Consider the following 57,671-nt stretch of genomic DNA (forward strand, 5'->3'; position numbering starts at 1 on the left):
AATGAACAGCCTGTTCTATCTGATAAGAAACGGATTTTAATTATCGGTTCTGGCCCAATTCGAATTGGTCAAGGAATCGAATTCGATTATAGTGCGGTTCATGGGATCAAAGCATTAAGGAAGTTGGGCTATGAAGCCATTATGATCAACAATAACCCGGAAACAGTTAGTACCGATTTTGAAACGGCAGACCGTCTGTATTTTGAACCAATTACGCTTGAGCATGTTTTAAATATTGTTGAATCTGAACAAATCGATTCAGTCATTGTTCAATACGGCGGCCAAACAGCGATTAATCTTGCTGGGCAATTGGAAGCGGCGGGTGTTAAATTGCTCGGAACTGATACTGAAACACTTGATTGGCTTGAGGATCGTGATAAGTTCTATCAATTATTAGATGAGTTATCTATTCCACATGCTGCAGGCTTAACGGCAAACAATGCCGAGGAAGCCATTAAAGGTGCGGGTGAAATCAGCTATCCGATTCTGTTAAGGCCATCTTATGTCATTGGTGGTAAGGGAATGGTAGTTGTTCATAATGAAGAAACCTTAAAAGCGTTGCTTGCTGAAAATACAACAATGATCTATCCTGTATTAATCGATCAATTTGTTCAAGGTGTTGAAGGTGAGATTGATCTTATTTCAGATGGGAAAGAAGCATTTATCCCAACTTATATTGAACATGTCGAGCCGGCTGGTGTTCACTCTGGTGATAGCTTAGCAATCCTTCCATCGCAGAGCTTCACGGAACAACATAAGCAGGTCATTGCAGATTATGCCAATGCACTTGTAAAAAAATTGAATTACCGCGGAATCATGAATATTCAATTTTTAGTTAAGGATGAGCAAATTTATGTGCTTGAGGTTAACCCGCGTGCAAGCCGAACAGCACCTATTATCAGCAAGGTGACAAGTATCCCGATTATTAAGCATGCTACTTATTTATTATGTGGAAAAACATTAAGTGAGCTTGCAATTAAGCCTTCAGAAATAAACGATTGGGTTGCTGTAAAATATCCGGTATTCTCAAGCCATGCTCTCCATGATGTTGACCTGACACTTGGACCGGAAATGAAGGCAACGGGAGAGGGCATGTGTGTCGGCCAAAATGTAGAAAAAGTATATCGAAAGATTTTTAATAAAGATTTACAGCATATAACAAGTGTATATTTTGATACAGTTAATGAGGAAGCGATTGAATTAACTAAGAAAGCTGGTCTTCAAGCCATTACAAGTGATTATGCAGCATGGGTTGAAGGTGAGAAGGGAATTTTTGTTTCATTAGTCGATAGTGAAGCGGCAAAATTAGACCGACAAATTGCATTAGAAAAAGGAATGATCTTATTTACAAACCTTGCAACGTATTATGCTAGTATTCAAGCACTTACGGCAGACGATGATCATGTATTATCGATTCAGGAGCTAACCAAAAAGGAAGTGGTCAAACAATGAGCAATGTAAATCTAAAGGAAAAAACAGCAGTAGGCAAAAGAGACTTTTTGACACTGCTTGATTATAGCAAAGAAGAAATCCTTCATCTTATTGATGAGGCATTTAAACTAGAAGAAAACCCGCTGCAGCCGGTTTTAAAGGGCAAAACGCTTGCGATGATTTTTGAAAAATCCTCAACTCGGACGCGCGTATCGTTTGAAACAGGTATGCTCCAATTAGGAGGTCATGCACTATTTTTAAGCAGCCAGGACCTTCAATTAGGCAGAGGGGAGCCTGTATCTGATACAGCGAAGGTTTTATCAGGTTATGTTGATGCGATCATGATTCGTACTTTTGGCCATGATAAAATTGAAGAACTTGCTAAGCATGCAAGCATTCCGGTTATTAATGGTTTAACGGATTTATTCCACCCATGCCAAGCGCTTGCTGATTTAAAAACAATTTATCGCTTAAAAGGTCAGTTTGCTGGGGTGAAAACAGCGTATTTAGGTGACGGGAACAATGTGGCTCACTCATTAATGATCGCTTCAGCAAAGGTTGGAATGGACTTTTCATTAGGATGTCCTAAAGGTTATGAACCAAATCAAGAAATTGTTGAAAAAGCACAAAAACTTGCTGAAGAAACTGGGGCAAAAATCGTGATTACCAATGATCCAGTTGAAGCGGTGCAAGATGCCGATATCGTCTACACAGATGTATGGGCAAGCATGGGACAGGAAAGTGAACAACAAGAGCGGATCATCGCATTTAAAGACTTCCAGGTAAATGATGAACTCGTGAAGCATGCAAAAGAAGATTACCATTTTCTCCATTGCCTGCCAGCACATCGCGAAGAGGAAGTTACAGCATCCATCATTGATGGTGAGCATTCAGCAGTATTTGAACAAGCAGAAAATCGGCTGCATGTTCAAAAGGCGTTGTTGAAGGAATTGCTTGCTTAATAAAGATCATATATAGTTTAATTGAAATTATAGACGTGAATTCAAAAGAATTCACGTCTTTTTTATTGAAGCAACGTCCGATTTTAATCGGAAATAGCAGTCATTAATAAAGGTCTAAAGAACAACGTAGTATGAGAAAGGAAAAGTCCATGATAGCAGTTCTGAAGGACAAAGTTTTTAATATTTATTTAGGAACCATATAACAAAACAGGAATAATAAAGCGACTATGAACACACTCATGAAAAATCACAGTCAGGAGATACTATACACAAACAAGAGAGGAGGGGGATACAATGGGCCAACAGCATCGTTTTCGCTCAGGTCAGAAGGCACCGAATAATGGGTTTTATGTAGAAATAGGTGAAACAGGGGACAATGTGAAAAATCCTGCCCAAATCAGATTAAAAGCGGGAGACCGTTTCCCTGAAACGGCAAATCATAATCGCCAATGGACATACAAAAGAAAACCTTAATAAGAAAAGGGAATCGCCTTGCTCAGCGACATATGAACTGAAGCACTCCATTTAAGAAGGAAACACGATGAGCGTAAGTGAATCGATGTTGACTTAAAGGAGGGGGAAGTTCATTAGTCGCTAGCTCTGGCAGTCAAAATGCGGCGTCGTTATCTCTTGACTGCACTTGCACGTCCTGTGCTACGGATTTAGACTCCTTTTCCTTACTTTATTTTTCAATAATAAAAAAACCCTACATAAAAGTAGGGTTTTTTTAATGTAAGTCGAACTTCACATATTAATGATGATCGTTCGCAACAGGCTCGTTAGGGATCAATTGTGCAATAATCAAGATGAGAACGATTGCAATAACTGAAAGAATAGTTGAAGTCATAAAGTCATAATGACCGCCTGTCATTGCATTAATAACATACGACGCCATATGTATTAATAAAAACCCCCAGAAAAATGTCCAAAAGAAACGCACTGTATTCACCTCTATTTCCAGACGAATTCTTATTTTATCTTATCACAGTTTTACTTAATAGTAAAAGCACCTTTTAAAAACGTTCATAAACTATTCAATATGATAATTGTCTATATTTCGGATTATAGTGACAGTGTCCCATTCTTTTTAAATCGGTATACATACATTATATAGAATGGAAAGGAATATGATGTTTTCACAACCTCTTTTCCGCATTCAAAATTTGCATATGAGAAAGGTGGTGGGCAAGTGATGACAATTACGGAGCGTTTTTTTCAAATTGAAACAGAATGGAATGTTGTTCATTTACCAACAAGACCGAATGGGTTTGGAATTTTAATAATTGGTGATCGTTCAGATTTTGTAGATGAAAAATCAAGCTTTTGGCATCAACATTATGGAAGACACCAACTGATTAAAGAGCTGATGAACGAAGGGTACACATTATTTCATTCAAATTTATATGGAAATAATTGGGGCAGTCCTCGTGCTGTGACAATGGCAAAGCAGCTTTATCATATGATCATGAAAAAGGAAATATTAAATCAGCGTATTCATGTATTAACAGAAGGTATGGGTGGATTAACAGCGTTACAATTAATGGAAGCTATGCCTGATAAGATCCGCTCTGTCGCTATGATGAATCCTTGCCTTGACCTCCAAGCCCATCTCGAAAAGGAAAAAGAGCATAAGTTTTTTTATAAGCGTTTAATGAGGGAAATTTCTATCGCTTATGAAATAGAGGAAAAAAAGATTAAAACAGCAAAGTTACCATCTATGTATGATATTACGTCAAATCAGCCAGTTCGGATTTGGCAAAGAATGAACCTCGCCACATATTCACCGAAAGAACATAGCAAAAAATATGAAGAACTACGAAAAAAAAGCGGCAGTCCAATTCGACTTATTTATCATTTAGGAGATAATCCTTACCGAATCAACCAATCCATTATTAAATTTTATAAAGAGAATGAGAAGGTTTTGTAATAAAGTGAGACTTACAGTTTTACTGCTCGTATAAAAACACGTCAAATGGTTTTAAATTTGGCGTGTTTTTTGTGTATAAGCGTATTAATCGTTACGGACTAATTTTATACTACCACGCATACGATACAATATCTGATTATGAGGAGGAAAGGAATGTTAAACCACGTTATTGTTTATGGAATTCACTCCTATGTTGGATTTGCCCTTTGCGAACGGTTCATTAATGAAGGAATTGAGGTGGTTGGAATTTATTCAACTCCTACTAATCCTATTAGTAAGAACCTTTTACATGAGCGGTTTATGATGGTTGGAAGAAATGCTTTATTTAATAAAATCGAAGGATATGAAGGAACGGAAGCAGAAAAATCAGCAGACATGATCATCCATTGCTGTGATGACGTGGGAGAAGCCTCTTCGGTCGAGAAAGATCGTAAACAGTTGGTTATTTCGGTCGATCTCGCAAAGAAATTAAAGAAACCTTTTGTTTTTATTACCTATAAAAATAAAAGTCATGATAGATTGCGAAAAGAGCATATAGAGTTTTGTGAACAATATCTTTCCAGTCATTTAGATCATTATACGATATTTCACCTTCCTGTTTTATTCGGTCCATTTCAACCAATTACTGAAGAAATCCATCAATTTTTAATGAAGGATCAACGGGAAGTTGTTTTGAATATTAATGAACCGATTCTTTTCATTGAAGATGCCGTTGATACAATATGGGAGTTATTAGGTTTAAGTGAACAAAGAAAAATTTATGCTTTACAAGGCGAAATGAAGCAAGAGAGGGTATCGTTAGCTTCAATGGAAATTCAACTAAATCCCGGCAACTCCTGGAATGAAGGGGATGACATCTATTTGATTAAGAATCCAATTAGCGTTGAAAAAGGTCTAAAAGCACAACTTGAATTTATTAAAAAATACCGTGAAATTCTTAGCCCATAGTCATAGTACTTTTTTATTTAAAGAGGATAGAGTGAAAATATTAGTCATTAAGAAAAGGGGCTGCCTTTGTACAATAAGCCTGATTTTCTTTTTTTTGCTTTTTGTTGTGGACAACCCACAGTGTCGTGAATTCCGTTCAAGCAGATATGCTTGTTCCTAAAACCATTGATGATCAAGTTTGCTTAAGTAAAGGGGTATAAAGTCCTTTTAATAAATACAAACTGAAACGGGACACCTTCCAAATCAATTGTAATCACCCTATACAATTTGATTCAGTCATTATAAGATAGAAATGACAAAAAAATAGCTGGAGTGAGAATAAATGGAACAACATCCTAAAGCGATGGAATTTATGCAAATCGCAATGAAATACTTGCCTGAGGCAAAGCAAAAGCTTGAAGGATCAGGCGTTGAATTATCATTAGAAACCATCCAACCAATGATGGAACTATTTACGAAAGTTATGGGCGAAGCATACGAATTAGGAAAGAAAGACGCACAATAAAACATTGGGTCCGTCTCAATACGTTCTGAGACGGACCATCCTGTAAAAAGTCTGACTTTCCAGAATTGAGGGCAGACACCTTTACTTCTGGAATGTTTTATTCGTTGACATTTTTTTTATTTTACTTTTTTATCTTTTTTTTTATAAAAGTAATAACTGGAGATATCTCTTCCAGCACTGGCTTTAAATTTTCTATTGATGTCATAATATCATCCAATTGCTCAAATATGGTAAAGTAATTTACCTCATCCTTTTGACTCATATTTTTGTGAGAAGGTTGTTGAGAAGAGCTTTGTCTATGTCTTCCATTTAATGCTTTTGAGCCAAACATGAATGCATTAAAACGGTCGGCCTTTGATATTTCTTCAGTCTTTTCTGCTTGTTCAAACTCTATTTCTGGTTCAAGAGTTTCTTTTTCCTCAAATTGATCATCTTGATCCACTGATATCGCCTCCATTAAGATGAAATATCTATCATTTACTATTAAATTATGACTAAGAGCTATACTTGTTCTGGTCGGTTGTCCTTAAAAACATTATGATTGAAAAAGAAAGGCCAATAAGATAAAATTAGTACCAAGTCATAATATTTGATTATAAACATCAGTGAGGCATTTTTTCCCGCTGTTGGTTAGTTAAACTTTTTCGGATCTTTAAGGGCTGTTATTCTATCCTTATCTTCAGAGTTTCTAAATCTAAAGGCTGGGATGATACAGCTTTGTTAAGATTGCGAAAAGATTTTGATAATGAAGGAACTCTACCTAACTTGATTAAAAGGGGATGCACATATGAACGCTGGATTTATAGGCATCGGACGTTACACACCAGAAAAGGTCCTTACAAATGCCGATTTAGAAAAAGTAATGGATACTTCTGATGAATGGATTCGAACAAGAACAGGAATTGAAGAACGCAGAATTGCTGATGATTCAATGGATACTTCGGATATGGGTTTTTTTGCAGCAGAAGAGGCTCTCAAAAATGCAGGGATTGCAGCTGAAGATTTAGATTTAATCCTAGTTGCAACAGTGACCCCTGATCAACCATTCCCATCTGTTGCATGTATGCTTCAGGAAAGATTAGGGGCTAAAAAAGCTGCAGCAATGGATATTAGTGCTGCCTGCGCTGGTTTTATGTATGGTGTTATTACAGCCAAGCAATTTATTGAAACTGGTGCATATAAGCATGTATTAGTAGTAGGTGTTGAAAAGCTGTCAAAAATCACTGATTGGGATGACCGAAATACGGCTGTGTTATTTGGTGATGGAGCTGGTGCTGCCGTTATTGGACCGGTTAGTGAGGGCAAGGGAATATTATCCTTTGAGCTTGGCGCAGATGGAACGGGAGCTAAGCATCTATACCAGGATGAATACATTATTATGAATGGCAGAGAAGTATTTAAATTTGCAGTTAGACAAATGGGTGAATCAAGTGTAAATGTTCTTGAAAAAGCCGGTCTAAGTAAAGAAGATGTTGATTTTCTTATTCCACATCAAGCTAATATTCGCATTATGGAAGCGGCAAGAGAACGTCTTGAGCTCCCAGTTGAAAAAATGTCAAAAACGGTTCATAAGTATGGAAATACATCTGCAGCTTCGATCCCTATTTCATTAGTAGAGGAAGTAGAAGCAGGGAAAATCAAGGATGGCGATGTCATTGTCATGGTTGGTTTCGGCGGCGGCTTAACTTGGGGAGCCATCGCACTGCGTTGGGGTCGTTAAGAAATATCTTTTTAAGAAAATTCTTTTATGTTCATACTAATGAGCAATTACAATACGTCAGAATAAAAACACAATAAATGATTACGAAAAGGCTTATGTAATAAAGTCTTAAACGATCAAAAAAGGTGAGGTGCAATCATCATGGAAAAGAAACGAGTTGTCGTAACAGGTTTAGGAGCGGTTACTCCAATTGGAAATGATGTACAAACAACTTGGGAAAATGCGATAAAGGGTGTTTCAGGAATAGGGCCAATTACTCGTGTAAACCCAGATGATTATCCAGCAAAAGTGGCTGCAGAATTAAAAGATTTTGATGTAGAACAGTTTATGGATAAAAAAGATGCAAGAAAAATGGACCGTTTTACACAATATGCTGTGGCTGCTTCATTAATGGCTGTTAAGGATGCCGACTTAGAAATTACGGATGAAAATGCTCCGCGTGTTGGAGTATGGATTGGTTCAGGAATCGGCGGAATGGAAACATTTGAACAGCAATACAGAACTCTACTTGAAAAAGGCCCTCGTCGGGTTAGTCCGTTTTTCGTTCCAATGCTTATCCCTGACATGGCTACCGGTCAAGTTTCAATTGCTTTAGGGGCAAGAGGGTTTAACTCATGTACAGTGACAGCTTGTGCAACAGGGACAAACTCAATCGGTGATGCATTTCGCGTTATTGAACGAGGAGAAGCTGATGTCATGGTAACAGGCGGTGCAGAGGCTCCTCTTACAGAGATGTCTTTTGCAGGTTTTACAGCAAATAAAGCTTTATCAACAAATCCTGATCCAAATACAGCAAGCAGACCATTTGATAAGGATCGAGATGGTTTTGTCATGGGTGAAGGAGCAGGTATAATCGTTCTTGAGGAATTAGAGCATGCACTAGCTCGCGGTGCAAAAATTTATGCTGAAATCGTTGGATATGGCGCAACAGGTGATGCTTATCATATTACTGCTCCGGCTCCTAACGGAGAGGGCGGTGCAAGAGCAATGAGGCAAGCAGTAGAAGGCAGCGGACTTGCTATTTCTGATATCGATTATATCAATGCTCATGGGACAAGTACCCCTTACAATGATAAATTCGAAACATTGGCTATTAAAGAGGTTTTCGGAGAGCATGCTTATAACCTTGCGATAAGCTCAACAAAATCGATGACAGGTCATTTATTAGGTGCTGCAGGTGGAGTAGAGGCTATCCTAAGTATATTAGCTATTAAGGAAGGCATTATTCCTCCAACGATTAATTATCGTACACCTGATCCAGATTGTGACCTTGACTATGTTCCAAACGAGGCAAGAAAGCAGGAGGTCAAGGCTGCATTGAGTAACTCTTTAGGCTTTGGCGGACATAACGCAACAATTATCTTTAAGAAATTTGAAAACTAAATAAAGTATGATGGCGGCTGTCTCAATAAGGGAATGACCCTTTGAATGGAGGCAGCCCTTTTTTTAGTCTGTTTTTCGTGCTTGAGCGCATAGCAGAGTTTCCATTATGATGGTTTGAACAAATAAGCGAGACTCCTTCGAAAGCGAACCACCGGTTAGCAATAGGTGCGAAAAAACAACATGGAATTTTAAAAGAACCCTTTTTAAAAGAACACCCCTTCAAAGCTTTTCATAAGCTAGCAAAAGAAGGGGTGTTATTAATGAGTATTATCGACACAAAGAAATGGTTAAAGGAAACATATGATCAGCGCGACATTTGCAAAAAATTAACATCTTATTTTCCACAATTAAAGGAAGGTGAGATTGCTAAATATTTGAGTTCGTTTGGCATGTATAAAAGAACTGGCATATTAGATGATTGGCTTGAAAAAATGGAAAAGGAAAACATTTATGAATTTGTGAAAGAAGAGGAAGAAAAGCTAAGAAAAGAATGGAATGGCCCAAATATACCGATTTTTATATTCCCAAGTGATATTCATAATCGAAAAATCGAATCAGATTATAAAGGAAGAAGTGGTTTGGCCTTTCACAATAAATTATTTCTGTTTCTCTCGTTAAATATCATAAAAAGTGATATTAAGTCCGTTTTGATCCATGAATACCATCATGTTTGCCGAATAAATTCAGTAAGTAAGAAGGAACAGGATTTTACAATCATTGATACTATCATTTTAGAAGGCTTGGCGGAAAATGCAGTACGTGAGAAGCTGGGGGATTGTCATGTTGCTGCGTGGACAACATTATATACAGATGCTCAATGCGAACGTTTTTTTGAAAGAATCATTTATCCGCAAAAGGAATTATCGGTAGATAGCCGCAACTATCCTCAATTAATGTATGGCACAGGACTCTATCCGAACATGTTAGGGTATGCAGTTGGTTATTACATTGTTAAAAACTATATGAACCAAACCGGAGAAAAAACAATTAATCTGCTAAGCAAACCAGCTGAAGAAATAATAAATAGAAAAAAATAGCCATTTTTATTCATATCCTTCTACCTTCAGACATAGGGATGACTAAAGACAAGTTTTTGGGAAATAAATCTATGTATATTCTGTATAGATTGGAATAAATTCTCTATTAATTGCCAATACTGTTTGACAAATGGTACTGAAGTGAGGGATTTAAATGTTATTTCTTCATGATGTTTGGGTTAATTGGTTTGAAGGTGAAGAGAACGGGTACAATGTCTGTCATTTTCATGAATGGAGAAAGGATGATAGTGTTGAACTCCTTGATCAGGTCCCCCTTTTAAAGGTTAATTCCTTACTTTTTGACTACATAGAAAATAACTTATCGGAGTTACCGCCTGGTCTACTAAAAGATATTTTCCAAAAGGCTTATATTCGCAAAAACCATGAGAGAATTCAACTAGACTACTGCTTTGTTATTACAGATGGTATTGGAATTTTAGCTGTTGATACGATCGGCTACACCATACCAATTCGTAAAAGCCGGATCATCCCGCGACAAGAGCAGCTTGTCTTTGAAATGGTTAAGGATATTGAGTCAGAAGAGTATTCGACTGAATTCATTCAAAATGGATCAGAGGAAAAAGAATATCATATTTTATCATTATCGCCAGAGCATGTACGTGGTTTAACAAGAAAAGAACGCCAATTAAAACAACTATTGTTTATGGCACTTGACCAATTACAAGCAACAAAAAATGCTGCTGAGGTTAAGTACTGGTACACAGAATGGAATCCAACCATGTATCACGACATTCAACAAAGAGAATTTCATGAAGTGTGGCAGAGGCTTTACGAGGAAACGTTGCATGGATGGACACCAAAACATGCTCAATTATGTGAGAACTTAATTAAAGGACAACCATTCTTTGAAAAGCTCTGGGATATGGAGCAAGAATCAAAGGTAAACTAGCTTGGACAAGCTTAGGAAAAAATCAAAAAACGATGTGAACTAAACGTTTGATAAGCATTTAGTTCACATCGTTTTCATTTTATAACCCGGACTAAGCTGTGAATAGGAGCAAAAGGAAATATACTTTTGCGAAAAAATGAAATTTTGCGAAGCTATTTCTTTTTTGCACCTAGCTTTGTTGTCTAACACAATGCTCTTCAGTCAATACACCCAGCCGGAAACTTCCGCTTTTACCTTTTCCGGCCAAGTCCCATTGCTTTCTCCATCTTTTTAAGTGTTTTGTTTGCAACAAAGTTGGCTTTTTCTGCACCTTTGTCTAAAATTTCATCTAATTCTTTAGATTCCATCAGGTACTTATATTTCTCCTGGATAGGTGCCAATGTATTGATGACAACCTCTGCAACATCACGTTTAAAATCTCCGTAACCTTTTCCTTCATATCTTGCTTCAATTTGATCAATCTGCTCATTATTTAATATCGAGTAAATGGATAAAAGATTTGATACGCCTGGTTTGTTTTCTTTGTCATACTTTACAATCCCATCAGAGTCAGTTACAGCACTTTTGATCTTTTTCTCAATTTGCTTTGGTTCATCTAATAAGGTAATAAATGCTTTTTGGTTAGGATCTGATTTGCTCATTTTCTTAGTTGGATCTGCAAGTGACATGATGCGGGCTCCAACCTTAGGAATACGTACTTCAGGGATAGTAAGGATGTCGTTATACTTCTTGTTAAAACGTTCAGCCAAATCACGTGTTAATTCTAAATGCTGCTTTTGATCCTCTCCAACTGGCACCATATCAGTATTATAAAGAAGAATGTCAGCAGCCATTAGAGGCGGATAGGTGAGCAGCCCTGCTGAAACAGCTTCTTTTCCATGAGATTTATCTTTAAATTGTGTCATACGCTCAAGTTCGCCGATATAGGAGACGCATTGCAGCATCCATCCTGCCTGGGCATGTGCCGGTACCTCTGATTGAATAAAAAGCGTAGCTTTTTCTGGATCAATTCCAACAGCTAGATAAAGTGATGCCAGACTTCTTATGTTTTTTCTTAATGCTGCAGGATCTTGTGCAACAGTGATGGCATGCTGGTCAACAATACAGAAGTAACAATTGTATTCATCTTGTAAGTCAACAAACTGCTTTAATGCGCCAATATAATTACCTAGTGTTACAGAACCGCTTGGTTGAATACCTGAGAAAATGGTTTTCATCTTTTTTCCTCCTTGTTATGAGTTATTTTAGAAATTAGTTATGGTGTCCAGCTTCAGCGTCTAACGACTAATGAACTTCATACTCCGCCTTAGATTAGTCAACATCGAATCGCTTACGCTCTTCGTGATTTCTTTTCCGCACCTTAACGGGTAAAAAAGTTAGTGTTTTAGTAAAATTGATTACATTAACTGCCCTTAAAGTTCCGGTAAGTCTCGCTTTAGGTGACTGTACAGCTCCGACAAGCAAAAGACGATCAGGTATAGACAGTGTTTTTAATTTTCAATTTCTGAATGGCTATACTTGCGGAGCTGGGAGCACGCATCTAGATTGGAGTGCTCCTGTTCACACGTCGCTGAGCAAGGCGCTTACACATTTTAAAAATAAAAAAAGCCCACTCGTACCCATATGATAGGGACGATGGACCGCGGTGCCACCCTACTTATTTCTTTAGTAGAAATCACTTACATCTTTAACGCAAGATTACGTCTGTACGTACTATCTTTCTGCACAGAAGCTCAAAAGTCCATTCCATACACTTCATTACCTGTTCACAGCAGCCACAGGCTCTCTTTAAATGATCGTTGTATGTACTATTCTTTGTCATAGCTAACTATTTTTTTACTTATTATAAGGAACACAGCCATTTTTTGCAAATGAATTCAAGAAAAATGGGCTAACGATAATAATAAATAAAGAGAGCAATAAGCATGATTGCTAACATAAGGAGCCCATTTATTAGTAATGGTGAATAATGAAAAGTAATCATTTCAGAAATCGGCTTCATTTCTTTAACTTCATTTTTTGATAGCACCTTGCCTTTTGAAATAAAGGTTCTGCGAAATCCGTAGGTAATCCCATCGAAGAACCCGCCCTTAACCGTTATCGTTAAGAGGGCAAGGAATAAAAAAGCACCTGCAATAAAAAAGGAAAGATTGATGAAGTGTAACAATGTCAATTTATGGTAAATAAGAAATGATAGTAAAATTGTTGCACAAAAAGACACAATAAAAAGCATAAACGATTTAAAGAGCAAATTTAACCATCCTTTTCCAATTATTCAATAAGAACTATTATATCAAAAGAAAGGAGGGGTTAAAAATAGGTATAAAGCTATTCTGATAATATTATTTGAGTAAATATTCACAAAAGCCTTTATCAATAACGAAGAATGTTACTGATTTGTAATGTAAAATTACGTAAGATTTTGTAACCCTTTGCAAGTCAACGCGTTAAAGCGTTTGGTCGCGAAATTGGAAAAGGGTTACAAAAGTAACATAGGTAATTAGGACTATTTTTTTGTCCCGAATTCTTAATATTATTGCATTTTTGTAAATTTTATTAAAAAAATAAATGCATAATTGTTTGAATACTTGTATAATAATCGTTGTAAGTACAACTTGTATATATAAAAGGGAGGTCTATTAGTGAAAAAGTCGAAATATTTTCTACTTTTAGCTTTATCCCTCGTTCTTAGCATGTTCTTATCAGCATGTTATGGCGGAGGAGATGCCGGTAAAGAGACAGATACTGGCGGAGATGAAGGAAAAAAAGAGGCGGTACAAGAAATAACAGCTCTAGAATCTCAAGCAATTCCTTCTATGGATAGCGTAATGGCTCAGGATACTGTTAGTTTCACTACTTTAAATAACGTAATGGAAGGTTTATACCGTCTTGATCCAAACCAGGAAGTTGTTCAAGGTTTGGCTGATGGCGAACCAGAAGTAAGTGAAGACGGAACAGTTTATACATTTAAATTAAGGGATGCAAAATGGTCAAATGGAGACCCTGTAACTGCTCAAGATTTTGTTTTTGCTTGGCAGCGTGCAATCGATCCTAAGAATGCATCACCATATGGTCCATATATGATGGATGGTAAGATTAAAGGGGCTGCTGAAATTTCTGCAGCAGGTGCAGCGAAAAAAGAATACGATCTAAATACATTAGGCGTTAAAGCAATTGATGAGAAAACGCTTGAAGTAACGCTAGAAAGACCAATTCCATATTTTACATCGTTAATGGCTTTCCCAACATTCTATCCGCAAAACCAAAAATTTGTTGAAGAACAAGGTGAAAATTACGGGAAAACAGCTGAAAACTTAGTATTTAACGGTCCTTTCACATTATCTGATTGGGGTGGAAGCACAGCTTCAGAATGGACATATTCTAAGAACAAGGATTACTGGGATGCTGAAACAGTTAAGCTAGAGAAAGTACAATGGAATGTATTGAAAGATTCTCAATCATCTGCAAATGCATTTGAAACTGGCGAAGCTGACGTCACTGGTAAACTTTCATCTGATATCGTACCTCAATATGAAGGTGACGAACGTTTAGTTACATGGTTAGAGCCGACAATTTTCTGGTTGAAATTTAACCAAAAAGAAAATGAAGCTTTAAAAAATCCTGATATCCGTAAAGCAATTGCACAAGCGATTAACAAAGAAGATTATGTAAATAGCGTTTTAAACAATGGTTCAATTGTTGCAAACTATGCAGTGCCGCAAGAATTCGCTAAGAATCCTGAAACAGGTAAGGATTTCCGTGAGATTAATGGCAATGAATTGCTTCCTTATGATGTAGAAGCAGCAAAAGCTTCTTGGGAAAAAGGATTAGCTGCTTTAGGTACTGATACAGTTGAAGTAAGATACTTAGGTGATGACACTGAAAGTGCTAAGAAAACAGCTGAATACATTAAAAACCAATTAGAAACAAATCTTCCTGGTATAAAACTTAAAGTCGAAAGCGTGCCATTCAGCGTACGTTTAGATCGTGAAAATTCTCAAGATTATGATATCCAATTAGCTGGTTGGGGACCTGACTATCTAGATCCTATGACGTTCTCAGATTTATGGTTAACAGGCGGAGGAAACAATAAGATGGATTACTCCAACGAGCAATATGATAAGTTAGTAAAAGATGCGCAAACAACTTTAGCTCAAACTCCAGTTGAGTACTATGATGCTCTTGCTCAGGCAGAAAAAATCTTGCTTGAAGAAGATGCTGCGATTGCACCTCTTTATCAACGTTCATCTAACGTATTAGTAAATGAGAAAGTTGAAAACTTTACTTATCACCTAGTAGGGCCTGAATATAGCTTTAAATGGACTTCAGTTAAATAATGAGCAACAAGTTATGACAATGTAGGAAGAAAGAGAGTATATTTTTGTCAATATACTCTCTTTTCCCTTGTTAGAAAATTGTCGAACATTGTTGAAAATTCAAAATCTTTTGGGAGGTGCACTCATATGGCGAAATATATTACTCAACGTGTTATTTACATGATTATAACTCTATTTTTAATTGCCACGTTTACATTTTTCCTCATGAAAATAATCCCTGGTACACCTTTTACGAATGCTGGTAAATTATCTGAAACACAGCTTACCATCATGAAAGATAAGTATGGTCTGGATGAACCAGTTCCTGTTCAATATATGAACTATATGGTGAATATGCTGAAAGGGGATTTAGGAGTTTCCTTTCAATTTGATAACGTTGGTGTTACAGAAATTCTAATGAATAGCATTGGACCATCAGCTGTACTTGGATTTCAAGCTATTTTATTCGGAACATTTTTTGGCATAATTCTTGGAGTAATATCAGCGCTGCGCCAAAATACGTGGGTTGATTATAGTTCAACGTTTCTTGCTGTGTTGGGAAAATCCATTCCATCCTTTGTTTTTGCAGGATTACTTCAATATTATATAGGGGTTAAATTAGGATGGTTCCCAGTCGCGTTTTGGCGAGGTCCGGAATATTCCGTTATGCCAACAATTGCTTTAGCTATGTTTCCGCTCGCAACCGCCGCAAGGTTTGTGAGAACTGAAATGATCGAGGTCTTAGAATCAGATTACATCACACTTGCAAAGGCTAAAGGGGCAAGCTGGTTTGACATTGCCTTCAAGCACGCGCTTCGAAATGCATTAATCCCAGTCATAACAGTTTTAGGACCATTAGTAGTCAGTTTAATGACAGGTTCATTAGTTATCGAAAAAATCTTTGGAATTCCGGGTCTTGGCGAGCAATTTGTTAAATCAATTACTGTAAATGATTACCCAGTTATAATGGGAACAACGATCTTATTTGCAGTCTTGTTTGTCATCGTTATTTTAATTGTAGATCTTCTTTATGGAATCATTGATCCGCGGATTCGTATAGCGGGAGGGAAAAAATAATGGCACAAGAAAAAATCTCAAAAGATATGTTTTCACCCGCGCAGTTAGATACAACTAAAAGTGAAAAAATTTCAAAGCCTAGTCTAAGCTACTGGCAGGATGCTTGGCTTCGTGTTAGAAAAAACAAAGGTGCCATTATTAGTTTAGTCATAATAGGACTCTTAACAATTATGGCTCTTGTAGGTCCCCATATAACTGGACATGGTTATGATGAGCAAAATTTAAAGCATAATAACCTTCCGCCAAGAATTCCAGTATTAGAGAATATAAGCTGGCTGCCGTTTGATGGTAATTTGGAAAAAAAGAATGGGGATGTCTATAATGCGTATGAGCAAAAGGGAGTCGATGAATATTATTGGCTTGGTACTGACAGCTTAGGACGCGATTTATTTACACGTGTATGGAAAGGGACTCAAGTTTCTTTATATATTGCTGTGTTAGCTGCTGTTATTGACATGGTTATCGGTGTTTTGTATGGTGCAATCTCCGGTTTTGTCGGCGGTAAAACAGATAATGTGATGCAACGTATTATCGAAATTCTTGTGGGAATTCCGAATCTGGTGGTTGTCATCTTGATGATTATTTTGTTAGATCCGGGTATTATATCCATTACCATTGCCTTGACGATCACCGGATGGGTTGGGATGGCGAGGGTCGTTCGTGCCCAGGTTATGAAATTAAAGCAGCAGGAATATGTGCTAGCCGCAAGAACACTTGGACTTTCAAATGGTAAAATTATTTGGAAACATCTGCTTCCAAACCTAGCAGGTGTCATTATTATCAATACAATGTTTACAATACCGAATGCAATTTTCTTTGAAGCATTTTTAAGCTTTATTGGTCTTGGTTTACAGCCGCCACTAGCTTCATTGGGTACCCTAATTGATGATGGATTTAAAGTACTTCAACTTTATCCATATCAAATGATCATACCCGCAATTATTATCAGTTTAATTATGATCTGTTTTAATATGATTGCAGATGGACTACGCGACGCATTAGATCCAAAAATGCGTGACTAGAAAAGGCAGGTGAAGGATAAATGGAAAAAATGTTAGAAGTGAAAGACTTGCACATTTCATTCCATACGTTTTCAGGAGAGGTGCAGGCCATACGCGGTGTTAATTTTGATTTGCTAAAAGGAGAAACACTGGCAATTGTTGGGGAATCTGGTTCAGGGAAATCTGTTACAACAAAAGCGGTTATGCGTTTGTTGCCTGAATCCAATTCTGAAATTAAGAAAGGTGAAATTCTTTTTGAAGGAAAGGATTTAGCGAAATTATCCGGCAAAGAGATGCAAAAAATCCGCGGTAAAGATATATCGATGATTTTTCAGGACCCAATGACTTCGTTAAACCCGACGATGAAAGTGGGAAAACAAATTATCGAACCAATTGTTAAGCATCAAAAATTGAGCAAAGCTGCTGCAAAAGAGCGTGCCATCGATTTGCTTCGACTCGTTGGGATTCCTCAGCCAGAGCTGCGCTTTAATCAATATCCGCACCAATTTTCCGGCGGGATGAGACAAAGGGTTGTTATTGCGATTGCTCTTGCATGTAACCCAAAGGTGTTAATTGCTGATGAGCCAACAACAGCCTTAGATGTAACCATCCAAGCGCAAATTTTGGAGCTTATGAAAGATTTACAGAAGAAGATTGATACGTCGATTATTTTTATTACGCATGACCTTGGTGTTGTCGCAAATGTAGCAGACCGTGTTGCGGTTATGTACGGTGGAAAAATTATAGAAATTGGAACGGTAGATGAGATTTTCTATAATCCGCAGCATCCATATACATGGGGCTTAATTAGTTCAATGCCAAGTCTTGAAAGTGAGGACGATGAGCTATACGCAATTCCAGGAACACCGCCAGATTTATTGGATCCTCCTAAAGGAGATGCGTTTGCGCCTCGTAATGAATATGCAATGAAAATTGATTTGGAAGAGCAGCCTCCAATGTTTAAGGTGTCTGATACACATTATGCTGCCACTTGGCTGCTTCACCCGGATGCGCCAAAGGTTGAACCGCCAGCTGCAGTAAAGCGGCGTCAACGTCAATTCCCTGAGAAAAAGGAGGGAAAGTAAAATGGCGAAACAAGAGAAATTAGTTGAAATAAAAAATTTAAAGCAATATTTTAATGTGGGCAAGCCTAATGAGGTAAAAGCAGTTGATAATGTTTCCTTTGAAATTTACAAAGGTGAAACATTAGGCTTGGTCGGTGAATCCGGTTGCGGAAAATCGACAACTGGAAGAACGATCATTCGCTTATATGATGCGACTGATGGGGAAGTATTATATAATGGAACGAATGTTCACGGAAAAAAATCAAAAGCACAGCTTAAAGAATTTAATCGCAAAATGCAGATGATTTTCCAAGATCCGCAAGCCTCCCTGAATCCAAGAATGAAGGTTTCAGATATTATTGCCGAGGGAATCGATATTCACGGTTTAGCTAAATCGAAGGCAGATCGGATGAAACGTGTTATTGAATTACTTGAAACGGTTGGATTAAATAAAGAGCATGCTAACCGTTATCCGCATGAGTTTAGCGGCGGACAACGTCAACGTATCGGAATTGCCCGTGCTCTAGCAGTGGAACCAGAATTTATCATTGCTGATGAGCCGATCTCTGCACTGGATGTTTCCATTCAGGCACAGGTGGTTAACCTGATGAAAAAGCTTCAAAAGGAAAAAGGGCTTACCTATTTATTTATTGCCCACGACCTTTCTATGGTTAAATATATAAGCGATCGAATCGGAGTTATGTATTTCGGAAGATTAGTTGAGCTTGCAGATGCGGATGAGCTTTACAATAATCCAATTCATCCGTATACACAGTCATTATTATCTGCCATTCCGCTGCCGGATCCAGATTATGAGCGTACCCGTGTAAGAAAGTCATATAATCCAAGCCAACACAACTACAAACCAGAAGATAAAGTAGAATTCCGTGAAATCAAACCAGGTCACTTTGTCATGTGCTCACAAGCGGAATTTGAACAATATAAAAAGCAGTATTCATAAGAATGGTAAAGGTTGCCTTTTCAGAAAAGGCAGCCTTTTTTATGTGGTATGGAAACTTGCTGAAGTGGTTTAATTCCTAAAGTAGATGGTTCAATTCTCAGGAGCACATGTTTCAATTCACAGTAAGTCGTTCATATCAATGGTTCAGAAATTCAAGTCTTATGGACCATATTGGTAAAATATTTCCATGTTTATTCCAAAAAAAGAAGGGTATATCTAAATATGGGAGAATTTATTAAAGATAAGGGAGTAGATGTATGAACTGGTATAAGAAGTTAAATCAGTATTTTCCCATAGAAGAAATGAAATCGAAGGAGCATATGGAGGCTTTGCTTAAAGAGAGAGCTGACATTTATCATAAGGATGAGGGTAAGAACCATGTGATGATGTATGCTGAGCTTGATGATTTTATTTTTATTGATTATATCTTTGTTTCAAAAGATGCTCGTGGAGAAGGACTTGGTCATAAGCTGCTGGAAAAGCTGAAGAATAAAGGGAAGCCGATTATTCTTGAGGTAGAGCCTGTTAATTATGAAGACTCGGATACTGAGAAAAGGTTAAGGTTTTATCAAAGAGAGGATTTTAAGCACGCTGATTCAATAGGCTATGAACGACGTTCTTTAGCGACAAATGAAGTGAATAAAATGGAAATTCTTTATTGGGCTCCTAATCATGAATCAGAAAAAGATATTTATAACGCCATGATTAAAACATACAAGATGATTCATACATACAAGGATAAGGAACTATATGGAGAGTCATATCAGCCAGTGAGCGAGGTTTTGACCCTAGATGGGGAAGGGAGAAACAAGAACATTTTCGATGAGTTAAGTTAATTGAGAATGTGATCTGAAATAAAATAAAGTGAAAATCAGCTTTTAATTCAAATTAATTTATAAAAAACACTCCTTCATAATCCCGGTATCTATAAGGAATATTAATGAATGTAATGGTTTTGTCACACTTTTAATTTAATTTCTATATGCATACTTACTTTTTTATAGTATAATCAAAATATGATTTCTTATTTAAAGTAATTTCAATTTCTATTCACTATATAATTGATGTAACTCATTCTATAATTAGAGGAGTGAAGGATGAATGGTAACATTATATACATCACCAAGTTGTACTTCATGCAGAAAGGCGAAAGCTTGGTTAGAAGAACATGATATAGCATATATTGAACGAAATATTTTCTCTGAGCCTTTAACGATTCAAGAAATTAAAGAAATCTTAAGAATGACAGAGGACGGTACAGATGAAATTATTTCGACTCGTTCGAAGATTTTCCAAAAGCTAAACATTAATTTAGAGTCAATGCCGTTGCAAGACTTATATAATCTAATTCAAGATAATCCAGGTCTTTTGCGCCGTCCGATCATTATTGATGAAAAGAGACTGCAAGTGGGATATAACGAAGATGAAATTCGCCGTTTTTTACCGCGACGAGTTCGTACCTATCAGCTTAGAGAAGCACAGCGCTTAGTTAATTAAATTATCCAAATATGAGGCATATCTAACGAATGTAAACTTAACCTTCAACATGATATATTGGCATATTCAGGTTAATCGTGGTATTCAAAAGATCTGCCTCTTTTTTCATTTATTCGCTTCTTTGATCACGGATCAATTGTTGATAGAGCATACCTCCTAAAAGGATAAAGGCTGTAGTTAAATAAGGTAAGCTTTGTGCTAACAGGGGATGTGATATGTAAAGGAAATAAAGTTGATTCTCCTGTGCCATCATTTTTCCGGCTGTAAGTGCAAGTAAACCGCCGCCAACATAAATCAGCATCGGGAACTTAGTCATCAGTGTAAGCACCATTTTGCTTCCCCATATAATGATAGGTATTGAGATTAATAAGCCAATCGCAACAAGCATCGTATGCCCATGGGCAGCCCCAGCAACCGCAATCACATTGTCAAATCCCATTAATAAATCAGCAATAACAATTGTTTGAATAGCTTTCCAAAGTGAGCGATGACTTTTAATGTTATTCGTTTGATCCTCTTTCCCTGTAATTAAATGAAAGGCAATGTACAAGAGAAAAACACCGCCAATAAGCTGTAAGAAAGGGATTCCTAATAAATAAACAGCAACTAATGTGATAAAGACTCGGAAGATTATGGCCAACATTGTCCCTAATATGATGGCTTTATTTCGCTGATGAACGGGTAGGTTGCGGCATGCCATGGCAATTACAACAGCATTATCTGCGCCAAGTACAAGATCAATTCCTATGATCGCTAATAAAGATAAAAGAAAATCCTGTTCCATGTGTAGACCCTCTTTCAGGTTATTGACTGCTCGTACATGTATATGAGCATACGGAAAAAATATGAGTACAAATCTATATAGGTAAAATAACTGTTTTTGTAAATTCAGAGTTTTTTTATTTCCTTTAAGAGTGTTTTATCATAAAATAGGAGTACAAGATTCTTACACCATTGAAGGTTTTGAATAAAGTGTGGTGTTACTCTTACTTGTTAAGGTTATGCCGGCATACTTTCTCTTTATCCGCGATTAAATTAAGCGCATTTTGGGTAAAGTGTAGTAAAGTACAACTGCCCTAGAAGGGGGTTGTCCCTTCAACATCTCAAATAGAAGGGAAGGTTGAGTAATGGAAATAGAACGTATTAACGAAAATACCGTTAAGTTTTATATTTCGTATTTAGATATAGAAGAGCGTGGTTTTGACCGTGATGAGATTTGGTACAATCGCGATCGCAGTGAAGAACTTTTCTGGGAAATGATGGATGAAGTTCATGAGGAAGAGGACTTTATGGTTGAAGGACCTCTGTGGATTCAAGTACAGGCGCTTGATAAAGGCTTGGAGGTCATTGTGACGAAGGCTCAAGTGTCAAAGGACGGGCAAAAGCTTGAACTTCCTATCTCAGATGAAAAGTTAAAAGAGCTGCCTGTTGATGAAAATATCGAATCATTACTGGAACATCACTTTAATAAATCTGATAACTCAGATCATGGCCAGTCAGATGATTTCGAGCACCAGCTGCAATTTGTCTTTAAATTTAATGATTTAGAAAATCTTATATCTTTGTCTAAATATTCATTATCAGCAGGAATGACGAACGATTTATATTCTCTTGACCAAAATTATTACTTATACATTGAGTTTGATGATGAAGTACTTGATGAAGAAATCGAGAATACTTTGAGTATCATACTCGAATATGGACAAGAGTCAAAAGTGACGATCCACCGCCTCGAAGAATATGGTAAAGAGATTGCAAAAGACCATGCACTAAAGGTCATAGGGAAATACTTTTCATAAACAACAGTCGATTTCAATTGAAATCGGCTTTTTTTATGAAGTAAATTGCAGATATTATCATGAATATCGTAAAGGACATGTCATTACCTTATTGGACAATAAATTCCTAACTGTAGGTTAAGATCTAGCTGTATAGATATAAACCAATAAATAAAGACTATAGATATTCAAAACGACACGTTTACATACTAAACATGGTCTCAAGGTTCGTTCGTTTCATCTAATTAAGGAAGTAAGAATAAGAAAATAAGCAGGGTGAATCCATGAAAAATAAATTCCGTTTGCTGCTATTTGCTGCAGTAATTGCTTCCGCCATTTTACTTACCAAAAACCTTTGGGGAGAGTGGGTTATTGGTACAGTAAGCGTGCTCTTTACATTGTCAGTTATTTTTATTTGTATTGTCATTTTTCTGGAAAATCGCCATCCGTCCTATACGATCACATGGCTGGTTGTATTAGGTGCATTTCCATTAGTTGGCTTCATCTTTTATTTGTTTTTTGGGAGAAACGTGAAGAAAAGGCGTTTATTTGCTAAAAAAGCATTAACTGATGAAAAGGCTTATTTAGAAATTGAAGGAAATCGATCCTCGTATCAAGATAAGATGAACCATATGGGTGAGCATCAGCAATTGTTATTTAAGTTGGCACATCGATTAGGCCATAGCCCAATTTCGTTTGGTACAAAAACGAAAGCACTGACAGATGGTATTGAAACATTTGAGCATATTTTCCGTGAATTAAAAAAGGCAAAACATCACATCCACCTTGAATATTATATTGTCAGGCATGACCAAGTCGGCCAAAAACTAAAGGAAGTCTTAATTGAAAAAGTAAAAGAGGGTGTTGAGGTCCGCTTCCTCTATGATGCTGTAGGCTGCTGGAAATTATCTAAAAATTATATCAGAGATTTGAATAAATCAGGTGTTGAGATGATTCCTTTTTTACCTGTTCGCATCCCTCTTTTAAATAATAAAATTAACTTTCGAAATCATCGGAAAATCATTGTCATTGATGGGACAGTTGGCTTTGTTGGCGGCTTAAATGTAGGTGATGAGTACTTAGGAAAGAACAGCCATTTTGGTTATTGGCGTGATACGCATCTTTTACTTAAAGGGGAGGCTGTTCGAACATTGCAAATGATCTTTTTACAGGATTGGTATTACATGACAAATAAAAAGCTTCCATCCTCCATCTATCTAACAACCTCATTCGATAAGCCAGAACAAACAGGCGGCGTTCAGTTGATTGCAGGCGGACCGGATAATAAATGGGATGTAATCAAAAATTTGTTTTTTTCAATGATTATTTCTGCAAAGAAATCGATCTGGATCGCTTCTCCCTATTTCGTTCCGGATGAGGATATACTTTCGGCATTAAAGGTCGCAGCACTAAGCGGGATTGATGTCAGGCTCATGGTACCGTTACGTCCTGATAAAAGAATTGTTTATTATGCTTCCAGATCGTATTTTCCTGAGCTTCTTGATGCAGGGGCAAAGGTATATGAATATACAAAAGGGTTTATGCATAGCAAAATTATCATTGTGGATTATGAGCTTGCTTCAATTGGAACATCGAATATGGATATGCGAAGCTTTCATTTGAATTTTGAAGTGAACGCCTTTTTATACAGGACGGCAAGCACGCAAAAGCTAGTTGATGAATTTATGAAGGATATTGAACTATCAAGGGAAATCGTCATGGAGGAATATGCAAAACGTGCCTTCTATAAAAAGCTCTTTGAATCAACAGCAAGACTTTTATCTCCATTGCTTTAAGTGTATAAGCATGGGAAACTGTCCCCATGCTTTGTTTCTAAAAGGCTGTTTTTCCAAGCTAGGTTTTTTATAAATGAAATAGTTATAAATGTTCTTCTTGACGTAAGGAGAGGGACTAGCAACGGGGCAGGTAAGACATTTGCAGCCATTACTCCGAGGAAGCTCACTGCCCGCCACGCGGAAAGCAATCATATCTCGATGCAATCAACCACTCCGCACTACTATGAAATAGCAACAAATTTTGTGAAAACAGCATTTTTAGAAAAGAAAATACAATTTCCTCAATTTGATAAAAATGGTGGAGGTATGGATAATAAAATCCATACCTAGTGAGGAGTGATGGATGCTTGTTTGTAGCTTATGATGAAAAAGGTGTTCTTATAAATGTCGCTGAAAAAAAGTGGACAAAAGAAGATTTAATTAAGCTAAGAGAAGAGAAGACATTTCATTGTCCAACTTGCTCAAATGAACTGGAGTTAAAAATTGGTTCGATTATAACTGCTCATTTTGCCCATAAAAGATTAACAGGATGTCAGGCAGAGGGGCGACCTGAAAGTACATATCATATGCAAGGGAAACAGGATCTATTTGAGTGGCTGAACAATCAACCAAAGATTGGTGAGGTTCAGCTTGAACCATATCTTCATGAGATTAAGCAACGGCCGGACTTATTATTTTTAAACGGTGATGAAAAGATTGTGATTGAATTTCAATGCTCTGCCATCGACTCTAGCTTATTGAATAAAAGGACGAAAAGCTACAAAGAGGCAAATATCATGAGCTTTTGGATATTGGGTGCAATATCTCTTAAAAGAACGGGGAAAATGTCCTTTCAGCTTACTCCCTTTCAGTGGTTTTTTACACGGATCATAGAATCGCAAAGCCAGCTTTTTCTTTATTCTTACTGTTCAAACCTTAAATCCTTTATTATCCTGCAGTCGATCATTCCATTTTCTTCACAATCAATTATTGCAAACCATATAACCTATCCCCTTCGTTCAACCTCTTATTTTGATCTTCAGAAATTCCATCTAAATAAGAGAAATCTTATGTTAGCATGGATAAATAAAATCAGGCGGTTTCGCCTTAAAACGATTAGCTTTATGGGAAAGGATGCTGCTGCTCTTAATCTCTTCCTTTATCAGACAAAGCATTCGCCTCTTACTCATTTGCCTTCCCATGCTTTTCTGCCGCTCCATTCTAATTATTTGATAGAATCGCCTGTTTATGTATGGCAAGGATGGATCCTGCTTTATATTGAAAGCATTCCGCTTCAATCAACCTTTTCCTGCCAAGATGTATATCACTATATGGCTAAGAAAGTAAGAGAAGGAATCTTAAAGATTCGTCATTTACCACATATAGACCTCGATTACTCCTATGCAATTAAAGATTATTTGCTAAGGTTATGCGGTTTTTCAATCATTAAACAGCTGCAAAAGAACGTCTTTTTTAAGAAAAGACTCATACTTTGGCCAACGAGCTTGGACGAATTATTGAAAACAGATGAGGAGATCGGAAGAGACTTTGCTAGTAATCACACCATACTTGAATAGCAATTTATTTTTTGAACAAATTAAAAGGGAGATATTAACAAAGAGGTGATCATATGTTTAATAAGAGACGAGGGCGAAATCCTTTTCTTTTCACCATTTCAATGTTGGGGGCTGGTGCTGCAGCTTTCTATTTGACAAAAGAAGCCAGACAAGGTCAAGATAGAGATAACACCATTCATTCATACTCACCTGATCATCCATTGGATTACAGCCGAAATGATGGTTAATAGACTTATGCGGAGAGACATGATGATTGGGGGATGGGTATGAAGCATAGAATAGTACTCCTTGTGACAGCACTTACATTCATAAGCTGTACCAATACAGGCTCCGCATTTGCAATTCATTCTAAAGGGGGAAGCGCAATGGCCGAACAAACAGCAGTTAAAAAACTACCAACTAGAAGTGAAATTAAACAAGAGGATACCTGGAGATTAGAGGATATCTTCGCAACGGACGAAGCGTGGGAGAAGGAATACGGGGAAGTTAAAGCCGCGTTACCAAAGCTGGGAGATTTCAAAGGAAAGCTTGGCGACAGCGCTACAGCGTTATATGAGGCACTCTCGTATCAAGATCAAGTAATGGAGCGTCTTGGCAAACTTTATACATATGCACACATGAGATATGATCAAGACACGACAAACTCAAAATATCAAGCATTAAATGATCGCGCGAGAAATTTATACACACAAGCATCAAGTTTAAGCTCCTATATTGTTCCCGAGCTTTTGTCGATAGAAGAGGGAAAGATTAAACAATTCATCGAAGAAAAGGAAGAGTTAAAGCTTTACAAGCATTCTCTTGATGAAATCAATCGTCAAAGACCGCATGTCCTTTCTGCAGAACAGGAAGAATTATTAGCGCAAGCTTCAGAGGTATTAGGCTCCTCAAGCAATACGTTTGGCATGCTTAATAATGCCGACCTTACATTCCCGACCATTAAGGATGAAAATGGCGAGGAAGTTGAAATCACCCATGGCCGGTATATTCGTTTCTTAGAAAGTGAAGATCGCAGAGTAAGGGAAGATGCCTTTAAAGCGGTTTATAAGACATATGGTGATTTTAAAAATACATTTGCCAGCACTTTAAGCGGTCAAATAAAAAAGGATAATTTCAGTGCGAATGTTAGACATTATGACTCAGCAAGACATGCTGCTTTAAGCAGTGACAATATTCCTGAGTCTGTATATGAAAACTTAATCAGTACGGTGCACGATCACCTTGACCTTTTACAGCGTTATGTGAAGCTTCGTAAAGAGGTGTTAAAGCTTGACGAGGTTCATATGTATGATCTTTATACACCGCTTGTGAAAGATGTAAAGATGGAAGTAGCCTACGATGAGGCGAAGGATTATATCCTAAAAGGACTTGAGCCTTTAGGAGAAGAGTACATTTCGATTCTAAAAGAAGGCTTTGAAAATCGTTGGGTTGATATTCATGAGAATAAAGGGAAAAGAAGTGGTGCCTATTCATCTGGCGCATATGGAACAAATCCATATATTCTTATGAACTGGCAGGATAATGTAAATAATTTATTTACTCTTGCTCATGAATTCGGTCATTCTGTGCATAGCTACTATACACGCAAAGAACAGCCATATCCATACGGAGATTACTCGATTTTTGTTGCAGAGGTAGCTTCAACCTGTAATGAGGCTTTGTTAAATGATTATCTATTAAATACAATTAAGGACGAAAAGGAACGCCTTTATCTTCTAAATCACTTCCTTGAAGGCTTTAGAGGAACTGTCTTCCGTCAAACAATGTTTGCTGAATTTGAACATATTATTCATCAAAAGGCTCAAGAAGGCGAACCTTTAACTCCTGAGTTGTTAACACAAATCTATTATGATTTAAACAAAACATACTTTGGCGAAGATATTGTGGTGGATGAAGAGATAGGTTTAGAATGGGCTAGAATCCCTCATTTCTATTACAATTATTATGTTTATCAATATGCAACAGGCTACAGCGCTGCAACAGCCTTAAGCAAGCAGATTCTAGAAGAAGGCAAGCCTGCAGTTGATCGATATATTGACTTCTTAAAAGCGGGAAGCTCTGATTATCCAATTGAGGTTCTGAAAAAAGCAGGTGTTGATATGACTTCATCTGCACCAATTGAAGAAGCTTGTAAAGTATTCGAAGAAAAGCTAAAGGAAATGGAAGAACTTTTAGCAAAGGTAAATCATTAATTAAGATGAAAAAGGAATGCGACGATTATGCCGCATTCCTTTTTTCGCTGGTAAAATTGGAAAGATGCCAAAGAATCCGAAAAGTGCTGATAAAAGTAAAAAACCGCTGATAAAACTAGAACAGCGCCCCTACATTCGGTTGTTAAAACCCTTTAAATGTTTTACGGTGATTGATTAGATAAAGTGTTATGAAGATTGCAACAAATAATAGCGGTGATGTGATATAAAGAGGGATAATATCCATAAACGCTAAAGTATTAACAATAAACAGCAGTAAAGTTGCAATGCTTCCTGTAATGATCCACTTCATTTTTTCACATCCTCTTGATTTCTATTAGCTTAGCAAATAATAAAGTGGTTAAAACTGTGGGTAAGCACCCGCGTATCGGCTTGAAGCAAACTAAGGAAAAGAGTACAGTCAGTATGGCAGGATGTCTTGCTTTTGACTCCATAGCTATCCCGTCAAAGGGTCTAGCATGTTAAGAATAGTAAGGAAAGTAATTCTTCTATTCTTAAGTTTCTTATTTACCTTTGGCATAATTTGTTCTTATTACTGTATATGATAGAGGATGTCCGTTTATCCCACATTAGCTTTGATTAGGAAAATCATCTGAAAAAATTGATTGTGACATTTCTGTGAAAAGCAGTCATCGGACTTGTCATATGTCGACAAGATTTGATATAGTATAGATGTGAAATTAATCACATACAAACATTTACCCCTTTGTTTGACCGTGAAAAATTTCTCCCATCCCCTTTGTTGTCGTTAAGACATAGAAAAAGACCCTGTACATTGGTATAGGGTCTTTTTATTTTGTTTTTATCAAATATATGATTTTTTGTCGAAAAATTTTTATGCCAACCATGTAAAATAGAATTAACGAAATAATAGAGAGGGGAAGCCGCATGGAAATAACAAGTGTCTATCCGGCCGTAACAGTGATTATCTTTGATAAAGAAGACAGGGTTTTGTTGCAAAAACGTTCAGACGTAGGGTTATGGGGGCTCCCTTCAGGGCATGTTGAGCCTGGAGAAACCGTGGAACAAGCAGCGAAAAGGGAAGTTTTTGAGGAAACAGGGTTGCGTATTGCGGTTGAGAAACTCATTGGAGTTTATTCGGATCCAAGTTCACAGGTATTTCATTATCCAGATGGCCGGGTGGTTCATTTTATTACAACTTATTTTTCTGCAAAGATTGTAGGCGGGGCGCTTAATGCAGATTTAAATGAGTCGTTGGAAGTAGGCTTTTTTTCTCCGGAGGCTTTACCGTCTAATTTGCTTAACATGCATCCTTGCTGGTTATCTGATGCACTTTCAGCTACTGAAAGAGGATATATTCGCTAGTTTGTAATAAGAAAAGGGAATGAACGATTTGGGTTCATTCCCTTTTGTATTTATATATAAGCTAGACATTTCTACCTGAGGTATCGCCAAAATGTTCCGTGCTTTGCTTGAACCCTTTCAACTGTTTGTGATAAGACAAGTTTTTTTAATTCTTTTTCTACTTCAGTCAAGGTCAAATTATAAACTGTTGCGATTTCTGTTGACGCGACAAATTGATAATGCTTTAAAAAGATCTCTATCGGAGGTGTATGTGATGGTTTAATCGCGTCACCAATAAGTTCCTCCAAAACGTGTACATATAAATCATAAGAATAAATGCCAGTAATTTTTAATCCTTCTTCTTCTACATCTTTACTAAAAAAGGCAAGGGTTGGAATTTCGTGCACATCCATTTCAGAGGTGACTTTTAGATCACATTGCAATGCCTTGGCAGCACTCTCTGAGTGAAGATCCTTTTGAAATTCTGTCACATCCAAGCCCACATCTCTAGCAATTTTTATTAACATGTTTTCTTCTGAAATATTTTTACTCTCAATGAATAGCTGCTCTTGAAGCTTTCGCAAATACCGTATTCCTGCTTTTCTTCCTTGGAGCTCTGCCGATTTTATTGCTAACGATGCCGTAAAAGGCTTTGAGAGAGGATTGTCAATCCAAATGTTTCCATCACAGGACATTCCTGTGCGACTAGCAGTTTTCTCCCATGCTTGGGCTAAACTTTCAGGTTTTTTTCTCTTTGCAATATTCAAAGTTGCAAGACGTCCGCTAATAATATGCTTTAATGTGAAAAGACGGCCATACTCAATTTGTAATTTCTTAATAATTGGCTCAAGTGCCCAGCATTCTGGACTTAATGGGTCAACAAACATATAGATCTCTAAAGGTTTGTCCGGATGCCCGCTACAATGAGAGAAAAAGAGAGAAGCGTTCTTTTCCTCATGATTGTTCATCATTGTCATTAACCTCTTTCTGAACAATGCCATTTTCGTCAGCTTCAGACGTATTTACCATATGATGAGCCGTAAGTTGAAGACGATGCAGAAGAAAATCCTTAAGTTCACCCTCAAGTCCCACTTCCTTCATGGCTTCCTTCATGCAGCTGATCCAAGCATTAGCCCGTACAGGAGTGATTGGAAAGGGCAAGTGCCTGGCTCTTAGCATTGGATGTCCATGCTCTTCGGTATAAAGCTGAGGCCCTCCAAGATACTGTGTGAGAAATTGTTTTTGTTTCCGCGCTGTTTCCGTTAGGTCATCAGGAAAAATTGGAGCCAATATAGGGTGTTTTTGTACTTTTCCATAAAAGCAATCAACAAGTTGCGAAAGAGTCTCTTCCCCTATCGCTTCATATGGTGTTAGGTATTGATCAGTCATGTTGATAACTCCTTTTAACATTTTTGCTAATTAACTGTACTTGAGATGGGACCTTTATGCAAAATCGAATTTTGTGTATGTTTATTTTAACAAGCGGTATTATTTATCTCAAACAAATCGCTCGGACGTCTTTGTAATTTAGTCCTATTATATGTGAAAGACAGGTTTGTATGAAGGAAATGGGCATGTGGTTTCACTAAAAATTACCTATTTAACAAAAAAGATTGTTTAAACAGCTTAAAATAAATAGAATGCTTAAAACAAAAGGATCAGATCATGCAAAACACTTATAGGACCTTTGAGGTGCCGAAAAATGGTGTTTTTTAGCAGGATCTGACACTTTTGAGAAAGCCTTATGCATAGTAGCTTGAGGTAATGTTCCTTACATAATTTTGCGTTTCTTTAAATGGAGGGATACCTCCGTATTTATCAACATTCCCAGGGCCGGCATTGTAAGCAGCTAAAGCCATTGGCACATCCCCATTATATCTGGTCAGCATTTGTTTTAAATATTTTGTACCGCCATCAATGTTTTGAACCGGATCAAAGGGATCCTCTACACCAAGAGAACGGGCAGTTGCCGGCATCAGTTGCATTAATCCAAGCGCCCCTGCAGGCTTTTTGCGTTTGCTTTAAACCCAGATTCCTGTTGAATAACCGCCTGGATGAGCTTTGCATCAATCCCATATTTTTCTGCGGCATTTGCAATGATTTCATCTATGTTTCCCGCTTGAATGGAAATTTCATTGTTCGCTGACTGAACATGTATCGGTGATGCTTGTTCGATCACGGCAGAAATCGTATTTAAAGAAGGTGCTGATTGCTTTGTTGTCTTTTGCTCTTCAGGAGCAGTATTCAATAAAGATTGTAAAAGCTCTTGGAAGTTCGCAGCAAATGAAGCAGGTTGACTGTTTGTTGTTTGATTATTAAAGCTTTGCAGGGCTTGAAGCTCGATTAGGGTTTTATAGTACTTCATTTTTATATCCAAAGCTGCCTACTCCATTTCTTTGTATTTTTGCTCATAAAAACGGCGAATTTTATTTTTTGTTTCACGAATTGGAATGTTTACGTTATTTAATAATTGAAGAAATTCAGCTTTACCTAATTCTTCATCCTGAACCTCATATTCAAGCTCATAATCCTCTACTGTTAAATATTGGCTGTGATCGAGAACAATTAAACCATTTTGATATTTTTTTTCAGCTCTAAGTGTCGAAAGTGTTCCAAAATACGTAATTGTTTTCGCATCAACACCTAGAAATACAAGACGGTCGCTAATTTGTCCATTTATGAGTTTACCAGTTGAAATCATTTCGTCTGCGCCTTGCTTTGTAATGAGTTGATGTGTTTCTAATAACCCAATGCTTGCCGGTTCTTTTAAGGTGATAACGTAGTTTTCCTGCTTTTTTCGAATTCTTAGAGCTGCCCCAAGTTCTTTTAATGAAAAATGCGGGGTATCAAAATAATGATTTTCTTGAAAGAAAAACTCATCATCCATTATTTGAAACTCCATTTTTAATTTGTTAAATTCCGCTTCAGTAAGTAAATTTTTAAATTCAATCTCTATTTCCTGTGACATATATAAATCCTTTCTGCCGCTTCAATTATTTATGTTTCATTTTATCTTGCCATTTAAGAGGAGGTCTGCCTTGTTCCGTTGTTAAGCACTTTTTACTTTTCATATTATCTCTTGTTCGGTTTCAACTAGCAATGTTATCACGAGACATTTTAATATGGTAAAATAATCTTGTAATGTGTAACGGAAGGAGATTTATATGAATAAAAGAATAGAATTAACGAAAGCAACGATAGATAATAATCATTTAATCTTAGAGCCTGATTCCTTTCCTAATGAATTAGCAGAGCTGCAGGCAAAAGGACAAATGCTTGTTGATTCAGACCAACTCGCTTTTATCTATATTTTAGAAACAGCTGATGAATTTGTCTACGCAGGATTGCCTCACACAATTTGGAAAGAACTAAAGGAAGCAAAGGATAAAAGCCTAAAGGTTATTTTAAAAATAAAAGAAAATGAAATAGAATTAGCAGATATACTTGATGAACTTGATTACCTATTAGAAAATATAAAAGGTAATGCCAATTATGGAGAAGAAATGGAGAATAAGGTTGTGGGTTTATTTTCCCTAACATAAATTTCTTTTACATGATGAACGAGCAGTACAACTGGTGCGGTGGCTTAAGGGGGATATTTATGCTAAGTGAAGATTGGAAGTTATTTTTAGCTCCTTATAATCAAGCTGTAGAGGAGTTAAAGGTTAAGCTTAGAGGAATTAGATCACAATATGAGCTTCAACATTCAAATTCTCCAATTGAATTTGTTACAGGACGAGTAAAGCCGATTGCGAGTATAATTGATAAGGCGAAGCGTAAAGGGATTCCAATGGATAAATTGGAGGAAGGCCTGCAGGATATAGCGGGAATTCGGATGATGTGTCAATTTGTTGATGACATTAAAGTTGTCGTGGACATGTTGAAAAATAGAAATGACTTAAAAATTGTCGAGGAACGGGACTATATCACAAGCAAAAAGGAAAGCGGTTATCGATCCTATCATGTTGTGGCCGAATACCCTGTTCAAACCGTTCATGGAGAAAAGAAGCTGCTTGTGGAAATACAAATTCGAACATTGTCAATGAATTTCTGGGCAACGATCGAGCATTCGTTAAATTATAAATATAGCGGGAAAATTCCTGAAGATATAAAAGCACGACTAAAACGAGCTGCTGAAGCAGCCTATTCTTTAGATGAAGAAATGTCCCAGATAAAAGGAGAAGTTCAAGAAGCACAGGCCATATTCTCAAGAAAAACAGAAAAATAAATCATTCTGTATAATGGGACGAAAAGCATTCTGTTGATGGAAAGAATCCGAATAATAAAGGGGACGAACCGTATGAAATTTGCTATTACATCAAAGGGTGATTCTGTTTCAAATTCGATTATGCAAAAAATGAAAACCTATCTTGTCGATTTTCAGCTTGAGTATGATGAGGATCGTCCAGACATCGTTATTTCTGTAGGCGGGGACGGAACTCTTTTATATGCATTTCACCGTTATCGCTCAAGATTAGATAAGACCGCATTTATTGGTGTACATACAGGCCATCTTGGATTTTATGCAGATTGGGTGCCTGATGAGGTTGAAAAGCTTGTGATTGCAATAGCAAAAACACCTTACCAGGTTGTTGAATATCCAATTTTAGAGGTAATTGTCCGTCATAATGATGGCGGGCGTGAAGCGAAGTATTTGGCTTTAAACGAATGTACTGTAAAAAGCATTGAAGGAACCCTTGTAATGGATGTGGAAATTAAAGGACAAACCTTTGAAACGTTCCGTGGAGATGGCCTTTGTATTTCAACACCATCAGGAAGTACGGCCTATAATAAAGCATTAGGCGGTGCCATTCTTCATCCTTCCTTACGGGCGATTCAGCTCGCTGAAATGGCATCAATCAATAACAGAGTCTTCCGTACAATCGGTTCTCCTCTCATCTTGCCTGAGCATCATACATGCATGTTGAAGCCGGTAAATGATGTGGACTTTCAAGTTACCATTGACCATTTAACTCTTTTGCATAAGGATGTAAAGTCAATACAGTGCAGAGTGGCAAATGAAAATGTAAGGTTTGCCCGATTTAAACCTTTCCCATTCTGGAAAAGGGTACGCGATTCCTTTGTAGGAGATTTAGAACGCTAAGTAGGAAGGTTTTTATCATGACATCATTTCGGCTGCAATGGACGATTACAGAGACGGATGCTGGCAAATCGGTATTAGCATATGTAAAAGAAAAGAAAATTTCAAAGCGTGCATTAACAGATATAAAATTTAATGGCGGTGACATCTTAGTAAATAATGTCCATGTAACGGTCCGTTATCTTCTTCAAGAGCGTGACACTCTTACGGTTATTTTTCCGCAGGAAGAGAGAGGCTCAGGTCTAGAGGGTGATGATGTTCCGTTTCACATTGTTTATGAAGATGACCATTGCTTAGTGATTGATAAGCCGCCGTTTGTCCCTTCCATTCCATCACGTGAACATCTTAGGGGTACATTAGCAAATGGATTGATCCGCTATTATGAACAACAGAAGATCCCTTCTACCATTCATATTGTCAATCGATTAGATAAGGACACATCAGGGCTAATGCTTGTCGCAAAGCACCGGTTCGCCCACTCCTTATTTTCTGATCAGCAAAAGAAAAAAGAAATTCACCGTACATATGAAGCGATTGTTCATGGCGTTATCACCGAGGAGGCAGCAACAATTTCAAAGCCGATAGGCAGGAAACAAGACAGCATTATCGAGCGTGAAGTAAGAGAAGATGGGCAGCTAGCTGTCACACATTTTCAAGTGCTTCACAGGCTTCATCATAAAACACATATTAAGCTTGTACTTGAAACAGGTCGCACCCATCAAATTCGTGTTCATCTTTCTTCAATCGGACATCCGCTCTGTGGGGATACATTATACGGTGGAAGAGCTGATGAAATGAAGCGCCAAGCTCTTCATAGTTCTCAGCTGTCGTTTTGGCACCCATTGCTAGAAAAGGAGTTTCAGTTTATTTCTAAACTGCCAGAGGATATGAAACATATAATCACTAATCAAAGATAAGGGGTTTACTTTAGAGCTACAAACAAGGAAAGGCCTTTATTAAGCTAATGAAGGCCATTTTTTTGTAGAAAAGCAAGGAAAGTGTCCTTCATAAAGCCGATGAAGGCCATTTTTTGTAGGAAAGCAAAGGAAGTGTCCTTCATAAAGCCGATGAAGGCCATTTTTTTGTGGGAAAGCAAGGAAAGTGTCCTTCATAAAGCCGTTGAAGGCCATTTTTTTGTGGGAAAGCAAGGGAAGTGTCTTTCATAAAGCTTATGAAGGACAGAACTTCATAAGAAAGCGAAGGAAATGTCCCTCATACCTCATAAAACCAAACGGCATTCGCAAGAAAGAGAAAGAAATGTCCTCTATAATTACAATTACTCAAAAAATATATCCCTGGTTTTTCAATAATTTTTGCACCCTAAAAGTGGCATCTTAAATCCAAAACAAGTGAGTTCTTTTTTATTCTCTAAACCGTGATTCATCATATGGAAGAGAAGACGGAACTGAAACGAGTTGATCCTCCGGATAACGATATGCGGTAAGCTTGTTGCCAAAGACTGCCCCAGTATCGATATTAATTGTGCGATTGATCCTTTTTGGTTCTTTAATTGGCGTATGTCCATAAACAATAAATGCATTTCCTTTATAATGCTTTGCCCAGTCACGGCGTTCTGGTGTTCCATCAGGGTTCTTTTTGCCAGTAATATCTCCATATAAGACAAAGGTTTTAACCGCATTACTTGTTTTTCCAATATAATCCTCGCGAATTCCCGCATGCGCGACAATTAAGTTACCTTCATCGAGTACCTGATACAATGGCGCCGATTCATATAGCCACTTAAATTGATGTTTCACTTCATTTTGCTTTTCTGGAGAAAGCGCCTCATATTCTGCAACAGTTGTTTCGAGACCATGGCTGATTTGAACTTTATTTCCGAGGAAAAAACGGTATAGCTTATTGCAATGGTTACCAGGTGAATAATATGCTTTTTTCTCTTTCATCAATCGATAAACAATTTCAATAACAGCCAAAGAATCCGGACCGCGATCTGTTAAATCTCCAACAAACGAAAGCATTCGATTATCTGGATGAATAGGAATTCCTGAACCCCAATCATACCCAAGCCGCTCTGTTAACAACTCAAACTCTTTCAAACAACCATGAATGTCACCAATTACATCGATTTTCAACAAATCCACCTCATTTTAACGGGGACAAAAAATGAGGGATAGTCCCCAATATTGTTATTTTTTTGATAGTTACTACTTCATATTTTTAGAATAAAGCGGTTTTGGGGAAAGTCCCCCAAACAAAAAAGCAAAAAAGAAAAGTACCCAATCATAGGGTACCATCTTTTATAAAAAGAAATTATAATTTTTACTCTTAGCTTTGATGCAGGAACAGTCAGGGCGAATTTCTGGCGGCAATTGAACATTACACTCCTTTTACGCTTAGTCAACATCGACGTTTGCGCTCCAGTGTTTCCTTTGCTACACCTTAACGGGAAGAAAATAAGTGCATGCTAATTAAAACTGACCATAAAGGTCTGGTAAGTCTCCCTAACCAACCATCTGCTGAGGAAGTCTCGCTTTATCACATGGATTAAAAGGTGGGTACAGCCTAGGACAAATAAGACGGCCAGGAATGAAGGTGTATTTCCCTTTCATTCCTGACCGTCTTATAATCAATGAGGATAGGAGCCGCAGCTAGATTGGGGGTGCTCTATTTTTTACGTCGCTCAAGCAAGGAGTTTCTAATCAAACATGTATTTCCTCGTCCGGGATCGAACGTTAAGTACAACCCCTATGGCAACCATATATGTCGCCAGGGAGCTTCCGCCATAGCTTACGAAAGGCAGCGGCAAGCCTGTGATTGGAAGAAGGCCAATTGTCATGCCTACGTTTTGAAATACCTGGAAGGTGATCATGCCGATGATGCCTGTACATAGATAACTTCCAAAAGGATCATTGCTTTCTAAGGAAATATGGATCATTCTGTAAATTAATAAGAAGAAGAGTGAAACGACGATACTTCCTCCGATAAACCCGAATTGTTCAGAAATGATTGAAAAGATAAAGTCTGTATGTGCTTCAGGCAAGTAGACTTCAAGGTTTTTATAACCTTTTCCCCTTAGTTCTCCTGAGCCGATTGCCAGTAATGATTTTACCAGCTGGAACCCTTGCTCCCCGGAGTATTCATAGGGATTTAACCAGCCATAGAATCGGTCAAGCTGATATTCTTCTCCCCGCAAAATATATTTAAGGAAAAAGTCAGGAAATTTAATAAAGATAAACACAATTGATCCAATGCCCAAAAGTGCTGAAGAAGCTGCTGTTACAATAATTCGCCATTTAATTCCTGATACCAAAATCAATGAAGCAATGATCGCACAAAATACCATTGTCATACCCATATCGGGTTGTCTGATTAACAAAAGAATTGGTGGTGCTGCAGTAGCTGCCAGCTTTCCTATTAATAGAAAGTCATCTGTTATCGTATTATTTGGGTATTTTTCACGGTGATCCGCGATGATTCGGCTAAGGACTATAATCATAAAGATTTTCATCAATTCAGATGGCTGGAAGTTTCCTAACGGTCCCAGTTTATACCAGCTGGTAGCTCCTTTTATCGTTTGAACAATTGGAGCAGGTAATATTTCTAATCCGAGTAATAACACCATACCAAACCCGTACAAATACCAGGAAAGCTGTCTGAAGCGGTCATAATCAATAAGCATTGTCATGGCTACAGCAAAAGCGCCGATTATATACCATTGAACCTGCTTCACAGAAAAGTTTATGGCTTGGAGAGTAGCAGGCAGAGTTGCTTCTGCACTATTGATAGCAATTGTACTGACAATTGCTAATAAAAACATAATAAATAGTAACGTAAAATCTATCTGTTGTTGAGGGGATTTTTCAGTTGTCATAGTGGACCCTTTCTAATGTTAAACTTGAAAAATGATTCCATCTTAACGGGCAGTAAACCCCCACTAGGATTCAAAAGAAAATAGTGGGGGACTGCCCATAAAGATTCAATATGTTTATAATATCAGATTTCATTTATTTTCTTAACCCGGCTCCAGGAGCCATTGGTGAAGCACAGGACGTGCAAGTGCAGTCAAGTGATAAAGACTTCGCGTTTTTATCTGCCTCCAGGCTCTAATCAAACAGGAATTGAAAAGAACACGTCTATTCCTGAGCGTCTTTATTTGCCCCAGACTGTTCAAGGCGCTTGCACTTTTGGTCTATAGTCATTGTATCATTAACCATCTTAATTGATTGTGAACGATTTGCAAAGAATCCTTTTTCACAGATTACGAAAATGTAAAATTTTTTAAATGTATTGGCTGTTAATTGTTTGATCGATTGATTTCATATAGAATATTATAGTATTTATAAAAATCAACGCAATATGTAGCAAAGATGAAAATTAATCCAATGTTGATGATATTAAAAGGACTTCCAAAAATAAAGATAACTAGTACGTGACAACAGAGAGGAGGGTCCAAAATGTCAGATGAGAGAGAAGTAGAAGAACTTGAAGAAGAAACGTTACTTTCTGCGCTAGCTAGTCAGAATTTGGACGAATTCCGGGAGGCTTTTTTAGATAAACATCCTTATGATCAAGCTAAATTTTTTGTGAAGCTTGAAGAGGAACAACGATTTACCGTTTATAAATTTCTATCTCCAGAGGAAATGGCCTCTGTTTTTGAAAATATTGAACATGATGATGATCAATATGAACTCTTTTTATCCGAAATGGATCCAACATTTGCAGCACAGATGCTTGGACATATGTATGCGGACGATGCTGTAGACGTATTAAATGAGCTTGACAAGGATCAAGTGGCCAGTTATTTAACCATTATGGATGATGAGGCTGCGGAAGAAATCCGTGAGCTTCTCCATTATGAAGAATATACAGCCGGAAGTATTATGACGACGGAGTATATTGCGATTCATGCCAATCAGACCGTTCATTCAGCGATGCAAATCTTAAAGAATGAGGCGCCTAATGCTGAGACCATTTACTATGTCTATGTCATTGATGAGGATAAAAAGCTTGTTGGCGTTATTTCCTTAAGGGATTTAATAATAAATGAACCAGATATTATGATTTCAGAAGTGATGAATGAACGGGTATATTCAGTTAGTGTGGCAGAAGATCAGGAAGAGGTTGCCCGAAAAATGAAAGACTATAACTTTTTGGCAGTTCCTGTTATCGACTTTAGAGGCCATTTGCTTGGAATTATTACTGTTGATGATATTGTCGATGTCATTGATGAAGAAGCAAGCGATGACTACTCTAAGCTTGCTGGGATTTCAGATGTTGATTCACATGATCGAAGTCCGTTTTCTGCGGCCAAAAAAAGGCTGCCTTGGCTGATTATCCTTCTGTTTTTAGGGATGTTTACCGCCAGCCTTATTGGCAGGTTTGAAGAAACCTTGGATAAAGTAGCGATATTAGCTGTTTTTATTCCATTAATAGCAGGTATGGCTGGTAATACCGGCACACAGGCATTGGCCGTGGCGGTAAGAAGAATTGCAGTTGGTGATGCAGGAGAGCAAAGTGTTTTGCGAATGATTATGAGAGAAGCCGGCACAGGCCTTATTACAGGAACGATATGTGGTGTGGTTGTGACGCTTGTCGTTTTCGTTTGGCAAGGCGACATCTTTTTAGGGATTTTAGTGGGCATTTCGATCTTGGCCACATTAACCGTTGCAACTATTGCGGGAGCCTTTATTCCGTTGATCATGCACCGTCTCAAAGTCGATCCTGCAGTAGCCTCAGGCCCATTTATTACGACAATTAACGATATTATCAGCATACTTATTTATTTTGGAATGGCTACATTATTTATGAAATACTTGATTTGAAAAAATACGGATAGTATGAACTAGCCTGCAATCATGATCAACGGGATGCAGGCTATACTATTTAATATAAAAACTATGTAAGGACCCTGTGATGATTTTGCTTCTATGTTGATTAGTGCGTAAGGCTCTCCATCCAGGAGAAGGAATCAATAGTCCAGTTTTAAAAAAACATATAATAAAGGAGGTCTACCATGCATGGTGCATCTGTAACATCCCTCGTTATCGTTATTCTTGCTGCTTTTCTAACTCCAATTCTGTTACACCGCTTAAAATTGAATTTTATTCCGGTTGTTGTTGCTGAAATCATTATCGGATTGATTATTGGAAAAACAGGATTTAATGTTGTTTCCCAGGATATGTGGCTTGAAACCTTATCGATGCTCGGCTTTATTTTCTTAATGTTTCTGAGTGGTCTTGAGATTGATTTTACGGCATTTGCGGGTGGAAAAAAGAAGGAAAAGCTTCCTTCAGGTAAATACGCGCCAAATACATTCTTAGTTTCCACCATCGTATTTATAGGGATTTTTGTTCTATCACTATTGTTATCCTATATCTTTGTCTGGATCGGTCTCATAAATAATGCATTCTTTATGACGCTTATCATTTCAACCATTTCATTGGGAGTTGTTGTGCCGACCTTAAAGGACGGTCAACTCATGAAAACAAATATTGGGCAGATTATTCTTTTGGTGGCCGTTATTGCTGATTTAGTGACAATGATATTACTCGCGGTATTTGCATCAATTTATGGAGATGGTGAAAGCAATACATGGCTATTATTAATTCTCTTTGGCGCGGGGGTATTACTGTATTTCTTAGGAAAAGCATTCAAAAATCGTTCCTTTATTGAAACGATGTCAAAGGGTACGGTCCAAATCGGCACAAGAGCTGTTTTTACACTCATCATTGTGCTGGTAGCCATTTCTGAAACGATTGGTGCTGAAAATATTCTTGGCGCCTTCTTAGCCGGAGTGCTTGTTTCCCTTTTATCACCAAATAAAGAGATGGTTCAGAAGCTTGATTCATTTGGATATGGATTTTTAATTCCAATATTCTTTGTTATGGTTGGAGTAGACTTGGATATTTGGGCATTGTTTAAAGATCCTAAAATTCTCTTTTTAATACCATTATTGTTTATCGGATTGTTAATTTCAAAAGTTGTTCCAATCCTTTATTTAAAGCGCTGGTATGACATGAAGACAACTCTTGCAGCTGGCTTCCTGCTAACTTCAACCCTTTCATTAGTTATTGCAGCAGCGACGATTGGTGAAAGAATGGAAGTTATCTCGCCAGAAATGTCAGGCGCACTCATCCTGGTAGCGGTCCTAACAAGTATAATTACACCGATTTTCTTTAAAAAGCTCTTCCCTCGGCATAAAAATGAGGATCCGAAAATCAGGGTTGCTTTTATCGGCGCCAATCAAATGACATTGCCAGTAACAAGAGAGCTGAACTCGGATTTATATGACACAACGATTTACCATATTCAGCAGGATAAGCTTGATCAGCAAATCTCGGAATCCTTATTTGAAATTGTTGAAATAAAAGATTTTCTGGTTGAAACACTTAAGGAGCATGATGCATTTGATGTTGACTTAATCGTTGTGGCAACCGGTGATGAACAGCGAAATGCCGATATTGCCCTATTTGCTAAGCAAGAGGAAGTAGACCGAATCATTGCAAGTGTCGAATCACCGAATTTAGATGCAAAAATGAAGGAACATGGAATAGATGTTTTCTCAACTTTGCTTTCAACGAAGACAATGCTGCGGGCATTGATCGAAGCGCCAAGTGTGATGAGAATTATCACGAATCAAGAAACGATGCTTTATCAAATCAATTTAAACAATGCAAAATATGATCATCTGTTATTGCGAAATTTTCCATTCACAGGTGATATCATTTTCGTGAGAATCTTTAGAGGAAAAGATTCAATTGTTCCCCATGGAGACACAGATCTAAAGCTCGGAGATCGTCTGATTGTGACCGGATCGAGAGAATATGTTAATGAATTAAAACGTGAGCTTGAGCTAATTTAATGATCTTTTTCTTGAAAATTAAGAATCATTTGGTATGATAGAGATAAGTAAATAATCATGAAAACCGCTAGGGGATCCCCAATTGAGGGGCTGAGATTAAAGTGTTTCTTTTAAACCCTTATAACCTGATCTGGTTTGTACCAGCGTAGGGAAGTGGAATTACGGCATATGTTAATTATGTGTGTAAACCACTTTCTTACCTATAGGAAAGTGGTTTTTTTATTGGAAGTGAAAAAGTTGGAAATCCATGTCATTACAGATGGTAAGCAGTCGGTTAAGGAATTAACAAAACAACTATTGCGCTTTCACGAGAAAGCAGATTATATTCACATTCGTGAAAAAGCGAAAACAGCTTCAGAACTAATGGAGATTGTATCAATTTTGATAACTGGGGGAGTCCCACAGAAAAAGATCGTGATAAATGATCGGATTGATGCAGCTTTATTAAACGGTTTGTCTAATGTCCATTTGCCTGGTCATAGCTTTGCAATTGAAAAAGTAAGAGAGCTGTCTTCTTCATTAAGGATTGGCCGCTCAGTTCATTCCCTGCAGGAAGCAAGAGAGGCAGCAAAAGCCGGTGCAGATTATCTGTTGTTCGGGCACGTGTTTACAACCAACTCAAAGGCAAATCTAGCACCGCGAGGAGTAAACCTATTGGCTGAAATTTGTCAGTGTGTTGACATTCCCGTAATTGCAATTGGAGGAATGACCCCTGAGACGATACAGGAGCTTTCAGGAATAAAGCTTGGCGGAGTTGCCGTGATGTCCTATGTCATGTCAAGCAGTGAACCTCGAATTGCCTTGCAGAAAATGAAAAAAAGTTTAGCGGAGGTGAAAATGAATGAAAAAGTATTATGATGTAGGAATCATCGGCGGAGGTATCGTTGGTCAATCGATAGCCTATCAGCTAGCTAAAGAGGGAGTATCTGTCCTTGTGCTTGAAGGGAATAAAATTGGAACAGGGGCAACCAGTGCTGCTGCAGGGATGCTTGGCGCAAACTCTGAGCTTGAAAACTATGATGCCTTCTTTCAGTTTGCGAAGGAGAGTCAGCGCCATTATCATGTCCTGCGGAATGAGCTTTCAGAATTATCGCAAATCAATATTCAGCTTGTAGATAAAGGCATGTATAAGATCGCAATGACAGATGCTGAAGCAGCTTCTTTAAAAGAAGCGATAACACAACATGATACAGTTGCATGGCATGAAAAAGATTCGGTGCTTGGACATGAGCCGATGTTATCAGCAGAGATCAAGGGTGCGCTTTATATTCCTGAGGATGGCCATGTTTCACCAAAGCATGTATGTGCGGCTTTTGCAAAGTCTGCTAGTTTGCTAGGTGCAACTATTTTAGAGAATACTCCTGTACATATGATCAAGAAAAATGCTGTGAACGAATATTCGCTTTCAACCCCGCTTGCTGATTTCATTTGCAGCAAGGTTGTCGTAGCAAACGGTGTTTGGAGCGGGTACTTTTTTAACCAATTGGGAATTGATGCAGCGATGAAACCGGTAAAGGGAGAATGTCTTTCTGTAAAAAGCAATCAGATCGGCCTAGAACGAACGGTTTTCTATGATCATTGTTATATCGTTCCAAAGGGAGATGGCAGATTTGTCATCGGAGCAACAATGGTCGAGGATGATTGGAGTACAGAGCCAACAATTGGCGGAATCCAGTCACTTATTGGAAAAGTAGCACCAATTCTGCCAGAATTAAAATCTGCTCAACTGATTGAAACATGGGCTGGATTACGTCCGCAATCTCATGATGGTAAACCATATATTGGTCAGCATCCTGAAGGAGAACAGATTTATTTTGCAACAGGACATTACCGAAATGGGATCCTTTTAGCCCCGCAAACAGGGTTGATGATAAGGGATCTGATTTTGAATAGGCAGCTAAATGAGGACTATGTGAAAGCATTTTCGATCAACCGAATTTATGTACAGACGTGAGGTGGGAAAATGAGCATTAAGTTAAATGGGGAAATTGTCGAGCTGGAAAATGACGTTAAGACGATTCAGCAGCTGCTGGCACATTACAAGCTGGAGGACCGTCTTGTCATAGTGGAACATAATCGAGAAATTATTTTAAAAGATCAATATGTGACGACATCAATCCAAAACGGTGATGAAGTTGAGTTTGTTCATTTTGTAGGAGGAGGATGAGCCAATGTTAAACATTGCAGATAAACAATTTACATCAAGATTATTACTAGGTACGGGGAAATATCCGTCATTTGAGATTCAAAAGGAAGCTGTTGCCCAATCTGAGGCAGAAATTCTAACCTTCGCGGTTCGCCGTATGAATATCTTTGAAGCATCGCAGCCAAACTTTTTAGAGCAGTTAGATCTTTCAAAGTATACTCTGCTGCCAAATACAGCAGGTGCCAAAACGGCAGAGGAAGCAGTAAGAATTGCCAAACTTGCAAAGGCATCTGGCTTATGTGATATGATAAAAGTTGAAGTCATTGGTTGCGACCGTTCGTTGCTTCCAGATCCAGTAGAAACTTTAAAAGCTAGTGAAATGCTGTTAGAAGAAGGATTTATCGTTTTACCGTATACTTCAGATGATGTGGTATTAGCAAGAAGATTAGAAGAATTAGGGGTTCATGCCATTATGCCTGGTGCTTCTCCTATTGGATCGGGTCAAGGGATCTTAAATCCTTTAAATCTAAAATTCATCATTGAACAATCCAATGTTCCTGTCATTGTCGATGCAGGAATCGGCTCACCTGCAGATGCAGCATACGCTATGGAGCTGGGAGCTGATGGTGTTTTATTAAATACAGCCGTTTCTGCGGCAAAGGATCCGGTGAAAATGGCCGTTGCCATGAAGCTTGCAATAGAGGCTGGCAGACTGGGATTTGAAGCCGGCAGAATTCCTAAAAAGGAATATGCAACAGCAAGCAGTCCAACAGAAGGAATGATGACCACTTAATGGAGCGATATTCAAGACAAATATTATTTTCTCCAATCGGGGAAAGCGGGCAAGAAAAAATCAATCAAAAGCATGTGTTCATTGTAGGTGCAGGTGCGCTAGGCACAGCGAATGCAGAAATGATTGCACGTGCCGGGATTGGAAAATTAACGATTATTGACCGCGATTATGTAGAATGGAGCAACTTGCAAAGACAGCAGCTTTATTCAGAGGAAGATGCAAAAAATAGAATGCCAAAAGCAATAGCCACAAAAACACGTCTTCAGCAAATTAATTCTGAAGTACAAGTTCATGCTATTGTAGAGGATTTAACATCAGCCAATATTGAAGAATTGTTAGATGGTGTTGATGTGATCGTTGATTCAACAGATAACTTCGAAACAAGATTATTAATCAATGATGCTTCATTAAAGCATGGTATCCCATGGGTGTATGGCGGGTGTGTCGGAAGCTATGGCCTTTCGTTTACTGTCATCCCAAATAAAACACCATGTCTTCATTGCTTATTAAAGCATATTCCATTTGATGGGATGACATGTGATACGGTTGGAGTTATTTCACCGATTGTTAGTATGGTTACTTCCCATCAAACAGCAGAAGTGCTGAAGCTGCTTGTTGGAGACGAAGAAAACCTGCGCAGCAAGCTTGTATCCTTTGATCTTTGGAAAAATCAGTATTCAGCGATCAACATGGAGAAGCTGAAAAATAGGGCTTGTCCTACATGTGGAACAAATCCTGTTTATCCCTACTTATCGGCTGAAAAAGAAACAAAAGCAGCTGTTCTTTGCGGAAGGGATACGGTACAGCTTCGTCCAAGTATAGGGAAGCAGATTTCGTTTGAACAAATCTCTAAAAGAGTCAAACCGATAGCCGACGCACTTTTAGAAAATCCATTTTTATTATCAATGACATTTGGCAGACATCGAATCGTTCTATTTAAAGACGGCCGAGCGTTAATTCATGGGACGAAGGATATTGCTGAGGCTAAAAAGATTTATCATCGTTATGTTGGATAGTAAATCTAGCAAGTATAAAAGCCCTCTCACAGGTAGACAGAGAGGGTTTTGGCTTTCTTGTCTACTCTTAGCCTATCTTTGTAGCCAAACCCCTCTCAAATCCATGTTCTTCTTTGTTTTGGCAATTCAATGACATTTGGTTGATTATGGCCATTTTTATTTGCGTTTGTTTTCATGACCGATTCGAATTTTTCTAGAGCTTTTTGAAACTGGCTTTCATTTAATTTATCTGTTGCATATAATGAACAAAGAACAGCATAAGCGATGGCTCTTGTATCGATGTCAATCGAAATATCTACATTGGAATTACCGCTAGTATTAATACTAGCTTTGTTATCATTCTGTTTTATATTTTTAACTTTCTGTTTACCTTTTTTTTCATTCATTGTTTTACCTCCTTTTTACTAGTTTAAAGAGACTGTTCCAATAGGGTTTTACCCATTGTTTCTGAAACAGCCTCATTGTTACTACATTATTATCATTTCTTAGTCTTGTTCTTGATCCTGTTGTTGATCCTGATCAGAATCTGCTTTAGCTTTAACTCGTGCACGAGATTCACTATCAACTTCAATGTGAATATCTACTTTCGCGTTACCACTGTTAATGACTTTTGCATTATTAATGTTTTTATCTTTTAATTTGATATCATTTTCGTTATCTAATTCATTATCTAAGCGGTTATCTACATTTGTTTTGTTTTCTGCGTCTGCTTTAGCTTTAGCTCTTGCTTCAGCTTCATTATCTTTTCCCCAATATGACATGGTGTCTCACCCCCTTGCTTTCTTACTAGTACTATATTCAAAAGATCATTCAATAGAGTGGACAATTTTCCATAGTCAACGGCACATTTTAAAAGAAGGGACCTATAATTAGAATCGGTCTGGGAAAATGTAAGGGATGAGAGTACATTCTTCAGGGATGAAATCGATAGCACTTTTTGGATTTTAATGATATAATTATAACCAGGTACTAATAACATGTATTAATATTAGGAGGATGTACATGAGTTTATCACTTAATGGTCGCAATATTGTCGTTATGGGAGTAGCAAACAAACGCAGCATCGCATGGGGTATTGCACGCTCTTTACATAATGCTGGTGCTAGACTAATTTTTACATATGCAGGTGAACGTTTGGAGAAGTCTGTTCGTGACCTGGCAGAATCATTAGAGCGCAATGATTCCATTGTTTTGCCTTGTGATGTAACAAATGATGAGGAAATTAAAACATGCTTTGGTCAAATTAAGGAAGAAGTAGGCGTAATCCATGGTGTAGCCCATTGTATCGCATTTGCACACAAGGAGGAGCTGCAAGGAGAATATCTGAACACAACACGTGATGGCTTTTTATTAGCCCACAATATTAGTTCATATTCTTTAACAGCTGTTGCGAAGGAAGCAAGAGGAATTATGACAGAAGGCGGCAGCATCGTCACGTTAACTTACCTTGGCGGAGAGCGGGTACTGCCAAATTACAACGTAATGGGCGTTGCTAAAGCTTCCCTGGAAGCTAGTGTCAGATATTTAGCAAGCGACCTTGGCAAAGATGGCATTCGTGTGAATTCAATCTCAGCTGGTCCTATTCGTACATTATCAGCTAAAGGAATCAGTGATTTCAATTCTATTCTAAAAGAAATTGAAGAGCGCGCACCGCTTCGCAGAACAACAACACCTGAAGAAGTAGGTGATACAGCACTATTCTTATTTAGCGATCTTTCAAGAGGCATGACTGGTGAAAATCTTCACGTTGATTCAGGATATCATATTATCGCTTAACAAAACAAAAGCGTAAGCGCCTTGATCAGACCCGACAAGCATAAGACGCTCATGAATAGAAGGTGTACTTTAGCTTCAATTCATGAGTGGCTTATGACGTCGAGGGGCTAGGCGCTGGAGCTAGATGTCGTACGCTTATCCAAAGTATGAGAATTTTATAATTTTCTAAACAAATTCAAAAGGGACTGATCCAACCATCCAATATAAGGGAATTTCCTGATATTGCACGGGGATCAGTCCCTTTTTTTGATCGTTCTACAAAATCTCTCCCAGAAGATCTCGTGCAGGCTGGCGTTTGAGCACAGTCCCATTTTGAACAAGGATGATTTCATCAGCTATATCAATGGCCACAGTCCTGCCTAACCTTTGCTCAATATTAGCTAAACATTTCTGAGCCGTTTCCGTAATCGAGGGAATGGGGTTATTCGGCTTTGCGATAAAAAAACCCTGGCCATATGTAATGCCTAAATCAATTACCCTTTGAAGCTCAGCTTCTGTTTCAATTCCTTCCGCGATGATTTCACAACTCATTTTTTTCGCAAACATCACAAATGCCTCGAGGATATGGAATTTTACTTCATTATGGTCAACGCCGCTTATTAACGAACGGTCCACCTTAATATAATCCGGCATTAATTCAGATATAGATTGCAAGGAGGAATAGCCTGCACCCGCGTCATCAATCGCAATTTGAAAGCCTTGTTCACGATAATGATGTAGTACATTTCTAAATGCGGCAAAGTCATGGATGGCATTTCTTTCGGTAATTTCAAACACAACATGGTGAGGGGCAATTCCGTATTGGTCTAGCAGGGAAATGGTATGGCCGGGATTAAACTGGTTATCATACATCACTTGGGAATTTAAATTAATAAATAGTTTTTTATCTTTTAAGATTCCTTTACTTTCGGCAAATGCACGCTCCCTCGCGATTTTTTCCAACGTGTATAATAATCCTTCTCTCTCGGCAAAAGGAAATAGATGAGAAGGACTATAAAAAGGACTGTCAAGGGGTCCTCTTGATAAAGCCTCAAATCCGTATGTTTGATGGCTATGAAAATGAACAATTGGTTGAAAATGAATGGTGAGCTGCTTCTTTTCTAGAATTGTCATAAATTGTTCCTTCAAAGAAGCTCCCTTATCAGAAGGGACAGTACGATCATTGTTCATGCCTTTTCTCCTTTAATAAAACAAGCAGGTTCTTGTTTATGTTGTCTAAATAGGTAACTAAAATCTATGTAATTCGACAATAACAATTAAATATTAAGGCAGAGTAAATTTAGTGTAAAATTTTTTATCTTTGTTAACAGTATCAATCAATGATAAGAAATAGGCACATAACCTAGAAATGATCATAAACTGCTATAGAGCAGATTTATTATAGAGGAGGTTTCCGATGAGCAGAAATCAGCAACTTAAGCCGCTGTTGTATATTGTGCAGCCGGAATACGATAACATTGCTCCAAAAATGCAAGAGTTAGTCATAATAAAGCCGGTAAAGAAACAGGAAAGCTTACCGGTGGAACCTATAGAAGCTGAGACAGCAGAGACAAAAGCAGAGATTTCATTAAATCCTGTTGTAGAAGCAGAACCAGAACCAGAACCAGAACCAGAAGTTGAAGCTGAACAGAGTAAAAAGGAAGAAGTTATACATGATGAAAAACAGGAACGAAAAAGAAAACCAAGAATACCAATCTCCCAGATGACGATTCCTGAAAAGGTTGAGTTTTTTACAAATCTTCCGAAAAATATGCCGAAATCTTTGTGTCTTATCGAAACAACTGATAGCACTTATCGGGGGATTATCGTGTCAGAGGAGGATGGAGTCGTGACTATACGATCTTTACACCATCCACGACCAATTGATATTCAGCTTGAAGACATCCAGGCAATCAATGTATTAGGTTTTTAAATGGATAAGGCTATCGCAAAAGAGTCTGAATCTTTTGTGACAGCCTTATATCGTCCGGTTTTTAATAGCCAGTTCATGTCAACATCTGTGGTGATAAGCATTGAATGGCACAACTATTCGATACATCTACTTTGATAAAATTTTCCGTTTTTAATAATCTTTTTACAAAGCAAATCTGATCTTCATTAAAAAGATGAATCAGTTCCCCGCTTGCATTTAATGGCTTTAGCAGTCTTAATGTAAGATGGAAGTTATGAATGGATTCCACCCGGAAAAATACAGTGCCATAACCTTTTACATCTATAAAATGATAGGCTTTAAACAATTCGCCCTCTTTTAAAAATAAAAGGATTGGAATGGAATCTCCTAATAGGTTCATGGGATAAAGGAGATAGCGGTAGCGATGTGCAGCACGTTGTTCTTCAACCGCGTTTTGCAGAGAGATAATTGTTTCTATCACGTGAATCATGTAATGATCATCACTAGTCCTTTTCATTGGTTCCCTCCCTTTCTATTATATATGCCTATATTAGGATAGATATAATAGAAGAAAAGGTAATAATGAAAATGCCTATTTGTTGATAAATGGGCATTTTTAAGTAGATCAATATGTAAAAAAGACTGCTGTGACCAGCAGTCCATCTTTTATTTGCAGTGTTTTTTATCCATCGCACGGTTTACTAAATCAGGTGATAAGCATTGAATAGCACAGAAGCAATCAAGATCTACTTCAATACAGAAGTCAGATTTTGCAAGTCCGAAGAAGTCACCGTCACAAGGATCACATACGCTCTCAGTATCGCCATTCACATCAAAAGGACGTAGCAGTGATAATGTTGCACAGCAATCTTTAACGTGCTCAACGCGGAAGAAGATTGTTTTAAAGCAAGCCATATCACCTAAGAAGCCACCTACGTTACCGAAAGCTTTAAACAGATCACCTTTTTTATCGTATAAAATGAATGGAATTGTATCTCTACCCGGACTAGCTGCTGGGCTTAACAAATTGCTGAAACAGCTAGTTGGACAGCTAATTTCTTCAACTGCTTCTTGCTCAGCTAAAATTTGCTCAACTGCTTCACACACGCAATTGTTATCGCGGTCTTTACCTTTGCAACCCATTTATTTTCATCTCCTTAAAATTAGTTATTTGACTCTCTAGTCCTTAACACAATATGTGAGTTATCCCTAGATGGTGTGGGCAATCGTCCAAAATTGAGGGAGGGGGGCTTTTCTTTTTTTGTGTATTTGTATTAGGTACAAGTGTCTGTAACGATGAGAAGCTAGCTTTTTAACGAATGTTAATCAAGTAAGTTTTTAAACTCATGCCATTTTGAATGATTGACTTTCGTAATGCTAGATTGATGGTTTCTCACATTGTAGATTGTAAAGTCACGATAACATAGTGGCCCTGTTTTCATTAATTCTTTTAATACTAAAACATCTTCATACAATTTACCCTCCTCAAAAGAAATGACAGGAAATCCGCCAATCGCTTTTAACTTATCTGTCCGATAAATTCTAGGTCCCAGAGGAAAATGGTAAGAAAGGAGTTCGTTTTCATCCATGACTGGTTTGCCATTCGTTACCTCACTAAATTTCATTTCATGTGAATCGAACTGCCGCCAATTTCTCAAATTTCCATAGAGGACAGCTGCAGACGCAGGAAGTGTCATTATTTGCTCCTTAATTGTTGAAATCGCATCCGGGTCAAGCCAGTCGTCTGCATCAAGCTCTAAGATGAAATCTGAGGAAACATAGGGTAAAAGTTGGTTTAGAGCTCTTGCCTTTCCTTCGTTTTCTTTTTGGAATACCCATATATTCCGTCCACCGTTCCATTTTGTAAGACGCTCATATGTCTTGTCAGTTGAACCGTCATCAATGACTAATAGTTGATTAATTGGTGTATGTTGCAGCAGACAGGAGGTAATAGCAGTTTCTACATAGCTGGCCATATTATAGGTTGAAATCATAACTGCTAAAGAGGGAGATTGATCATAAGCTCCTTTTGATGGTGAAGAATATTTCGCGATAAACTCCCATTTATTTATTGTTTTAGTATATGCTCTAGGATTAAAGGGCTTGACCATCGGTTTCGTTATTTTTACTATTTTTGCTTTTTCTATTTTTTTTAGCCAGGCTGGAAGGACAGCTTCATTAAAAGGGATTTGTTCTTTTGTGAATAAAGGTGTTTGTTTTAAGAAGGTAGCTTTAACTAATAGCGGCCTTTCAATTTCCCGACCGTGAAATTGAAATGAATTTGTCAGGATAGAACTGTTTTGATCTATATGTGTAAAGAGCGTTTCAATCTCTGAAATAAGGTATTCGTGTTTATTTAAAAATAAAACATAGTTACTATTGAGTGATTGTAAACAAACATTTAACGTTTTTCCAAGGTCCTGGTCAATCATTTCTACTATTTTTAAAGGGATCTTTTGTGATGTTTTGTCCATGTAAAAAGCAGTCTTATTCTTTTTAATAATTGTTGCTGCTTTTAAACGATAATCAAGGAAATTTAAGGACTCAATTGCTTTATTTAAAGCAGTCTGACTAGTGTAATTGATCAAAAAAACATGTATGTCTTTCAACTAGAGACCTCCATTATTAGTGAAATTATTTAGTTTTAGGTTTTTAAGGTAATCAGTTTGTTCTTTTAATAAATACTCGTTTATCTGATGTTTATATCTCTCTTTTACAACCTCAGTTTCTAAAGCTATTTCCTCCTGATGATTTTTTGTACCCATTGCAGCGTGCTCTCTATAGAAAACAAGTAGTTTATTAATATATAGAAAATCGTACTTTAGTAAAATGCGGCACCACATATCATAATCATTTGCATAGCGTAATGTTTCATCAAACAAGCCTACATCTGCAAACAGATCCATTTTTGCCATAACAGTGCAGCCATTTATTGGGCAGAAGTTTAAAAACGTTTTAAGAAAAGACAGTTTATTGTAAGAAGGGTTTTTGACTCTGCGTACATATTCACCTTTGGAATTCATGACAATATAAGGAGAATAAGAGACTGTGGCATTTTTATTTTTCATTAATTTTAGTTGTTCTGAAGTCTTTTCAGGTTTGTATAAGTCATCTGAGCTTAACCATGAGAAATACTCTCCGGTGGCATGTTGAATGCCTGTATTCAACGCGCTTGCTGTCCCGCCATTCTTTTTTTGTATATATTTAATTTCTTTTAAATAAGGATTTATTTTATCTGTATATTTTGAAGAACCATCATCAACAACGATCACTTCTATATTTTTATACGTCTGATTCAATGCACTTTCAATGGCTTTGTCAACATATTGACAATTGTAAAAGGGGATAACGATTGAAACCTTTTCCATTTGTACCTCATTCCTGATCGTTTTTATTTATTTAAAGCGTAATCCTTCTTTAGCCATTCTGCTAATCAATCATTCTTTCTCATTAAATAATGTATGTATGCAATCTTGTTCTGACATTACGAATCAATTTTATCGGGACTTTCTTCTGATATTTCCATATTTAAGCAGAATTTAGGTTATATATATATTCAAAAAAAAAATACGAACATAAGCTAATAAAAAGGATAGGAGGGCAGTTCTTTATGATGCGTAATATTTCACTTTCTTTCCAAGATGAAAGTTGTGTCAAAACAGATAAGCAGTTAATTTCTAGTTTGAAAAATACATTTACAATTGAATTTTGGGCTAAACCATATACTACACATTTCATTCATCAGCAATCAAGAAAATGGATATCTGATATTAGAAATCAGCGCTTTGCTATCACTCCTGTTTTTGGCGCTTATTTAGACAGCGATTTAACCCGAGCTGGTGTCGGAGTTTCAGTCGGTACGAACGGTGTTTCGGTTTATGAACATACAACAGATTATTTGCCTGCAACTTTAGTCTATGAAACGTCCATTAATGATTGGACACATATTGCCATTGTTTATCAAAACAGAATTCCATCTTTATTTATTAATGGTGAATTTGTGAAGAAAGGGTTTAAAAGCAGGAAAAACGTTGTTCCTTCAGCGGTTTTAGGTGGAGGTATTCCTAATGGGCATTATGTAGGTGAGCTTAAGGAAGTTAGGATATGGAGTACAGCCAAAATGCAAGAAGATATTAAAGAGAATATGACAAAAGAGCTTACTGGTGATGAAGATAATCTTGTTTGTTATTGGAAATTAAATGAGGGATCAGGAATGGTCGTTAAAGATGCAACGCCAAATGGATACGATGGTACGATTTTAGGAGCAAAATGGAACAAAATTCAACCTGAAATTCCGCAAAATAAAAATGTCTTATTTACATTTTTTGTTCCAAGCGGCGGGGTTGAGACATTAAATAGACAACGCTTTTATGCTTTACATCAAAAGGGAATTAACTCGCACTTTTTGTATACACAAGGTGGAACTGGCCTCCAAAATAAAATTGATACATCGATATTCGTTACGAACGATGATGAGGAAATTAAAAACATAATTTTAGAAGGGAACTATGAAGCCATTGTGGTCGGGTCTGATCTTCTTCTTCTGAAAAAATTAAGAAATTTTGGCTATCAAGGTCCCTTAATTTATGAAATTCAAGGGTTAGGTTTTAATAAAGAGTATGCAGATTATTTCTTGAAAAATCATGCTCTACCTATTTTGAACAAATATTGTGATGCTATTTTATATCCAAGAACACCGCATCTTATGAAGGCATTTGAAGATAACTTCCCACATATAACGAAATTTTGTTTTGATAATTGTTTTAACACAGAGGAGTTTCACTATCAAATCCTTCCAAAGCATGATCATCCAATTGTAGGATGGGTAGGGAGAATTGAGGAAAACAAGAATTGGAAAGACTTTCTTTTAATTGGAGCCGAATTAATAAAAGGAAATCCTTCTATCCAGCTTTGGATGTTTGAAGACAATACATTGGGCGATAAGGAAGAGAGAGTCGCTTTCGAACAAATGATTGATAAACTGAATGTGCGTAATCATCTTACCATATATGCAAATCAGCCCCATGCAAAAATGGCAGATCACTTTTCGATGATTGGAGATTCAGGAGGATTTTTATGCTCGACCTCTAAAGTCGAGGGTTTCGGCTATGCTGTCTTAGAGGCAATGGTCTGTAAATGTCCAGTTCTGTCAACTGATTCAGATGGAGTGCGCAGTTTTATTAAACATGATATTACCGGGAAGTTTTTTGAGTTGGGGAATATTGATGATGCTGTCCAACAAGGGAAAGAGTTATTATCAAATCTATCTTTAAGAGAAGCCATTAGACAGGAAGCTGAAAGACATATTAGAGAAACCTTTTCACCAGAAAAGTACGCAGTAAATTTCTTAAACATGCTTGAATTTTTTAAACGTAGAAATATAGGGTGAGGACTAAATTATTTATTTAATAAAGTAAAAAACAACCTAAAAAGTACACCTATCTCTCTAACGTAGGTAGTGTATTTTTTAGGATTTTTTTGTTTTCTACGTAATCCTTTATTTTGAATCAGCTAATTTTCTATGTATGAAAGCTTCCTTAGAAAGGATTAGAAAAATACTATTTACTAGTAAAATAAACAAATATACAAGCACTTTAGAAGATTTATGAATAGATTATATTGTAACAAGTTTTAAGAAAGGAGAATGGTCCATGGCCAAGTTGCTAGATGCAAGAACTTCTCAAGGAGCCAGTTACGCAAATTCGATAAGCGTTCCAGTAACAACAACGGCTCAATTATTTGGACGTCTAACTCTTAATGCTGCGGGTGGAACAGGTCTAATACGAACTCAAATTAGTGGAACAGTAGCTATTCAATTACCTGATCTCCCTGTGGTCACAACTATTACAATCACTGTTGTAAGACAGTCGAGTTCATCAAATCCATCTGTATTAATTTATTCAGTTGAAGAAACTCTTGATACCTCTATCTTAGGTCCACAAGTACTATCATTTACTGCTTCAGATTTTAATGTTCCTCCTTCATTTGATAACAGAATAGCTTATCTTGCGTTTATAAGTGCAGATACAGGAGGGGCTACTCGAGTTGGTCCTGAAAGTTTTAATGCAACAATTTATTCAGACTAATTAATTTGATTGAGAAAGAAATGATTGTTTAAATAAAAATTCTTACTAATTTATATAGTGAATTAGGATTTTTTATGGGTGGAAAAAAGTTCCTATTTATATCAGGTTGATTCAAGGTGATATCCATAGGAACTTCTTTTATGTTTTACAGTTAGAAGGAAGTTACTTAAAATATTCGAATTTTTGAGGTCTTTCCTTTTAGCGGGGGGAGTTTTTTACCAATTATTATCTTTTTCATAACCTTGCTGAATAAGAAGATCACCTGCTATTTTTTTAAAGGCAGTTTTATGTTCTTCTTTAAATTCTTTTTTCCACTCACCAATTTTCCCCGACCTAAATGTTCCCGACTCTTTAGGTTTAATATTTTGCTTTAATCGATTTAATAATTCTGGTCTTGTTAAGTTTAAATGTGCAAGGTCATTCCATAAAAAATCTATAATTTTTAAAAGGGCTTTATTTTGTGATTCTTCATCCTGTGTGAGTTCTTCGAAAGTAACCTTGCAGATTCCAAGCTGCTTTCTCCAGCCTAATTTATTTTGAGAAAATTCATAAATATTAGGAATTGAATAAACTCCGTATTCCTCCTTCTCCTCTTCAGTAAAATGTACCCCATTTATCATAGCTAATAGACGTTCTTCATGTGTTTTTAATTTCTTCAAATATGGAGTCCAAGGGTGATTTCCCCATTTGTTTAACATGACAAAATGAACAAGGGAAACAACAACATCTCTCAAATCCCTGCTAATAAAAATTACCTTTACATTTTGTGAATTTAATAGCTGTGCACGCTTTTCAGAGTAATCTAAATGTGCCGGTCCTACGCTTCCAGGAGTAATTATTCCTAACTCTTCCTCTTCAATAATCCATTTAGGTGTAATAATCATGCCTGGAATTCCAAGAATAATTTGTAACAGTAAATGAGTACCGCTTTTAGGCAATGAATTAACAAGCACTTTAGGTAAAGTTTGTTTTTCAGTCAATTAATTCCCTCCTTAATTGAAACAGATAGTTGGATGCTTAATGAAATAAAATGTTATTTAGTTCTGTTGTTTGGTATATAGTTCCATAGCTATGCGTTTTGTGTTGATCAATGGAACGAATGGAAACAGAACCATTACCATTATCAAAGGATGTTAAATGTTTATTTTCAAAACTTTGATTAAAACCTTCTTGTTTAAGAATCAAGTTATATAACATAAATGGAGAAGAAGGAAATACACCTTTTCCCAAGAGTAATGTATAAGGTGTATCTGCATCTTTCATCCCAAGTAAGATAGCTTCCATTTCTGTAGCTCCAGGTAACTCGATAAATTTCACTCTTGGGTCTTCAATATGCTGCAATACATTTATGGCTTTCCTATCTATACTTCTGTCTACAATGATAAGTTTATAATTACTAAAGGATTGCTCAAACAGCTCTTCTAATTTCGCAATTGTTTTTTCCGAACCATCTTGAACTGGATAGATTACCGTAAGCTTGAAAGGTATGTTTCTTCGATTCCGTGCTTCAAGTCTTGCTAGGTTAAATGCATATCTCCATCTTCTATGTTGAGCTTTTGAATTTCGTAATTGTGCTGAAACACTTAATGGAGAATTTGTGCGATATTCCATTAAAGCTTCAGGAATATAAACGATTTCGCAATGCTCTGTAAGCCG

58 protein-coding genes, 1 pseudogene, 1 riboswitch and 1 other annotated feature (2 of these 61 cut by a window edge) are annotated in these 57,671 nt (G+C 37.3%); of the genes and pseudogenes, 38 read left to right on the forward strand and 21 right to left on the reverse strand.

Annotation, left to right across the window (positions count from 1 at the left end; translation table 11 throughout):
* The 3 genes from WQ54_RS03050 to WQ54_RS03060 form a co-directional block, all read left to right on the forward strand.
* On the forward strand, nucleotides 1-1,452 hold the 3' end of the coding sequence (locus tag WQ54_RS03050; protein ID WP_046511949.1) for a carbamoyl phosphate synthase large subunit. 1,638 nt of this gene lie to the left of the window's left edge; 1,452 of the gene's 3,090 nt are visible here — the last part of the coding sequence; its start codon lies off the left edge, out of view; the stop codon is at nucleotides 1,450-1,452.
* Nucleotides 1,449-2,393 carry an ornithine carbamoyltransferase gene (gene argF, locus WQ54_RS03055; RefSeq protein ID WP_046511951.1) on the forward strand — a complete coding sequence of 315 codons (945 nt, stop codon included), beginning with the start codon at nucleotides 1,449-1,451 and terminating at the stop codon, nucleotides 2,391-2,393. The genes WQ54_RS03050 and argF overlap by 4 nt, the downstream gene beginning before the upstream one ends.
* A gap of 294 nt (nucleotides 2,394-2,687) precedes the next feature.
* Nucleotides 2,688-2,867, forward strand: coding sequence for a YjzC family protein (locus WQ54_RS03060; protein WP_046511954.1), 180 nt, complete (start codon nucleotides 2,688-2,690; stop codon nucleotides 2,865-2,867).
* Between the two features lie 277 nt (nucleotides 2,868-3,144).
* Here the strand turns inward: WQ54_RS03060 and WQ54_RS03065 are convergent, their stop codons facing one another.
* On the reverse strand, nucleotides 3,145-3,333 hold the full coding sequence (locus WQ54_RS03065; protein WP_046511958.1) for a YjzD family protein: 189 nt from the start codon (nucleotides 3,331-3,333) through the stop codon (nucleotides 3,145-3,147).
* Between the two features lie 252 nt (nucleotides 3,334-3,585).
* Between WQ54_RS03065 and WQ54_RS03070 the strand changes: the two genes are divergently transcribed.
* The 3 genes from WQ54_RS03070 to WQ54_RS03080 all read left to right on the forward strand — a co-directional run bounded on the left by WQ54_RS03070 (nucleotide 3,586) and on the right by WQ54_RS03080 (nucleotide 5,773).
* A complete protein-coding gene (locus WQ54_RS03070) occupies nucleotides 3,586-4,320 on the forward strand; it encodes a hypothetical protein (RefSeq protein ID WP_046511962.1) in 735 nt (244 codons plus the stop codon).
* A gap of 153 nt (nucleotides 4,321-4,473) precedes the next feature.
* On the forward strand, nucleotides 4,474-5,268 hold the full coding sequence (locus WQ54_RS03075; RefSeq protein ID WP_046511963.1) for an NAD(P)-dependent oxidoreductase: 795 nt from the start codon (nucleotides 4,474-4,476) through the stop codon (nucleotides 5,266-5,268).
* Between the two features lie 322 nt (nucleotides 5,269-5,590).
* On the forward strand, nucleotides 5,591-5,773 hold the full coding sequence (locus WQ54_RS03080) for a ComZ family protein (protein WP_046511966.1): 183 nt from the start codon (nucleotides 5,591-5,593) through the stop codon (nucleotides 5,771-5,773).
* A gap of 121 nt (nucleotides 5,774-5,894) precedes the next feature.
* Here WQ54_RS03080 and WQ54_RS03085 read toward each other — a convergent pair whose 3' ends face one another.
* A complete protein-coding gene (locus tag WQ54_RS03085; protein WP_046511970.1) occupies nucleotides 5,895-6,215 on the reverse strand; it encodes a hypothetical protein in 321 nt (106 codons plus the stop codon).
* A 345-nt stretch (nucleotides 6,216-6,560) separates the two neighbouring features.
* Between WQ54_RS03085 and WQ54_RS03090 the strand changes: the two genes are divergently transcribed.
* The 4 genes from WQ54_RS03090 (at nucleotide 6,561) to WQ54_RS03105 (ending at nucleotide 10,823) form a co-directional block, all read left to right on the forward strand.
* A complete protein-coding gene (locus WQ54_RS03090; protein WP_046511972.1) occupies nucleotides 6,561-7,493 on the forward strand; it encodes a beta-ketoacyl-ACP synthase III in 933 nt (310 codons plus the stop codon).
* Nucleotides 7,494-7,634: 141 nt separating this feature from the next.
* The gene (gene fabF, locus WQ54_RS03095) at nucleotides 7,635-8,876 is read left to right on the forward strand and encodes a beta-ketoacyl-ACP synthase II (protein WP_046511974.1); all 1,242 of its coding nucleotides are present in this window, start codon (nucleotides 7,635-7,637) and stop codon (nucleotides 8,874-8,876) included.
* A 260-nt stretch (nucleotides 8,877-9,136) separates the two neighbouring features.
* Nucleotides 9,137-9,913 carry a DUF2268 domain-containing protein gene (locus WQ54_RS03100; protein ID WP_046511977.1) on the forward strand — a complete coding sequence of 259 codons (777 nt, stop codon included), beginning with the start codon at nucleotides 9,137-9,139 and terminating at the stop codon, nucleotides 9,911-9,913.
* Between the two features lie 154 nt (nucleotides 9,914-10,067).
* Nucleotides 10,068-10,823, forward strand: coding sequence for a YjbA family protein (locus WQ54_RS03105; protein WP_046511979.1), 756 nt, complete (start codon nucleotides 10,068-10,070; stop codon nucleotides 10,821-10,823).
* 230 nt (nucleotides 10,824-11,053) lie between these two features.
* Here the strand turns inward: WQ54_RS03105 and trpS are convergent, their stop codons facing one another.
* Both trpS and WQ54_RS03115 read right to left on the reverse strand, forming a co-directional pair.
* The gene (gene trpS, locus WQ54_RS03110; RefSeq protein WP_046511982.1) at nucleotides 11,054-12,040 is read right to left on the reverse strand and encodes a tryptophan--tRNA ligase; all 987 of its coding nucleotides are present in this window, start codon (nucleotides 12,038-12,040) and stop codon (nucleotides 11,054-11,056) included.
* A gap of 408 nt (nucleotides 12,041-12,448) precedes the next feature.
* Nucleotides 12,449-12,654 (reverse strand) — a binding site (T-box leader).
* A 60-nt stretch (nucleotides 12,655-12,714) separates the two neighbouring features.
* Nucleotides 12,715-13,074 carry a DUF3899 domain-containing protein gene (locus WQ54_RS03115; RefSeq protein WP_052737635.1) on the reverse strand — a complete coding sequence of 120 codons (360 nt, stop codon included), beginning with the start codon at nucleotides 13,072-13,074 and terminating at the stop codon, nucleotides 12,715-12,717.
* A gap of 391 nt (nucleotides 13,075-13,465) precedes the next feature.
* On the opposite strand from WQ54_RS03115, the gene WQ54_RS03120 reads away from it, so the two are divergent.
* From WQ54_RS03120 to spxA, 7 genes are all read left to right on the forward strand, one after another.
* Nucleotides 13,466-15,160, forward strand: coding sequence for a peptide ABC transporter substrate-binding protein (locus WQ54_RS03120; RefSeq protein WP_046511985.1), 1,695 nt, complete (start codon nucleotides 13,466-13,468; stop codon nucleotides 15,158-15,160).
* A gap of 126 nt (nucleotides 15,161-15,286) precedes the next feature.
* Complete coding sequence (gene opp3b / locus WQ54_RS03125; protein ID WP_046511988.1) at nucleotides 15,287-16,216, forward strand: oligopeptide ABC transporter permease; 930 nt, start codon at nucleotides 15,287-15,289, stop codon at nucleotides 16,214-16,216.
* Nucleotides 16,216-17,238 (forward strand): oligopeptide ABC transporter permease, encoded by a 1,023-nt coding sequence (opp3C, locus tag WQ54_RS03130; RefSeq protein WP_197089525.1) that lies wholly within the window; start codon nucleotides 16,216-16,218, stop codon nucleotides 17,236-17,238. Before opp3b ends, opp3C begins: the two co-directional genes overlap by 1 nt.
* A gap of 20 nt (nucleotides 17,239-17,258) precedes the next feature.
* The gene (locus WQ54_RS03135) at nucleotides 17,259-18,302 is read left to right on the forward strand and encodes an ABC transporter ATP-binding protein (protein ID WP_046511994.1); all 1,044 of its coding nucleotides are present in this window, start codon (nucleotides 17,259-17,261) and stop codon (nucleotides 18,300-18,302) included.
* A gap of 1 nt (nucleotide 18,303) precedes the next feature.
* Nucleotides 18,304-19,242 carry an ABC transporter ATP-binding protein gene (locus tag WQ54_RS03140; protein ID WP_046511997.1) on the forward strand — a complete coding sequence of 313 codons (939 nt, stop codon included), beginning with the start codon at nucleotides 18,304-18,306 and terminating at the stop codon, nucleotides 19,240-19,242.
* 257 nt (nucleotides 19,243-19,499) lie between these two features.
* Nucleotides 19,500-20,078, forward strand: coding sequence for an N-acetyltransferase (locus WQ54_RS03145; RefSeq protein WP_046512000.1), 579 nt, complete (start codon nucleotides 19,500-19,502; stop codon nucleotides 20,076-20,078).
* Between the two features lie 265 nt (nucleotides 20,079-20,343).
* Complete coding sequence (gene spxA, locus WQ54_RS03150; protein WP_046512003.1) at nucleotides 20,344-20,739, forward strand: transcriptional regulator SpxA; 396 nt, start codon at nucleotides 20,344-20,346, stop codon at nucleotides 20,737-20,739.
* A 109-nt stretch (nucleotides 20,740-20,848) separates the two neighbouring features.
* Here the strand turns inward: spxA and WQ54_RS03155 are convergent, their stop codons facing one another.
* The gene (locus tag WQ54_RS03155) at nucleotides 20,849-21,523 is read right to left on the reverse strand and encodes a TerC family protein (protein ID WP_046512006.1); all 675 of its coding nucleotides are present in this window, start codon (nucleotides 21,521-21,523) and stop codon (nucleotides 20,849-20,851) included.
* 343 nt (nucleotides 21,524-21,866) lie between these two features.
* On the opposite strand from WQ54_RS03155, the gene mecA reads away from it, so the two are divergent.
* The 5 genes from mecA to pepF all read left to right on the forward strand — a co-directional run bounded on the left by mecA (nucleotide 21,867) and on the right by pepF (nucleotide 28,061).
* Entirely contained in the window at nucleotides 21,867-22,538 is a 672-nt protein-coding gene (gene mecA, locus WQ54_RS03160) for an adaptor protein MecA (protein WP_046512009.1), read from the forward strand.
* 263 nt (nucleotides 22,539-22,801) lie between these two features.
* Nucleotides 22,802-24,313, forward strand: a complete 1,512-nt coding sequence (gene cls / locus WQ54_RS03165; RefSeq protein WP_046512011.1) for a cardiolipin synthase — start codon at nucleotides 22,802-22,804, stop codon at nucleotides 24,311-24,313.
* A 347-nt stretch (nucleotides 24,314-24,660) separates the two neighbouring features.
* A complete protein-coding gene (locus WQ54_RS03175) occupies nucleotides 24,661-25,869 on the forward strand; it encodes a competence protein CoiA (RefSeq protein WP_046512016.1) in 1,209 nt (402 codons plus the stop codon).
* A 53-nt stretch (nucleotides 25,870-25,922) separates the two neighbouring features.
* Nucleotides 25,923-26,096, forward strand: coding sequence for a hypothetical protein (locus tag WQ54_RS33335; RefSeq protein WP_156177655.1), 174 nt, complete (start codon nucleotides 25,923-25,925; stop codon nucleotides 26,094-26,096).
* A 138-nt stretch (nucleotides 26,097-26,234) separates the two neighbouring features.
* Nucleotides 26,235-28,061 (forward strand): oligoendopeptidase F, encoded by a 1,827-nt coding sequence (gene pepF / locus WQ54_RS03180; protein WP_046512017.1) that lies wholly within the window; start codon nucleotides 26,235-26,237, stop codon nucleotides 28,059-28,061.
* A 142-nt stretch (nucleotides 28,062-28,203) separates the two neighbouring features.
* Here the strand turns inward: pepF and WQ54_RS34190 are convergent, their stop codons facing one another.
* On the reverse strand, nucleotides 28,204-28,371 hold the full coding sequence (locus tag WQ54_RS34190; protein WP_046512022.1) for a hypothetical protein: 168 nt from the start codon (nucleotides 28,369-28,371) through the stop codon (nucleotides 28,204-28,206).
* 596 nt (nucleotides 28,372-28,967) lie between these two features.
* On the opposite strand from WQ54_RS34190, the gene WQ54_RS03190 reads away from it, so the two are divergent.
* Complete coding sequence (locus WQ54_RS03190) at nucleotides 28,968-29,405, forward strand: NUDIX domain-containing protein (RefSeq protein WP_046512024.1); 438 nt, start codon at nucleotides 28,968-28,970, stop codon at nucleotides 29,403-29,405.
* A gap of 71 nt (nucleotides 29,406-29,476) precedes the next feature.
* Here WQ54_RS03190 and WQ54_RS03195 read toward each other — a convergent pair whose 3' ends face one another.
* The 4 genes and pseudogenes from WQ54_RS03195 to WQ54_RS03210 all read right to left on the reverse strand — a co-directional run bounded on the left by WQ54_RS03195 (nucleotide 29,477) and on the right by WQ54_RS03210 (nucleotide 32,352).
* Nucleotides 29,477-30,352 (reverse strand): ClpXP adapter SpxH family protein, encoded by an 876-nt coding sequence (locus WQ54_RS03195; RefSeq protein WP_046512209.1) that lies wholly within the window; start codon nucleotides 30,350-30,352, stop codon nucleotides 29,477-29,479.
* The gene (locus WQ54_RS03200) at nucleotides 30,339-30,773 is read right to left on the reverse strand and encodes a hypothetical protein (protein ID WP_046512026.1); all 435 of its coding nucleotides are present in this window, start codon (nucleotides 30,771-30,773) and stop codon (nucleotides 30,339-30,341) included. Before WQ54_RS03200 ends, WQ54_RS03195 begins: the two co-directional genes overlap by 14 nt.
* Before the next feature lie 353 nt (nucleotides 30,774-31,126).
* Nucleotides 31,127-31,749 (reverse strand): annotated as a pseudogene (locus tag WQ54_RS03205) (lytic transglycosylase domain-containing protein).
* Between the two features lie 18 nt (nucleotides 31,750-31,767).
* Nucleotides 31,768-32,352, reverse strand: a complete 585-nt coding sequence (locus WQ54_RS03210) for a CYTH domain-containing protein (protein WP_046512027.1) — start codon at nucleotides 32,350-32,352, stop codon at nucleotides 31,768-31,770.
* A 196-nt stretch (nucleotides 32,353-32,548) separates the two neighbouring features.
* Between WQ54_RS03210 and WQ54_RS03215 the strand changes: the two genes are divergently transcribed.
* The 4 genes from WQ54_RS03215 (at nucleotide 32,549) to WQ54_RS03230 (ending at nucleotide 35,402) form a co-directional block, all read left to right on the forward strand.
* The gene (locus tag WQ54_RS03215) at nucleotides 32,549-32,926 is read left to right on the forward strand and encodes a hypothetical protein (protein WP_046512030.1); all 378 of its coding nucleotides are present in this window, start codon (nucleotides 32,549-32,551) and stop codon (nucleotides 32,924-32,926) included.
* Between the two features lie 59 nt (nucleotides 32,927-32,985).
* A complete protein-coding gene (locus WQ54_RS03220; protein ID WP_046512033.1) occupies nucleotides 32,986-33,612 on the forward strand; it encodes a GTP pyrophosphokinase family protein in 627 nt (208 codons plus the stop codon).
* A gap of 72 nt (nucleotides 33,613-33,684) precedes the next feature.
* A complete protein-coding gene (locus WQ54_RS03225; RefSeq protein ID WP_046512036.1) occupies nucleotides 33,685-34,488 on the forward strand; it encodes an NAD kinase in 804 nt (267 codons plus the stop codon).
* Nucleotides 34,489-34,505: 17 nt separating this feature from the next.
* A complete protein-coding gene (locus tag WQ54_RS03230) occupies nucleotides 34,506-35,402 on the forward strand; it encodes an RluA family pseudouridine synthase (protein WP_046512040.1) in 897 nt (298 codons plus the stop codon).
* Nucleotides 35,403-35,846: 444 nt separating this feature from the next.
* Here WQ54_RS03230 and prpE read toward each other — a convergent pair whose 3' ends face one another.
* Entirely contained in the window at nucleotides 35,847-36,578 is a 732-nt protein-coding gene (gene prpE / locus WQ54_RS03235; RefSeq protein WP_046512043.1) for a bis(5'-nucleosyl)-tetraphosphatase PrpE, read from the reverse strand.
* A gap of 563 nt (nucleotides 36,579-37,141) precedes the next feature.
* Nucleotides 37,142-38,317 carry an FtsW/RodA/SpoVE family cell cycle protein gene (locus WQ54_RS03240; protein ID WP_046512048.1) on the reverse strand — a complete coding sequence of 392 codons (1,176 nt, stop codon included), beginning with the start codon at nucleotides 38,315-38,317 and terminating at the stop codon, nucleotides 37,142-37,144.
* Between the two features lie 583 nt (nucleotides 38,318-38,900).
* Between WQ54_RS03240 and mgtE the strand changes: the two genes are divergently transcribed.
* The 7 genes from mgtE (at nucleotide 38,901) to WQ54_RS03275 (ending at nucleotide 46,262) form a co-directional block, all read left to right on the forward strand.
* Nucleotides 38,901-40,268: a magnesium transporter gene (gene mgtE, locus WQ54_RS03245; RefSeq protein WP_046512051.1), complete on the forward strand. Its 1,368-nt coding sequence runs from the start codon at nucleotides 38,901-38,903 to the stop codon at nucleotides 40,266-40,268.
* A gap of 191 nt (nucleotides 40,269-40,459) precedes the next feature.
* On the forward strand, nucleotides 40,460-42,307 hold the full coding sequence (locus WQ54_RS03250; RefSeq protein WP_046512053.1) for a monovalent cation:proton antiporter family protein: 1,848 nt from the start codon (nucleotides 40,460-40,462) through the stop codon (nucleotides 42,305-42,307).
* A 59-nt stretch (nucleotides 42,308-42,366) separates the two neighbouring features.
* A riboswitch (TPP riboswitch) is annotated at nucleotides 42,367-42,476 on the forward strand.
* A gap of 59 nt (nucleotides 42,477-42,535) precedes the next feature.
* On the forward strand, nucleotides 42,536-43,165 hold the full coding sequence (locus WQ54_RS03255) for a thiamine phosphate synthase (protein ID WP_231597439.1): 630 nt from the start codon (nucleotides 42,536-42,538) through the stop codon (nucleotides 43,163-43,165).
* Nucleotides 43,149-44,261 (forward strand): glycine oxidase ThiO, encoded by a 1,113-nt coding sequence (gene thiO / locus WQ54_RS03260; RefSeq protein ID WP_046512055.1) that lies wholly within the window; start codon nucleotides 43,149-43,151, stop codon nucleotides 44,259-44,261. The genes WQ54_RS03255 and thiO overlap by 17 nt, the downstream gene beginning before the upstream one ends.
* A gap of 9 nt (nucleotides 44,262-44,270) precedes the next feature.
* Complete coding sequence (thiS, locus tag WQ54_RS03265; protein ID WP_046512058.1) at nucleotides 44,271-44,474, forward strand: sulfur carrier protein ThiS; 204 nt, start codon at nucleotides 44,271-44,273, stop codon at nucleotides 44,472-44,474.
* Between the two features lie 4 nt (nucleotides 44,475-44,478).
* Nucleotides 44,479-45,246, forward strand: coding sequence for a thiazole synthase (locus tag WQ54_RS03270; protein WP_046512061.1), 768 nt, complete (start codon nucleotides 44,479-44,481; stop codon nucleotides 45,244-45,246).
* Nucleotides 45,246-46,262 (forward strand): thiazole biosynthesis adenylyltransferase ThiF, encoded by a 1,017-nt coding sequence (locus WQ54_RS03275; RefSeq protein ID WP_046512063.1) that lies wholly within the window; start codon nucleotides 45,246-45,248, stop codon nucleotides 46,260-46,262. Before WQ54_RS03270 ends, WQ54_RS03275 begins: the two co-directional genes overlap by 1 nt.
* A 95-nt stretch (nucleotides 46,263-46,357) precedes the next feature.
* On the opposite strand, the gene WQ54_RS03280 is transcribed toward WQ54_RS03275, so the two are convergent.
* Nucleotides 46,358-46,648, reverse strand: coding sequence for a hypothetical protein (locus tag WQ54_RS03280; protein ID WP_046512066.1), 291 nt, complete (start codon nucleotides 46,646-46,648; stop codon nucleotides 46,358-46,360).
* A gap of 99 nt (nucleotides 46,649-46,747) precedes the next feature.
* Entirely contained in the window at nucleotides 46,748-47,023 is a 276-nt protein-coding gene (locus WQ54_RS03285) for a hypothetical protein (RefSeq protein WP_052737637.1), read from the reverse strand.
* Nucleotides 47,024-47,264: 241 nt separating this feature from the next.
* Between WQ54_RS03285 and fabI the strand changes: the two genes are divergently transcribed.
* Nucleotides 47,265-48,038: an enoyl-ACP reductase FabI gene (fabI, locus tag WQ54_RS03290; protein WP_046512068.1), complete on the forward strand. Its 774-nt coding sequence runs from the start codon at nucleotides 47,265-47,267 to the stop codon at nucleotides 48,036-48,038.
* Nucleotides 48,039-48,293: 255 nt separating this feature from the next.
* Here fabI and WQ54_RS03295 read toward each other — a convergent pair whose 3' ends face one another.
* The gene (locus tag WQ54_RS03295) at nucleotides 48,294-49,208 is read right to left on the reverse strand and encodes an EAL domain-containing protein (protein WP_052737638.1); all 915 of its coding nucleotides are present in this window, start codon (nucleotides 49,206-49,208) and stop codon (nucleotides 48,294-48,296) included.
* 226 nt (nucleotides 49,209-49,434) lie between these two features.
* Here WQ54_RS03295 and WQ54_RS03300 point away from each other — a divergent pair, with 226 nt between their 5' ends.
* Nucleotides 49,435-49,950 carry a CotO family spore coat protein gene (locus WQ54_RS03300; protein ID WP_046512071.1) on the forward strand — a complete coding sequence of 172 codons (516 nt, stop codon included), beginning with the start codon at nucleotides 49,435-49,437 and terminating at the stop codon, nucleotides 49,948-49,950.
* Nucleotides 49,951-50,023: 73 nt separating this feature from the next.
* On the opposite strand, the gene WQ54_RS03305 is transcribed toward WQ54_RS03300, so the two are convergent.
* The 4 genes from WQ54_RS03305 to WQ54_RS03320 form a co-directional block, all read right to left on the reverse strand.
* Nucleotides 50,024-50,446: a CotY/CotZ family spore coat protein gene (locus WQ54_RS03305; RefSeq protein ID WP_046512072.1), complete on the reverse strand. Its 423-nt coding sequence runs from the start codon at nucleotides 50,444-50,446 to the stop codon at nucleotides 50,024-50,026.
* 149 nt (nucleotides 50,447-50,595) lie between these two features.
* Nucleotides 50,596-51,072, reverse strand: coding sequence for a CotY/CotZ family spore coat protein (locus WQ54_RS03310; protein ID WP_046512075.1), 477 nt, complete (start codon nucleotides 51,070-51,072; stop codon nucleotides 50,596-50,598).
* Between the two features lie 179 nt (nucleotides 51,073-51,251).
* Nucleotides 51,252-52,538, reverse strand: a complete 1,287-nt coding sequence (locus WQ54_RS03315) for a glycosyltransferase family A protein (protein WP_046512078.1) — start codon at nucleotides 52,536-52,538, stop codon at nucleotides 51,252-51,254.
* The gene (locus WQ54_RS03320) at nucleotides 52,539-53,297 is read right to left on the reverse strand and encodes a glycosyltransferase (protein ID WP_046512080.1); all 759 of its coding nucleotides are present in this window, start codon (nucleotides 53,295-53,297) and stop codon (nucleotides 52,539-52,541) included.
* Between the two features lie 242 nt (nucleotides 53,298-53,539).
* Here WQ54_RS03320 and WQ54_RS35415 point away from each other — a divergent pair, with 242 nt between their 5' ends.
* Nucleotides 53,540-55,318 (forward strand): glycosyltransferase, encoded by a 1,779-nt coding sequence (locus WQ54_RS35415; RefSeq protein WP_084821808.1) that lies wholly within the window; start codon nucleotides 53,540-53,542, stop codon nucleotides 55,316-55,318.
* Between the two features lie 262 nt (nucleotides 55,319-55,580).
* Nucleotides 55,581-56,015 carry a hypothetical protein gene (locus WQ54_RS03330; protein WP_046512083.1) on the forward strand — a complete coding sequence of 145 codons (435 nt, stop codon included), beginning with the start codon at nucleotides 55,581-55,583 and terminating at the stop codon, nucleotides 56,013-56,015.
* A 215-nt stretch (nucleotides 56,016-56,230) separates the two neighbouring features.
* On the opposite strand, the gene WQ54_RS03335 is transcribed toward WQ54_RS03330, so the two are convergent.
* Both WQ54_RS03335 and WQ54_RS03340 read right to left on the reverse strand, forming a co-directional pair.
* Nucleotides 56,231-56,995 carry a sulfotransferase domain-containing protein gene (locus WQ54_RS03335; RefSeq protein WP_046512086.1) on the reverse strand — a complete coding sequence of 255 codons (765 nt, stop codon included), beginning with the start codon at nucleotides 56,993-56,995 and terminating at the stop codon, nucleotides 56,231-56,233.
* A gap of 37 nt (nucleotides 56,996-57,032) precedes the next feature.
* Nucleotides 57,033-57,671: the 3' portion of a glycosyltransferase family A protein gene (locus tag WQ54_RS03340; protein ID WP_046512089.1), read on the reverse strand. 570 nt of this gene lie beyond the right edge of the window; only the last 639 of its 1,209 coding nucleotides appear in the window; its start codon lies off the right edge, out of view — the gene reads right to left on this strand; the stop codon is at nucleotides 57,033-57,035.

This window comes from Bacillus sp. SA1-12, from assembly GCF_000981385.1.
Classification (GTDB): domain Bacteria; phylum Bacillota; class Bacilli; order Bacillales; family Bacillaceae; genus Metabacillus.

Bases quoted from the DNA above. Each gene is read 5' to 3' on its own strand.
- spxA (WP_046512003.1), top strand. From the start codon at position 20,344: ATGGTAACATTATATACATCACCAAGTTGTACTTCATGCAGAAAGGCG.
- thiO (WP_046512055.1), top strand. From the start codon at position 43,149: ATGAAAAAGTATTATGATGTAGGAATCATCGGCGGAGGTATCGTTGGT.
- WQ54_RS03100 (WP_046511977.1), top strand. From the start codon at position 9,137: ATGAGTATTATCGACACAAAGAAATGGTTAAAGGAAACATATGATCAG.
- WQ54_RS03070 (WP_046511962.1), top strand. From the start codon at position 3,586: ATGACAATTACGGAGCGTTTTTTTCAAATTGAAACAGAATGGAATGTT.
- cls (WP_046512011.1), top strand. From the start codon at position 22,802: ATGAAAAATAAATTCCGTTTGCTGCTATTTGCTGCAGTAATTGCTTCC.
- WQ54_RS03105 (WP_046511979.1), top strand. From the start codon at position 10,068: ATGTTATTTCTTCATGATGTTTGGGTTAATTGGTTTGAAGGTGAAGAG.
- WQ54_RS03295 (WP_052737638.1), bottom strand. From the start codon at position 49,208: ATGAACAATGATCGTACTGTCCCTTCTGATAAGGGAGCTTCTTTGAAG.
- thiS (WP_046512058.1), top strand. From the start codon at position 44,271: ATGAGCATTAAGTTAAATGGGGAAATTGTCGAGCTGGAAAATGACGTT.
- mecA (WP_046512009.1), top strand. From the start codon at position 21,867: ATGGAAATAGAACGTATTAACGAAAATACCGTTAAGTTTTATATTTCG.
- WQ54_RS03075 (WP_046511963.1), top strand. From the start codon at position 4,474: ATGTTAAACCACGTTATTGTTTATGGAATTCACTCCTATGTTGGATTT.
- trpS (WP_046511982.1), bottom strand. From the start codon at position 12,040: ATGAAAACCATTTTCTCAGGTATTCAACCAAGCGGTTCTGTAACACTA.
- pepF (WP_046512017.1), top strand. From the start codon at position 26,235: ATGGCCGAACAAACAGCAGTTAAAAAACTACCAACTAGAAGTGAAATT.
- WQ54_RS03300 (WP_046512071.1), top strand. From the start codon at position 49,435: ATGAGCAGAAATCAGCAACTTAAGCCGCTGTTGTATATTGTGCAGCCG.
- fabF (WP_046511974.1), top strand. From the start codon at position 7,635: ATGGAAAAGAAACGAGTTGTCGTAACAGGTTTAGGAGCGGTTACTCCA.
- WQ54_RS03305 (WP_046512072.1), bottom strand. From the start codon at position 50,446: ATGAAAAGGACTAGTGATGATCATTACATGATTCACGTGATAGAAACA.
- WQ54_RS03330 (WP_046512083.1), top strand. From the start codon at position 55,581: ATGGCCAAGTTGCTAGATGCAAGAACTTCTCAAGGAGCCAGTTACGCA.
- WQ54_RS03215 (WP_046512030.1), top strand. From the start codon at position 32,549: ATGAATAAAAGAATAGAATTAACGAAAGCAACGATAGATAATAATCAT.
- WQ54_RS03240 (WP_046512048.1), bottom strand. From the start codon at position 38,317: ATGACAACTGAAAAATCCCCTCAACAACAGATAGATTTTACGTTACTA.
- WQ54_RS03250 (WP_046512053.1), top strand. From the start codon at position 40,460: ATGCATGGTGCATCTGTAACATCCCTCGTTATCGTTATTCTTGCTGCT.
- WQ54_RS33335 (WP_156177655.1), top strand. From the start codon at position 25,923: ATGTTTAATAAGAGACGAGGGCGAAATCCTTTTCTTTTCACCATTTCA.
- WQ54_RS03310 (WP_046512075.1), bottom strand. From the start codon at position 51,072: ATGGGTTGCAAAGGTAAAGACCGCGATAACAATTGCGTGTGTGAAGCA.
- WQ54_RS03210 (WP_046512027.1), bottom strand. From the start codon at position 32,352: ATGTCACAGGAAATAGAGATTGAATTTAAAAATTTACTTACTGAAGCG.
- WQ54_RS03195 (WP_046512209.1), bottom strand. From the start codon at position 30,352: ATGAACAATCATGAGGAAAAGAACGCTTCTCTCTTTTTCTCTCATTGT.
- WQ54_RS03155 (WP_046512006.1), bottom strand. From the start codon at position 21,523: ATGGAACAGGATTTTCTTTTATCTTTATTAGCGATCATAGGAATTGAT.
- WQ54_RS34190 (WP_046512022.1), bottom strand. From the start codon at position 28,371: ATGAAGTGGATCATTACAGGAAGCATTGCAACTTTACTGCTGTTTATT.
- WQ54_RS03320 (WP_046512080.1), bottom strand. From the start codon at position 53,297: ATGGAAAAGGTTTCAATCGTTATCCCCTTTTACAATTGTCAATATGTT.
- WQ54_RS03135 (WP_046511994.1), top strand. From the start codon at position 17,259: ATGGAAAAAATGTTAGAAGTGAAAGACTTGCACATTTCATTCCATACG.
- WQ54_RS03225 (WP_046512036.1), top strand. From the start codon at position 33,685: ATGAAATTTGCTATTACATCAAAGGGTGATTCTGTTTCAAATTCGATT.
- opp3C (WP_197089525.1), top strand. From the start codon at position 16,216: ATGGCACAAGAAAAAATCTCAAAAGATATGTTTTCACCCGCGCAGTTA.
- WQ54_RS03280 (WP_046512066.1), bottom strand. From the start codon at position 46,648: ATGAATGAAAAAAAAGGTAAACAGAAAGTTAAAAATATAAAACAGAAT.
- WQ54_RS03285 (WP_052737637.1), bottom strand. From the start codon at position 47,023: ATGTCATATTGGGGAAAAGATAATGAAGCTGAAGCAAGAGCTAAAGCT.
- fabI (WP_046512068.1), top strand. From the start codon at position 47,265: ATGAGTTTATCACTTAATGGTCGCAATATTGTCGTTATGGGAGTAGCA.
- WQ54_RS03060 (WP_046511954.1), top strand. From the start codon at position 2,688: ATGGGCCAACAGCATCGTTTTCGCTCAGGTCAGAAGGCACCGAATAAT.
- WQ54_RS03190 (WP_046512024.1), top strand. From the start codon at position 28,968: ATGGAAATAACAAGTGTCTATCCGGCCGTAACAGTGATTATCTTTGAT.
- WQ54_RS03200 (WP_046512026.1), bottom strand. From the start codon at position 30,773: ATGACTGATCAATACCTAACACCATATGAAGCGATAGGGGAAGAGACT.
- WQ54_RS03145 (WP_046512000.1), top strand. From the start codon at position 19,500: ATGAACTGGTATAAGAAGTTAAATCAGTATTTTCCCATAGAAGAAATG.
- WQ54_RS35415 (WP_084821808.1), top strand. From the start codon at position 53,540: ATGATGCGTAATATTTCACTTTCTTTCCAAGATGAAAGTTGTGTCAAA.
- WQ54_RS03140 (WP_046511997.1), top strand. From the start codon at position 18,304: ATGGCGAAACAAGAGAAATTAGTTGAAATAAAAAATTTAAAGCAATAT.
- WQ54_RS03090 (WP_046511972.1), top strand. From the start codon at position 6,561: ATGAACGCTGGATTTATAGGCATCGGACGTTACACACCAGAAAAGGTC.
- mgtE (WP_046512051.1), top strand. From the start codon at position 38,901: ATGTCAGATGAGAGAGAAGTAGAAGAACTTGAAGAAGAAACGTTACTT.
- WQ54_RS03230 (WP_046512040.1), top strand. From the start codon at position 34,506: ATGACATCATTTCGGCTGCAATGGACGATTACAGAGACGGATGCTGGC.
- WQ54_RS03080 (WP_046511966.1), top strand. From the start codon at position 5,591: ATGGAACAACATCCTAAAGCGATGGAATTTATGCAAATCGCAATGAAA.
- opp3b (WP_046511988.1), top strand. From the start codon at position 15,287: ATGGCGAAATATATTACTCAACGTGTTATTTACATGATTATAACTCTA.
- WQ54_RS03270 (WP_046512061.1), top strand. From the start codon at position 44,479: ATGTTAAACATTGCAGATAAACAATTTACATCAAGATTATTACTAGGT.
- WQ54_RS03220 (WP_046512033.1), top strand. From the start codon at position 32,986: ATGCTAAGTGAAGATTGGAAGTTATTTTTAGCTCCTTATAATCAAGCT.
- WQ54_RS03275 (WP_046512063.1), top strand. From the start codon at position 45,246: ATGGAGCGATATTCAAGACAAATATTATTTTCTCCAATCGGGGAAAGC.
- argF (WP_046511951.1), top strand. From the start codon at position 1,449: ATGAGCAATGTAAATCTAAAGGAAAAAACAGCAGTAGGCAAAAGAGAC.